General features: G+C 69.1%; 54 protein-coding genes and 2 pseudogenes (1 of these 56 cut by a window edge). 22 read left to right on the forward strand and 34 right to left on the reverse strand.

Features of this window, described 5'->3' with window-relative positions:
• Positions 1-353: 353 nt before the first annotated feature.
• Complete coding sequence (locus PFX91_RS16305) at positions 354-995, forward strand: DsbA family oxidoreductase (RefSeq protein ID WP_285732792.1); 642 nt, start codon at positions 354-356, stop codon at positions 993-995.
• 177 nt (positions 996-1,172) lie between these two features.
• A complete protein-coding gene (locus PFX91_RS16310; RefSeq protein WP_285732794.1) occupies positions 1,173-2,342 on the forward strand; it encodes a PP2C family protein-serine/threonine phosphatase in 1,170 nt (389 codons plus the stop codon).
• A gap of 24 nt (positions 2,343-2,366) precedes the next feature.
• On the opposite strand, the gene PFX91_RS16315 is transcribed toward PFX91_RS16310, so the two are convergent.
• The 3 genes from PFX91_RS16315 to PFX91_RS16325 all read right to left on the reverse strand — a co-directional run bounded on the left by PFX91_RS16315 (position 2,367) and on the right by PFX91_RS16325 (position 4,107).
• A complete protein-coding gene (locus PFX91_RS16315; RefSeq protein ID WP_285732795.1) occupies positions 2,367-2,573 on the reverse strand; it encodes a hypothetical protein in 207 nt (68 codons plus the stop codon).
• A 184-nt stretch (positions 2,574-2,757) separates the two neighbouring features.
• The gene (locus PFX91_RS16320) at positions 2,758-2,928 is read right to left on the reverse strand and encodes a glycine zipper domain-containing protein (RefSeq protein WP_285732797.1); all 171 of its coding nucleotides are present in this window, start codon (positions 2,926-2,928) and stop codon (positions 2,758-2,760) included.
• Between the two features lie 309 nt (positions 2,929-3,237).
• Positions 3,238-4,107, reverse strand: coding sequence for a phenylalanine 4-monooxygenase (locus PFX91_RS16325; protein ID WP_285732799.1), 870 nt, complete (start codon positions 4,105-4,107; stop codon positions 3,238-3,240).
• Between the two features lie 153 nt (positions 4,108-4,260).
• Between PFX91_RS16325 and PFX91_RS16330 the strand changes: the two genes are divergently transcribed.
• Complete coding sequence (locus PFX91_RS16330; protein WP_285732801.1) at positions 4,261-5,073, forward strand: thioesterase family protein; 813 nt, start codon at positions 4,261-4,263, stop codon at positions 5,071-5,073.
• 47 nt (positions 5,074-5,120) lie between these two features.
• Here PFX91_RS16330 and PFX91_RS16335 read toward each other — a convergent pair whose 3' ends face one another.
• The 4 genes from PFX91_RS16335 to PFX91_RS16350 form a co-directional block, all read right to left on the reverse strand.
• The gene (locus tag PFX91_RS16335) at positions 5,121-5,864 is read right to left on the reverse strand and encodes a metallophosphoesterase (RefSeq protein ID WP_285732802.1); all 744 of its coding nucleotides are present in this window, start codon (positions 5,862-5,864) and stop codon (positions 5,121-5,123) included.
• 180 nt (positions 5,865-6,044) lie between these two features.
• Positions 6,045-6,929: a metal ABC transporter permease gene (locus tag PFX91_RS16340; RefSeq protein ID WP_285732804.1), complete on the reverse strand. Its 885-nt coding sequence runs from the start codon at positions 6,927-6,929 to the stop codon at positions 6,045-6,047.
• Positions 6,917-7,663: a metal ABC transporter ATP-binding protein gene (locus PFX91_RS16345; protein ID WP_285732807.1), complete on the reverse strand. Its 747-nt coding sequence runs from the start codon at positions 7,661-7,663 to the stop codon at positions 6,917-6,919. Before PFX91_RS16345 ends, PFX91_RS16340 begins: the two co-directional genes overlap by 13 nt.
• Complete coding sequence (locus PFX91_RS16350; protein WP_285732809.1) at positions 7,660-8,604, reverse strand: metal ABC transporter substrate-binding protein; 945 nt, start codon at positions 8,602-8,604, stop codon at positions 7,660-7,662. Before PFX91_RS16350 ends, PFX91_RS16345 begins: the two co-directional genes overlap by 4 nt.
• A 301-nt stretch (positions 8,605-8,905) precedes the next feature.
• Here PFX91_RS16350 and PFX91_RS16355 point away from each other — a divergent pair, with 301 nt between their 5' ends.
• A complete protein-coding gene (locus PFX91_RS16355) occupies positions 8,906-9,919 on the forward strand; it encodes an exonuclease domain-containing protein (RefSeq protein ID WP_285732811.1) in 1,014 nt (337 codons plus the stop codon).
• A 51-nt stretch (positions 9,920-9,970) separates the two neighbouring features.
• On the opposite strand, the gene PFX91_RS16360 is transcribed toward PFX91_RS16355, so the two are convergent.
• Positions 9,971-11,119: a baeRF2 domain-containing protein gene (locus PFX91_RS16360; protein WP_285732813.1), complete on the reverse strand. Its 1,149-nt coding sequence runs from the start codon at positions 11,117-11,119 to the stop codon at positions 9,971-9,973.
• A 544-nt stretch (positions 11,120-11,663) separates the two neighbouring features.
• Here PFX91_RS16360 and PFX91_RS16365 point away from each other — a divergent pair.
• Positions 11,664-11,807, forward strand: coding sequence for a hypothetical protein (locus PFX91_RS16365; RefSeq protein ID WP_285732815.1), 144 nt, complete (start codon positions 11,664-11,666; stop codon positions 11,805-11,807).
• 42 nt (positions 11,808-11,849) lie between these two features.
• On the opposite strand, the gene PFX91_RS16370 is transcribed toward PFX91_RS16365, so the two are convergent.
• On the reverse strand, positions 11,850-12,689 hold the full coding sequence (locus PFX91_RS16370; protein WP_285732817.1) for an alpha/beta fold hydrolase: 840 nt from the start codon (positions 12,687-12,689) through the stop codon (positions 11,850-11,852).
• Positions 12,690-12,862: 173 nt separating this feature from the next.
• Positions 12,863-14,083, reverse strand: coding sequence for an MFS transporter (locus PFX91_RS16375; RefSeq protein WP_285732819.1), 1,221 nt, complete (start codon positions 14,081-14,083; stop codon positions 12,863-12,865).
• A gap of 523 nt (positions 14,084-14,606) precedes the next feature.
• Between PFX91_RS16375 and PFX91_RS16380 the strand changes: the two genes are divergently transcribed.
• Positions 14,607-16,199, forward strand: coding sequence for an alkaline phosphatase D family protein (locus PFX91_RS16380; protein ID WP_285732822.1), 1,593 nt, complete (start codon positions 14,607-14,609; stop codon positions 16,197-16,199).
• Positions 16,200-16,330: 131 nt separating this feature from the next.
• Here PFX91_RS16380 and PFX91_RS16385 read toward each other — a convergent pair whose 3' ends face one another.
• Positions 16,331-17,032, reverse strand: coding sequence for a metal-dependent transcriptional regulator (locus tag PFX91_RS16385; protein ID WP_285732824.1), 702 nt, complete (start codon positions 17,030-17,032; stop codon positions 16,331-16,333).
• Between the two features lie 322 nt (positions 17,033-17,354).
• Positions 17,355-19,406, reverse strand: a complete 2,052-nt coding sequence (gene pabB / locus PFX91_RS16390) for an aminodeoxychorismate synthase component I (protein ID WP_285732825.1) — start codon at positions 19,404-19,406, stop codon at positions 17,355-17,357.
• 153 nt (positions 19,407-19,559) lie between these two features.
• On the opposite strand from pabB, the gene PFX91_RS16395 reads away from it, so the two are divergent.
• Positions 19,560-19,793 (forward strand): SHOCT domain-containing protein, encoded by a 234-nt coding sequence (locus PFX91_RS16395; protein ID WP_285732827.1) that lies wholly within the window; start codon positions 19,560-19,562, stop codon positions 19,791-19,793.
• A gap of 83 nt (positions 19,794-19,876) precedes the next feature.
• On the opposite strand, the pseudogene PFX91_RS16400 reads toward PFX91_RS16395, so the two are convergent.
• A pseudogene (locus tag PFX91_RS16400) lies at positions 19,877-21,233 on the reverse strand (sugar porter family MFS transporter).
• Positions 21,234-21,491: 258 nt separating this feature from the next.
• On the opposite strand from PFX91_RS16400, the gene PFX91_RS16405 reads away from it, so the two are divergent.
• Positions 21,492-21,710, forward strand: coding sequence for a hypothetical protein (locus PFX91_RS16405; RefSeq protein WP_285732829.1), 219 nt, complete (start codon positions 21,492-21,494; stop codon positions 21,708-21,710).
• A gap of 261 nt (positions 21,711-21,971) precedes the next feature.
• On the opposite strand, the gene PFX91_RS16410 is transcribed toward PFX91_RS16405, so the two are convergent.
• Positions 21,972-22,595: a DUF4352 domain-containing protein gene (locus tag PFX91_RS16410; RefSeq protein WP_285732831.1), complete on the reverse strand. Its 624-nt coding sequence runs from the start codon at positions 22,593-22,595 to the stop codon at positions 21,972-21,974.
• Between the two features lie 406 nt (positions 22,596-23,001).
• Between PFX91_RS16410 and PFX91_RS16415 the strand changes: the two genes are divergently transcribed.
• From PFX91_RS16415 to PFX91_RS16425, 3 genes are all read left to right on the forward strand, one after another.
• A complete protein-coding gene (locus PFX91_RS16415; RefSeq protein WP_285732833.1) occupies positions 23,002-23,550 on the forward strand; it encodes a GNAT family N-acetyltransferase in 549 nt (182 codons plus the stop codon).
• A 452-nt stretch (positions 23,551-24,002) separates the two neighbouring features.
• Positions 24,003-24,380 carry a hypothetical protein gene (locus PFX91_RS16420; protein WP_285732835.1) on the forward strand — a complete coding sequence of 126 codons (378 nt, stop codon included), beginning with the start codon at positions 24,003-24,005 and terminating at the stop codon, positions 24,378-24,380.
• A 378-nt stretch (positions 24,381-24,758) separates the two neighbouring features.
• Positions 24,759-25,364 carry an HAD family hydrolase gene (locus PFX91_RS16425; protein WP_285732836.1) on the forward strand — a complete coding sequence of 202 codons (606 nt, stop codon included), beginning with the start codon at positions 24,759-24,761 and terminating at the stop codon, positions 25,362-25,364.
• Positions 25,365-25,436: 72 nt separating this feature from the next.
• Here PFX91_RS16425 and PFX91_RS16430 read toward each other — a convergent pair whose 3' ends face one another.
• Positions 25,437-25,727 (reverse strand): YiaA/YiaB family inner membrane protein, encoded by a 291-nt coding sequence (locus PFX91_RS16430; RefSeq protein WP_285732838.1) that lies wholly within the window; start codon positions 25,725-25,727, stop codon positions 25,437-25,439.
• A gap of 43 nt (positions 25,728-25,770) precedes the next feature.
• Positions 25,771-26,922, reverse strand: a complete 1,152-nt coding sequence (locus PFX91_RS16435; protein ID WP_285732839.1) for an NAD(P)/FAD-dependent oxidoreductase — start codon at positions 26,920-26,922, stop codon at positions 25,771-25,773.
• 136 nt (positions 26,923-27,058) lie between these two features.
• Here PFX91_RS16435 and ddaH point away from each other — a divergent pair, with 136 nt between their 5' ends.
• The gene (gene ddaH, locus PFX91_RS16440; protein WP_285732841.1) at positions 27,059-27,850 is read left to right on the forward strand and encodes a dimethylargininase; all 792 of its coding nucleotides are present in this window, start codon (positions 27,059-27,061) and stop codon (positions 27,848-27,850) included.
• Here the strand turns inward: ddaH and PFX91_RS16445 are convergent.
• Both PFX91_RS16445 and PFX91_RS16450 read right to left on the reverse strand, forming a co-directional pair.
• Positions 27,832-28,701: an ABC transporter permease gene (locus PFX91_RS16445; RefSeq protein ID WP_285732843.1), complete on the reverse strand. Its 870-nt coding sequence runs from the start codon at positions 28,699-28,701 to the stop codon at positions 27,832-27,834. The genes ddaH and PFX91_RS16445 overlap by 19 nt on opposite strands.
• Positions 28,698-29,462 (reverse strand): ATP-binding cassette domain-containing protein, encoded by a 765-nt coding sequence (locus PFX91_RS16450; protein WP_285732845.1) that lies wholly within the window; start codon positions 29,460-29,462, stop codon positions 28,698-28,700. The genes PFX91_RS16445 and PFX91_RS16450 overlap by 4 nt, the downstream gene beginning before the upstream one ends.
• A 470-nt stretch (positions 29,463-29,932) precedes the next feature.
• Between PFX91_RS16450 and PFX91_RS16455 the strand changes: the two genes are divergently transcribed.
• Positions 29,933-30,334: a RidA family protein gene (locus PFX91_RS16455; RefSeq protein WP_285732846.1), complete on the forward strand. Its 402-nt coding sequence runs from the start codon at positions 29,933-29,935 to the stop codon at positions 30,332-30,334.
• Here PFX91_RS16455 and PFX91_RS16460 read toward each other — a convergent pair.
• The 3 genes and pseudogenes from PFX91_RS16460 to PFX91_RS16470 form a co-directional block, all read right to left on the reverse strand.
• Positions 30,324-30,611, reverse strand: a complete 288-nt coding sequence (locus PFX91_RS16460; RefSeq protein ID WP_285732848.1) for a CGNR zinc finger domain-containing protein — start codon at positions 30,609-30,611, stop codon at positions 30,324-30,326. The two genes, PFX91_RS16455 and PFX91_RS16460, sit on opposite strands and share 11 nt — an antisense overlap.
• Before the next feature lie 8 nt (positions 30,612-30,619).
• Positions 30,620-30,775 (reverse strand): annotated as a pseudogene (locus PFX91_RS16465) (Uma2 family endonuclease); the annotation flags it as partial.
• Positions 30,776-30,957: 182 nt separating this feature from the next.
• A complete protein-coding gene (locus PFX91_RS16470; protein ID WP_285732849.1) occupies positions 30,958-31,974 on the reverse strand; it encodes a Gfo/Idh/MocA family protein in 1,017 nt (338 codons plus the stop codon).
• 132 nt (positions 31,975-32,106) lie between these two features.
• Between PFX91_RS16470 and PFX91_RS16475 the strand changes: the two genes are divergently transcribed.
• The gene (locus PFX91_RS16475) at positions 32,107-32,490 is read left to right on the forward strand and encodes a hypothetical protein (protein ID WP_285732851.1); all 384 of its coding nucleotides are present in this window, start codon (positions 32,107-32,109) and stop codon (positions 32,488-32,490) included.
• Between the two features lie 12 nt (positions 32,491-32,502).
• Here the strand turns inward: PFX91_RS16475 and PFX91_RS16480 are convergent, their stop codons facing one another.
• The 3 genes from PFX91_RS16480 to PFX91_RS16490 are packed head-to-tail and all read right to left on the reverse strand — an operon-like array spanning position 32,503 to position 35,487.
• Positions 32,503-33,486 carry a DUF4097 family beta strand repeat-containing protein gene (locus PFX91_RS16480; RefSeq protein WP_285732853.1) on the reverse strand — a complete coding sequence of 328 codons (984 nt, stop codon included), beginning with the start codon at positions 33,484-33,486 and terminating at the stop codon, positions 32,503-32,505.
• Between the two features lie 43 nt (positions 33,487-33,529).
• Positions 33,530-34,228 (reverse strand): response regulator transcription factor, encoded by a 699-nt coding sequence (locus PFX91_RS16485; RefSeq protein ID WP_285732855.1) that lies wholly within the window; start codon positions 34,226-34,228, stop codon positions 33,530-33,532.
• Positions 34,225-35,487: a sensor histidine kinase gene (locus PFX91_RS16490; RefSeq protein ID WP_285733011.1), complete on the reverse strand. Its 1,263-nt coding sequence runs from the start codon at positions 35,485-35,487 to the stop codon at positions 34,225-34,227. Before PFX91_RS16490 ends, PFX91_RS16485 begins: the two co-directional genes overlap by 4 nt.
• Positions 35,488-35,722: 235 nt before the next feature.
• Here PFX91_RS16490 and PFX91_RS16495 point away from each other — a divergent pair, with 235 nt between their 5' ends.
• The gene (locus tag PFX91_RS16495) at positions 35,723-36,460 is read left to right on the forward strand and encodes a (2Fe-2S)-binding protein (protein ID WP_285733013.1); all 738 of its coding nucleotides are present in this window, start codon (positions 35,723-35,725) and stop codon (positions 36,458-36,460) included.
• Positions 36,461-36,791: 331 nt separating this feature from the next.
• Here PFX91_RS16495 and PFX91_RS16500 read toward each other — a convergent pair whose 3' ends face one another.
• A complete protein-coding gene (locus tag PFX91_RS16500; protein ID WP_285732857.1) occupies positions 36,792-37,274 on the reverse strand; it encodes a VOC family protein in 483 nt (160 codons plus the stop codon).
• Positions 37,275-37,536: 262 nt separating this feature from the next.
• Between PFX91_RS16500 and PFX91_RS16505 the strand changes: the two genes are divergently transcribed.
• Entirely contained in the window at positions 37,537-38,334 is a 798-nt protein-coding gene (locus PFX91_RS16505) for a class I SAM-dependent methyltransferase (protein WP_285732859.1), read from the forward strand.
• A gap of 262 nt (positions 38,335-38,596) precedes the next feature.
• Here the strand turns inward: PFX91_RS16505 and PFX91_RS16510 are convergent, their stop codons facing one another.
• The gene (locus PFX91_RS16510; RefSeq protein WP_285732861.1) at positions 38,597-39,316 is read right to left on the reverse strand and encodes a response regulator; all 720 of its coding nucleotides are present in this window, start codon (positions 39,314-39,316) and stop codon (positions 38,597-38,599) included.
• Positions 39,317-39,640: 324 nt separating this feature from the next.
• Between PFX91_RS16510 and PFX91_RS16515 the strand changes: the two genes are divergently transcribed.
• Positions 39,641-40,048 carry a MarR family winged helix-turn-helix transcriptional regulator gene (locus PFX91_RS16515; RefSeq protein WP_285732863.1) on the forward strand — a complete coding sequence of 136 codons (408 nt, stop codon included), beginning with the start codon at positions 39,641-39,643 and terminating at the stop codon, positions 40,046-40,048.
• A 15-nt stretch (positions 40,049-40,063) separates the two neighbouring features.
• On the opposite strand, the gene PFX91_RS16520 is transcribed toward PFX91_RS16515, so the two are convergent.
• Both PFX91_RS16520 and PFX91_RS16525 read right to left on the reverse strand, forming a co-directional pair.
• Positions 40,064-40,636 (reverse strand): GNAT family N-acetyltransferase, encoded by a 573-nt coding sequence (locus PFX91_RS16520; RefSeq protein ID WP_285732865.1) that lies wholly within the window; start codon positions 40,634-40,636, stop codon positions 40,064-40,066.
• A gap of 128 nt (positions 40,637-40,764) precedes the next feature.
• Positions 40,765-41,394, reverse strand: a complete 630-nt coding sequence (locus PFX91_RS16525; protein ID WP_285733015.1) for a TetR/AcrR family transcriptional regulator — start codon at positions 41,392-41,394, stop codon at positions 40,765-40,767.
• A 70-nt stretch (positions 41,395-41,464) separates the two neighbouring features.
• On the opposite strand from PFX91_RS16525, the gene PFX91_RS16530 reads away from it, so the two are divergent.
• The 3 genes from PFX91_RS16530 (at position 41,465) to PFX91_RS16540 (ending at position 45,069) form a co-directional block, all read left to right on the forward strand.
• Positions 41,465-42,160 carry a GAP family protein gene (locus PFX91_RS16530; protein ID WP_285732867.1) on the forward strand — a complete coding sequence of 232 codons (696 nt, stop codon included), beginning with the start codon at positions 41,465-41,467 and terminating at the stop codon, positions 42,158-42,160.
• Between the two features lie 102 nt (positions 42,161-42,262).
• Positions 42,263-43,027, forward strand: a complete 765-nt coding sequence (locus PFX91_RS16535) for an MBL fold metallo-hydrolase (RefSeq protein WP_285732869.1) — start codon at positions 42,263-42,265, stop codon at positions 43,025-43,027.
• A 149-nt stretch (positions 43,028-43,176) separates the two neighbouring features.
• A complete protein-coding gene (locus tag PFX91_RS16540; RefSeq protein ID WP_285732871.1) occupies positions 43,177-45,069 on the forward strand; it encodes an ABC transporter ATP-binding protein in 1,893 nt (630 codons plus the stop codon).
• A gap of 109 nt (positions 45,070-45,178) precedes the next feature.
• Here the strand turns inward: PFX91_RS16540 and PFX91_RS16545 are convergent, their stop codons facing one another.
• The 4 genes from PFX91_RS16545 to PFX91_RS16560 form a co-directional block, all read right to left on the reverse strand.
• Positions 45,179-45,733: a sugar O-acetyltransferase gene (locus PFX91_RS16545; RefSeq protein ID WP_285732874.1), complete on the reverse strand. Its 555-nt coding sequence runs from the start codon at positions 45,731-45,733 to the stop codon at positions 45,179-45,181.
• Positions 45,734-45,825: 92 nt separating this feature from the next.
• Positions 45,826-47,019, reverse strand: coding sequence for an acyltransferase family protein (locus tag PFX91_RS16550; RefSeq protein ID WP_285732876.1), 1,194 nt, complete (start codon positions 47,017-47,019; stop codon positions 45,826-45,828).
• Between the two features lie 10 nt (positions 47,020-47,029).
• On the reverse strand, positions 47,030-47,671 hold the full coding sequence (locus PFX91_RS16555; RefSeq protein WP_285732878.1) for a TetR/AcrR family transcriptional regulator: 642 nt from the start codon (positions 47,669-47,671) through the stop codon (positions 47,030-47,032).
• Positions 47,672-47,885: 214 nt separating this feature from the next.
• The gene (locus PFX91_RS16560; RefSeq protein ID WP_285732880.1) at positions 47,886-50,156 is read right to left on the reverse strand and encodes an ATP-binding cassette domain-containing protein; all 2,271 of its coding nucleotides are present in this window, start codon (positions 50,154-50,156) and stop codon (positions 47,886-47,888) included.
• Between the two features lie 74 nt (positions 50,157-50,230).
• Between PFX91_RS16560 and PFX91_RS16565 the strand changes: the two genes are divergently transcribed.
• Positions 50,231-51,133: a TetR/AcrR family transcriptional regulator gene (locus PFX91_RS16565; RefSeq protein ID WP_285732882.1), complete on the forward strand. Its 903-nt coding sequence runs from the start codon at positions 50,231-50,233 to the stop codon at positions 51,131-51,133.
• A gap of 395 nt (positions 51,134-51,528) precedes the next feature.
• Here PFX91_RS16565 and PFX91_RS16570 read toward each other — a convergent pair whose 3' ends face one another.
• A complete protein-coding gene (locus PFX91_RS16570) occupies positions 51,529-53,136 on the reverse strand; it encodes a TROVE domain-containing protein (protein WP_285732884.1) in 1,608 nt (535 codons plus the stop codon).
• A 564-nt stretch (positions 53,137-53,700) separates the two neighbouring features.
• Between PFX91_RS16570 and PFX91_RS16575 the strand changes: the two genes are divergently transcribed.
• Positions 53,701-54,210 (forward strand): GNAT family N-acetyltransferase, encoded by a 510-nt coding sequence (locus PFX91_RS16575; protein WP_285732886.1) that lies wholly within the window; start codon positions 53,701-53,703, stop codon positions 54,208-54,210.
• 382 nt (positions 54,211-54,592) lie between these two features.
• Here the strand turns inward: PFX91_RS16575 and PFX91_RS16580 are convergent, their stop codons facing one another.
• Positions 54,593-54,880 carry the 3' end of a non-reducing end alpha-L-arabinofuranosidase family hydrolase gene (locus PFX91_RS16580; protein ID WP_285733017.1) on the reverse strand. The gene runs 1,137 nt beyond the window's last position, so only the last 288 of its 1,425 coding nucleotides appear in the window; the start codon falls outside the window, past its right edge; it ends in the stop codon at positions 54,593-54,595.

Raw genomic sequence — 54,880 nt, forward strand, 5'->3', positions numbered from 1 at the left:
GTGGGGGGTGGGTGGGACCGGGGTGGTGGGGGTGTTCGGGGGGTGTGGGGCCAGGGGTGGGCGTTGTCGATCAGGTGGGTGAAGGCGGCCAGGAGGCGTAGTTCGTCGATGGTGCGGGGGGTGGTGGTGAGCAGGTGGGGTGAGTAGACGATGGTGGCGGTGGGGGCGCCCCGAAGCGCTCCGACGGTCCGGTCGCCGGTGGGGTCGGGGGTGCATGGGGTGGTGCTCCCCCACCGCGGGGTGGGGTGGGTGTGGCCGGTTAGGGTGTCGCGGGCGGGCCTGGCACCGGTGGTGGGCGGATCGTGTCTTCCTTTTTGCGGGGTGGGCCTGTGGTCGATGTGGAAGGGGTCGTTGTGCAGGTCCAGGTGTGGTCGGACGTGGTGTGTCCGTGGTGTTACATCGGTAAGCGCCGTTGGGACAGGGCTGTGAAGGAGTGGTCGGGGGGTGAGGAGGTCGGGGTGCTCTGGCGTGCTTTCCAGCTCGACCCTTCTTTTCCTGTGGGTGAGGGGCGGCCCGTCCTTGAGGCGTTGGCGCACAAGATGGGTGCGACCGTGGAGCAGGCGCGTGCCATGACCGATCAGGTCGCCCGGGTCGCCGCGCGGGAGGGGTTGGAGTACGACTTCGAGGGTGGGGTGATGGTCAACACCTTCGATGTGCACCGTGTGCTGCGGTTGGCTCGGGAGCAGGGGGTGGCCGATCGGGCGCAGGAGGGTTTCATGCGTGCCCAGTTGGTGGAGGCCAGGGACCTGGGTGATGCCGACACGGTGGTGGAGGTGGCCGTGGGGGCGGGGTTGGAGGCCGAGCGGGTGCGCGAGGTGCTGGGGGGTGAGGAGTACGCCGAGCAGGTGCGTCAGGACATCGATCTGGCGCGGCGGTGGGGTGCGACCGGTGTGCCGTTCTTCGTCATCGATGGTTCGGTGGGGTTGTCGGGTGCTCAGCCGGTGGAGGTGATGGTGTCGGCGTTGGACAAGGCCTTCGGCGCGCGGCGGGGGTGACCCCCCGGGGGGGGCGGCGGGTGGGTATCGGCTGTGCACAGACATGGAAAGAGGCGGGTCTGGGCAGTTCCGGTTCGTGTCCGGCCGTGCGACGATGGGCTTTGTGGTCCGCAGGCCAGACGGGGCGTGGGGGTGGGCGTGGGCGCGCTCGGTCACGCCGGATTCCGGGGTGTTGCCATGCCGGTGCAGCAGGTGTCCAACGAGTTGATGCTCTCCTTGGTGCGGGCCGGCCATCTGGCCACTTTCGAGGAGTTGCCCTCGTTGGTCGCCAAGAAGGCCGAGCATGCGGGGCTTTCCCAGGCGCGTATCTACCTGGCCGATCATCAGCAACGGGTGTTGCGTGAGGTGACGGGGGTGGGTGCGGACGCCCATGAGGGTGGTGAGGACCTGGAGGTGGATCGTTCTTTGGCGGGGCAGGCCTATGTGCGGGGGGTGCCTGCCCGGGTGGAGGATGAGCAGCGTTATTGGGTGCCCATTTTGGAGGGTGCCGAGCGTTTGGGTGTGCTGCGTGTGGGGTGGGCGGGGGATCCGGATCGTTCTCCGATGCGTGATCTGGCCGCCATGGTGGCTTTGTTGGTCATCGCCAAGCGTTCCAACAGTGACGCTTATGCCCGGTTGATCAGGGTCAGGCCGATGTCGGTGTCGGCGGAGATGCAGTGGACGCTCATGCCGCCGGGGACGTTCGCCGATTCCCGGGTGACGATCTCGGCGGCGATCGAGCCGGCCTACGACAACGCCGGGGATGCCTTCGACTACGCCTTGGCCGGGGAGGTGGCCCATCTGGCGATGTTCGACGCGATGGGGCATGACACCGCGGCGGGTCTGATCGCGAACCTGGCGGTGGGGGCTTTTCGTAACGAGCGGCGTAAGGGCACTTCTTTGGCCGGTATCTGTCGGGCGGTCGAGGCGACCTTGGTCCAGGAGTTCGTGCACACCCGTTTCGCCACCGCGATCATGGCGGAGTTGAACATGGCCACCGGGCGGTTGGAGTGGATCAACTGTGGGCATCTGCCGCCGGTGCTCATCCGGGGTGGGCGGGTGCGGGACATGGGGTGTGAGCCCTCGCATCCGTTGGGGACGGATCTGGGGTTGCCGGTGACGGTGTGTGGGGAGCAGCTCCAGCCGGGTGATCGGTTGTTGCTGTACACCGACGGGATCGTCGAGGCTCGTGACTCTCAGGGGCGTGAGTTCGGTCTGGAGCGGTTCGTGGATTTCGTCATCCGCCATCAGGGGGACAGTATGCCGGTCCCTGAGACGTTGCGTCGGTTGGTGCACGCTGTTTTGGAGTACCACCATGGGCGGTTGGGGGACGACGCCACCGTGCTTTTTTGTGAGTGGCACGGCTGAGGGAGCGGGTTGGGTGCGCGGCGATCATCTGCGCATCTTGGCCTCGGTGGTGGCGTTGACGGTGCGCTGAGGCGCGGGGGCCGTGGTCGTGGGGTGGACCGCGGGTGGGTCCAGACGTTCGTCCCGGGAGAGCGGTGCTCCTTTCGTGTGATCGCTCGGCCGTGCGGTGGTGAGTCGCGGTGCGTCGGGCTCCTCGGGGCCAAGGTGGCCGGTGGCCCTTTTCCGGGGCATGGGGTGCGCTTGTGGTCGGCCCGCCAGGGTCGGGTGTGGACGTGTTCGGTGCCTGTGCCCGCCGGTGGAAGGGGCGCAGCAGCGTGGGGCGGGGCGGGAAGGATCGCCGTCGCCGGCCCGCGAAGCAGGCGGCGGGGCCATGGTGTGCCCGTGGGGTCGTGGGAGTTGGGGGGCGGGGTGGGTGTCAGGGGCTTTCGTCGTTGTTCTTCTTCTTGGTGGTGGCGCTGCCGAAGGCGATGCCGAAGCACAGGCCCAGGGCGACGCCCATGGGCAGGTTGTCCAGCAGGGTGCCGAAGGCGATGCCCAGTCCAAGGCCCAGGGCCAGACCGACGCCGATGTTGCTGTTGTCCTTCATGTGTCCTTGCCTTTGTGGTGTCGGTGGTCGGACGGCTGTGCGTCCCGTCCGGTTCCATGGGGGCGGTGATCGGGCGACCTGGTCCTGGTGGACGGGTGGGTGTACGCCTCTTCTCCTTGGGGAGGGTGTGGGGGCGGCCGTGTCGATAGGTGGTCGGCCGGGTCGGTGATGTTGAGGACCTGTTCCGGGTGGGTGGTGGTCGTGGCAGGTTATCGGGTGGTGGGGGGTGTGGTCGGGGCGGGAGGGGTGTGTGCGCATCGGCCGTCCGGGGCGCCGGTGGGTGCTCCGGCGCCCTGGGCGGCCGGTGGGTCAGTGGGTGCTGGGTGCGGGGCGGCCGGTGAGGCCGCGTTCGGCCAGGGGTGGTAGGCCCATGCGTGGCCGGGTGTCCTCGTCGAAGTCGTCGAGGAGGTCGTGGAGGGTCTGGGTCAGGTGGTCCAGACTCCGCATGGTGTAGAGCACGGGTTGGTATCCGGATACCTGGTAGGGGCGGGTGGCGATCTCGTGCAGGTTCCAGGGTCGGATGTGGGCTTGGTGCATGCGTAGGAGTTCTCCGTAGGAGGACAGCAGGGCCGCGCCGTAGGCCTTGGTGGTGCCTGATTCGTGGGCCAGGCCGTATTCGAGGGTGTGCCAGTAGATGCGGCTGATCAGGTCCAGGGCGTCGTCGCTGTGCACGCGGCGGGCGGCGCGGCCCACGGTGCGGTACAGGTCGGCGAACAGGGGTGAGGTCAGGTGGGTGCCGTGGCCCAGGACGTCGTGGATGACGTCGGGTTCGGGGGTGTACAGCGGCATGGTGGGGTGGCGTACGTATTGCACGGCGTGGAAGTGGCCGTCGGCCATCGAGCCCAGGAAGCGTTGGTTGGGGACGATTCCGCCGGCCAGGGTGAAGGAGAATCCGGTCAGGGCGGTGAGTTCTTCTCCCACTTCGGTGTGTTGGGGGATGTGGTCGGCGGGGATGGGTGCTTGGTCGCGTGCTTCTTCGACGGTTCGGCATATGCGTCCTTGGTGGGCTTGGAGGAGGGCGCGGTGTACGGTGCGCCAGGTGCGGTGTTCGGTTTCGGTGTAGTCCACGTGGGGTGAGGGGTCGCCGACGCGGTGGTGGCGGGCTTGGTCGGCGAGGTGGTTGCGGCGGCGGACGTAGTGCGGGTCGGCGAAGCCGGGGTGGTCGTGGGCGGCTCCCATGTGTCCTTGTGGTGTGATGGGAGTCTGTGGTGATCGGTCGTTCATGTCTTCATCGTGTGTCATGGGGGCGTTGTGACCTGGGGTGACGCGCCGTGGAGGGTCAGGTGGGGGTGGGTGGACCCCACCTTTTCTACTGGCCGGTAACATTTGGGTATGAGTCTTGACCACCCTGCCGGGGGTTTCCGGTTCGACCGGGACACTCGTGTTGACAAGCGGGCCGACGGCGAGTTCACGGCCACTTTGACCGACGCCTGGACCACCTTCACCTCCCACCCCAACGGGGGGTATGTCCTGGGGGCGGCTTTGAACGCGTTGCGCCAGAACCTGGGGCAGCCCGACCCTTTGGCCGTGTCGGCGTTCTTCTTGCGTCCGGCCGCGGCCGGGCGGGCGCTGGTGCGCACCGAGGTGGTGCGTGAGGGGCGGCGTACCGCGACCGGGCAGGTGGTCCTGGAACAGGGCGGTAAGGAGGTCGTGCGCGCCATCGCCACCTACGGTGATCTGACTCCGGATCGGTCCGCGCGTGTGCTGACCCTGGATGAGCCCCCGAACCTGCCTCCTCCTCAGGACTGTGCCGTTCCCCCGGAGTTCGCCCGCGCCGAGGGGGTGGGGATCGCCGGCAGTGTGGAGTACCGCTACCCCGAGCGGCCGGGGTGGATGGACGGCAGGAAGGACGGCCGTCCGTATGCGGAGTTCTGGATGCGTTTCGCCGATGGTCGTGAGCCCGACACCCATTCCCTGGTCTCGATGGTGGACTTCGCTCCCCCGGCGGTGTTGGAGATCGGTGAGTTCACCACCATCACCGTGGAGTTGAGTGTGCATGTGCGTGCCCGGCCCGCTCCGGGGTGGTCGGCCTGTCGGGTCTTCACCAAGCACGTTCAGGGTGGTCTGCATGAGGAGGACATGGAGATCTGGGATTCCACGGGTGTTCTGGTGGCCCAGTGTCGGCAGTTGGCGATGCTCTTGTGAGGGGACCCGGCGCTTTGGGGTGCGCCGGGTCCTGGGGTGGTGGGGGTTCACATCACCGCGCGAAAGTGCGTGGTCAGGCGGTGGTCGGGTCCCAGCACGTGGAAGGCCACCCCGGGGGGTTGGTCGTGGTGGGGGGTCGGTTCGCCTTCCCAGGGCATGCGCAGGGTCCATCTGACGCCGGGCGCCAGGAGCAGGGGTCGTCCGGCGAAGGTGGTGGCTCCGCCGGTGTGGGCGTGTCCGACCAGGATGCCCACCAGGTGGGGGTGGGCCTGGAGCAGGCCGGCCAGGTCGTCGGCGTTGTCCAACCGCATGGAGTCGGGCAGGGGGTGGTGGATCCGTACCGGTGGGTGGTGCAGGGCCAGCAGGGCCGGGGTGGTGGGGGGAAGGTCGGTCAGTGTCTGGTTGATCCACACCAGTGTGGAGGTGTCCAGGTGGCCGCCGTCCTCGCCGGGGATGGTGGAGTCGCAGGTCAAAACGGCTGCGCTGGCCACCTGGTGGAGGTGGTTGAAGGGTTCCTTGGTGGGGGGAAGGTTCAGCATCGCCTGGCGCATCGCCGCGCGGTCGTCGTGGCTTCCGGGGCAGACCAGTACGGGGAAGGGCAGGTCCAGTAGTCGTGCGGCCTGGCGGTACTGGTCGGTGGTGGCGTGGTCGGCGATGTCGCCGGTGACCAGGAGGGCGTCGGGGGTTCGGGGTAGGTGGCGTAGGTAGTCCACCGTGCGGGTGGCGCGCTCGGTGGCGCGTGTGGTCCCGTCCAGGTGCAGGTCGCTGACGTGGGCGAGGAGAAGCGTCATGGCCGTCCTTGTGCGTCGGGGTGGGGGGCGCGTCCGCCGGTGGCGGTCGGCGCGGATCCACCCGAGGTAGGTGAAGGCTAGGCCGGTGACGGGGGGCCCACCAGGGGCGCGTGTTCTGGTCGTGTGGGGTGGTGCGGCCAGGGACGGTGGGGGTCGGGTCTCCTGCTCTGGGGTCCTTGTTCAGTGTGTGGGGGTGTGTGCGCGCAGGCGGCGTGCGATGCGGCTCTTCCACAGCACGCCGTGGCGGGGGGAGAACAGGTAGGCCAGGGCGAAGGCGGTGGCCTGGGTGAGCACGATCGTTCCGCCGGTGGACACGTTCAGGTGGAAGCTGGTGAAGACCCCGGTCAGGGCCGCGAGCACCGCCACGGCCGAGGAGATCAGGAGCATGCGTTCGAACCGGTCGGTGAGCAGGTAGGCGGTCGCGCCGGGGATGATGACCATGGCCACGACCAGGATGATGCCCACCGCTTGTAGTGCCACCACCACGGTCACCGACAGCAGGCCCAGTAGCAGGGTCTCCAGCAGGCGTGGGTTGATGCCCAGGGCGTGGGCGTGGACGGGGTCGAAGGCGTACAGGGTCAGGTCGCGGTGTTTGTACCAGATCACCAGCAGTACCGCCGCGCCCAGGAGGAGGATCTGCCGGATGTCGGTGTCGGAGACGCCCAGGACGTTGCCGAACAGGATGTGTCCCAGGTCGGTCTGGCTGGGGACGCGGGAGATGAGTACCAGGCCCAGGGCGAACATGGCGGTGAAGACCACGCCGATGACGGCGTCCTCCTTGACGCGGGAGGTGCGGTTGACCACGCCGATCAGGGCGACCGATCCGGCGCCGAAGACCAGTGCTCCGGCGGCGAAGGGCAGTCCGAACATGTAGGACAGCACCACTCCGGGCAGGACGGCGTGGGAGACGGCGTCGCCCATCAGGGACCAGCCGATGAGGGTCATCCAGCAGGAGAGGACGGCGCACACCACTCCGGCGACCACGCTGACCAGCAGGGCGCGTTGGATGAACGCGAAGCTCCAGGGGGTGGTGAACCATTCGGTCGCGCTCGTCAGCGTGTCCATGCTCGGTCCTCCTGGTCGGTGGGGGTGCCGAAGGCCTGCGTGAGGTTGTCGGGGTGTAGGACGTGTGCGGGGTGGCCGTGGGCGATGACGCGGCGTTGCAGGAGGAGGGCTTGGTCGCACAGGGCGGGTACCTGGGCCAGGTCGTGGGTGGACACCAGCAGGGTGTGGCCTTCGGTGCCCAGTTGTCGGAGGAGTTCGATGATGTGGTCTTCGGAGCGTTTGTCGACTCCGGCGAAGGGTTCGTCGAGTAGGAGTACCCGGGCGTTCTGGGCGATGGCGCGGGCGATGAAGGCGCGTTTGCGTTGTCCGCCGGACAGGGCGCCGATCTGGCGGTCGGCCAGGTCGCTCAGGTGGGTGCGTTCCAGGGCGTGGGCGAGGGCCTGGTGGTCGGCGGGGCGGGGTCTGCGGCGTGCCGACATGTGTCCGTAGCGGCCCATCATCACCACGTCGCGTACGCGTACGGGGAAGGCCCAGTCGACCTGTTCGGACTGGGGGACGTAGCCCAGGAGTCCTTTGCGTCGGGCTTGGGTGCTGGTGTGTCCGAGGATGCGTATGCGGCCGTGGTCGGCGGGGACCAGGCCGAGCACGGTTTTGAGCAGGGTGGACTTGCCTGATCCGTTGGTGCCCAGCAGGCCGCAGACGCGGCCTGGGGGTAGGGACAGGCTGACGTTGTCCAGGGCCAGGACGTCACCGTAGCGGACGGTGGTGTCTGTGACCTCGATGGCGGCGTTCATCCGGTTTCCCCTTTGAGTCCGGTGACGATGGCCTCGGCGTCGTGGCGTAGCAGGTCCAGGTAGGTGGGGACGGGGCCGTCTTCTTGGGACAGGGAGTCGACGTAGAGGGTCTGTCCCATGTGCGCGCCGGTTTCGCGGGCCACGGAGCGTTGGGCGCTGTCGTTGACGGTGCTTTCGCAAAAGATGGTGGGGACCTGGTTGTCGCGTACGAATGCGGTGACGGCGGCGGTTTGTTGGGGGGTGCCTTGGGATTCGGCGTTGACCGGCCACAGGTACATCTCGGTCAGGTCGGCGTCGCGTGCCAGGTAGGAGAAGGCGCCTTCGCAGGTGACCAGGGCTCGGGCGTTGTCGGGGAGTTCGGCCAGTTCGGTGCGCAGGTAGTCGCCGACTTCGCTGATCTGGTCCTTGTAGGTCTGGGCGGCCTCGGCGTAGGTGCTTTGGCCTGCGGGGTCGAGTTCGGTGAGGGCGTGGCGGATGTTGTCGACGTAGATGTGGGCGTTGTCGGGGGACATCCAGGCGTGTGGGTTGGGTCGGCCCTGGTGTTGGCCGGAGGAGATGGGGATGGTCTGGACGCCGTCGCTGAGTTGGGCGGTGGGGGCTTGGACCTGTGCGGTGAATTGGTCGAACCAGGCTTCCAGGCCCAGTCCGTTCTCCAGGATCAGGTCGGCGTTTTGGCCGCGGACGAGGTCGTCGGGGGTGGGTTCGTAGCCGTGGATCTCGGCGCCGGGGCGGGTGAGGGAGACGACGTGGACGCGGCCGTCCGCGACGTTGCGGGTCATGTCGGCGAGCACGGTGAAGGTGGTCAGTACCAGGGGTCGGTCGTCGTCGCGGGTCTGGTCGGTGGGGGCGGTGCAGGCGCTCAGGGTCAGTGTCAGGGCCGCCAGGGTGGTGAGGCCTGGCGACCATCGGCGTGTGAGGGCCCCATCTTTAAAGTTCGCCACGCCTAACTTTTACCACAATCCCGCCGAACTCACTCTTTTTCGTGGGTGCCGATAGGGGCCGTGCGCTCAGGTGGCGCACTACCCCTGCCCGGGGGGTCGACACCCTCAGGGCGGGCCCGCTCCCCCGGTGTTCCACCGTGCGCTGGTGCCGGCCTCGGCCGCTTTCCTCCTCCCCCCTTTTTCCGGGCCCTTCGGTGCGGGCTCGAGGTGCTTGTGTGAGGGGGTCGGGCGGCGAGAGTGGGGCGCGGTGGCGCGCCGAGGGGTTACTCTCAAGGAGTCCCCTGGTGGTAGGAGGTTTGCGGTGTCCCACACCTGGACCGCGATCGACTTCGAGACGGCCAACCACGATCGTGGCAGTGCGTGCGCGGTCGGGTTGGTGCGGGTGCGTGAGGGGCGGATCGTGGACCGCTACACCACCTTGATCCGCCCGCCGGAGCGGGTGGGTTTCTTCTCCCCTTATAACACCGCGGTGCACGGCATCACCGCCGCCGACGTGGTCGACGCCCCCGGTTGGGAGCAGGTGCACGCGCGCATCGTGGAGTTCGCCGACGGTGATCCCCTGGTGGCGCACAACGCCGCCTTCGACATGGGGGTGTTGCGTCATACCTGTGGGCACACGGGGCTGTCCCATCCGGCTTGGCGGTATGCGTGCACGTTGGCGTTGTCACGGCGGACCTGGGACGGTCTGCCCGATCACCGGTTGCCGACGGTGTGCGCCCACATCGGTCATCGGATGAGGAACCACCACAGGGCCGATGAGGACGCCGAGGCCGCCGCGCGCATCATGATCGCGGCCATGGAGCGGTACGGCACCGCCTCGTTGGAGGAGTTGTCCCGCGCCGCCCGGTTGCGGCTGCATCAGGTGGAGGCCGCCGCCCCCGCGCCGGGTGTGCGGCAGGTGGGTGCGCAGGTGCGGGACGGGGACCGGTGGGGCAGGTGGCAGCGGCAGGTGGGTGCGCAGGTGCGGGACGGGGACCGGTGGGGCAGGTGGCAGCGGCAGGCGCAGGCGGCGCTGCCTCGGGCTTGTGCCGACGCCGACCCCGCGGGGCCGTTGTTCGGGCGTACCGTGTGCGTCTCGGGTGATCTTGAGTCCATGGACAAACCCGAGGTGTGGCGGCGTGTGGCCCAGGCGGGCGGGCATCCGGCCAAGAACGTCACGAAGAAGACCGATGTGCTCGTCATCGGGGGCCATGACGGTGTGGGCAAGACCGCCAAACACCTGCGTGCTCAGACCTACCGTGAGCGTGGCCAGCGCATCGACCTGATCAGCGAGGCCGAACTGCTCGCCCTGTTGGGGATGACCGAGGGTTCTTGAGAAGCAGGCCCCGCCCCGGTGGGCCGGGGCGGGGCCTTGACGCCCTCACGATCAGAGTTGTTCCTGCGGTGACTTGGGGAAACGCAGGATGGCGCCGCTGTCACCGCTGGTGTGGCCGTGTTCGAGGATTTCGCTGAACTCGGCGTCGGAGGCCATCGCCGAGCGCAGCATCAGTGCGCTGGCGGGGGCCTGGAAGGCGGCGTCGGGGTCGTCCAGGGCGTTGGGGCCCTTGGCCACCAGGATCGGTTCGTGGGGAGAGCCCCACAGTCGGGGTTCGTCGTCGCGGTCGGCGCCCAACAGCAGCGTTCTGACCCTCCCTTCCGAGAGCATGGGCAGTGTCGGTTCGGTTCCGCGGACGGCCTGGTCGTTGGCGAGTTTTTGTTGGTAGTCGGCGATGATGTCGTCGTGGCCTTCGACGACGAAGTCGCGTAGCGCCTCGGCCGCGGCCTGGTGCAGGCGTTCCTCGGCGTCGGGGCCGCCTCTTCCTCCCGGGACCAGGTGGATGGGGATGTTGAGTCTGCGTTCTGCGATGTTGTCGCGTAGGTAGGCGATGGCCTCCTCGTCACCGCCCACGAAGATCACCTGGGCGTTGACCTGGGCGACGGCGTCGCGTACGTGTTGGGCGATCCTGCTGGCGTTCTCGCGCCAGGTCTCGTTGGCGAAGTTCTGTCCGTCGAAGCGGCCGTTGTAGCCGCTCAGGACGCCGGGGCCGCCGCGTCCCATGGTGTCGATGTTGCGCAGGTCGGCGCCGGTGAACTCCTGTTCGGAGGCCGGTTCGGTGGTGGGCCGGGCGGTGTAGGCCGACACCTTGGCGTTGACCCGGTCCAGTGCCACCAGCACGTAGGGCAGTTGACGGCCTCGGTCCACGACCAGGGGAAGCGGGTCGGGGATGGGCATCAGCAGGGCGCGGTCCTGCGCGGGTGGTTCGGACAGGGTGTAGGAGCCCAACAGTCGCCCTTGGGAGGCGAACAGGGAGTGGCCGTGGTCGCCGAACGCTCGTGAGGTGCCTTCCTTGACCGCTTCCTCCAGGACGTCCAGGGTGGCCTTGTCGGTGCCCAGGGCCGACAGTTCGCTTTGCAGGTGGCGCCAACGCAGTTCCAGTTCCTTGTCGGCGTCGGTCCTGTCGCGACCGGTGTCCAGGTGGACCGAGGCCACCGGGGCATCGCTTTCGTACAAAGGTCGCAGGAAACCCAGGTCCATGTGTCCGCGAGGCGTGTGTCCCCGCCCCGCTCACCTCCTTCGTGGGGTTCGCTGTGCGGGCCATCCTCGGGTCCATGCTGCTCACGCCGGGTGCGCCACGTCGACCCGGACGGGCTGCCTTGCCCAAGGATTTCCCGGTCTTGTACGTGCCCCCTACCCGGTGGGCCCTCGGGCATGGGTGCGGGTGCGGTGGGTGTGGGAAAAAAGGGGGGCTGACGGTATCGGGGCGAAAACGGTCGGGAAGGAGGCCTTTGGGCTGGTGGGTCGTAGGAGGCGGGTGCCGATCGTCCATCAGGGCCGCAATCTTGCTCGGGAGGAGTTCGTCAGGGAGGTGGACGGGCGGGTGTCGGCGCGGATCGAGGAGTTGTCCGCCCAGGAGCCGCGTGGTGTCCTGGGCGTCACCGTCGCTGTTTCCCCCGACCGTGAGCAGGGGGTGAGGTCGACTACCACCGGGCGGCGGCGACGTCGGCGCGAGATGTCGAGGGGATGGAGGTGTTAAAGGTGCCGGCCGGTACCTGGGTGGTCTTTCCCAAGGTGGTGGCGGATGTGGGCCGACGCCTTCGGCCAGTGGTTCCCCTCGCATCCGACCTACCGGTCGGTGAAGGGGCCGGAGATGTTGCGGGTGGTCCCGGGGCAGGGCGGTGCCACGGTCCAGGCCGAGTCGTGGTTGCCGGTGGAGCGGGTGTGAGCTCGCCGCGGTGGGTGTGTCCCTGGAGCGGGGCGTCTTTTCCTAGGTGTGGTTGTGGTCCAGGAAACGGCGCAGGGCCTCGTTGAAGCGTTCGGGGCGTTCCAGGTTGGGCAGGTGTCCGGCTCCTTCGATGATCTGCACGAGGGAGTCGGGCACCAGCACGTGCATGGATTCGGTGAGGCGGGGTGGGGTGAAGGTGTCGTGTCGGCCCGCCACCAGCAGGGTCGGTGCCGCGATGCGGCGCAGCAGGGGCAGGTAGTCCTGGCGTTGGGCGCGGCCCAGCAGGGCGGAGGCCGCGCCTTGGGGCGGGGCGGCGTACATCATGGCGCGTACGTGGTCGGCGACCTCGGGCAGGTCGCGGACGTTGTCGGCGGTCATCATGCCGATGAGGGTTTCGTCGGTGTAGCCGCGCATGCCTTCTGAGCGTAGGCGGTGGGCCAGTGCGGCGCGGTCGGTCCTGCCCTGGTCGGTTTCGGGGCGGGGGTCGGTGGCGGCCAGGGTCAGTGAGTCGATCCGGTCGGAGAAGAGGCGGTACAGCTCCAGACAGATCTGGCCGCCCATGGACAGGCCCACCGCGCTGACCATGTCCAGGTCCAGGTGGTCCAGGAGTGCGGCCAGGTCACGGGCGAAGGTGTCCAAGGTGGTGGTGCCGGGCACGACGGTGCTGCGCCCGTATCCGCGCAGGTCGGGTGCGATCACGCGGTATCCGTGTTGGGTCAGCGCCTTGACCTGGGGGTCCCACATGGTGCGGTCGAAGGGGTGACCGTGGACGAGCAGGACGGGGTGTCCGGCTCCGCGGTCGGTGTAGGTGACGCTGATCCCGCGCACGGAGGCGATGTTCGTGCCGTTGGTGTTCGCGGTGTTCTTCGTCTGGTGTGCCACAGCACACGATGTTATTGCGCGGCGCCGTGGCTGTCCTCACCGGAGGGGCCTTTGTGGGGTGTGGATGTGGCTTTTGTGCTCGCGGTGTTTTTGGGGTTGGTGTCTGTTGCTGATGGTGGGCGTGGGGTGCGCCGTGGAGGGCTGGGGGTCGGGTTCGGTGCGGTGGGCGGGGCTCATCGTCGGGTGGGGGGCGTTGGGGTGTTGGGGGTCAGGCCGAGGATGAGGGCGGCGACCAGGTAGGGGGCGGCGAGCAGGGCGAAGGCCGGGCCGTGGCCGCCCAGGGCGAACGCACCGGCGTAGAGGAGGTAGGCCAGGGTGTGGGAGGCGTCGGTGCCCAGTGCCGCCAGTGAGGTGACGGTGGCCCGGCTGGGTCCGGTGATGCGGTGCTGTAGGCGGGCGTCGGCGACCACGCTCGCGGCCTGGCACACGGCCAGGCCCGCGCCCAGCAGTGCCCATCCCACCGGGTCGGCGCGCAGGGCGCCGACGGCGATGGCGGGTGCGGCCAGGCCCAGTAGGACGGCGAAGGCGCGGGTGGGCATGCGGGCGACGGTTCCGGCGAGCAGACCGCCGAAGGTGATGAACAGCCATATCACCAGTACCACCAGGGGGACGGTGGTGGTGGGCACGCCCGCGTGGGAGGCCAGGAGGGGGACGTACTCCTCCAGCAGCTCCCAAAAGCAGTTCACCACGATCACCAGCACGATGGCGCCGCGGACCCGGTGGCTGGTGCGGGCCTCGGCCAGGCCTTCCCGCAGTGCTCTCAGGTAGCCGGAGGGGGTCGGGGGGTCGGTGGTGGTGCTCGTGGGGGTGCGATGTTCGGGCAGGGCCAGGGCGCACAGGGCGCACAGCAGGCATGCGGCGACGCTGCCGGCGCCGATGGCCGGGTAGCCGCCGTGGGCCATGACGGGCACGGCCAGGAGGGTGGCGGCTCCCACGGCGGCCACGTTCAGGGCGCGGGTCACGCCCATGGTCGGGGCGTAGCGGTCGGTGGCGTGGTGGTGGGCGAGTTCGGTGTAGACCAGGGCTTCCAGGGAGCCTGAGGCCAGCGCGCCGCCCGCGCCCCACAGGACGAAGCCCAGTGCGAAGGTGGGGTATGCGGGCCACAGCAGCCACAGGGAGAAGGCGGTGGCGGCCAGCAGGGGGGCCAGGGCCAGTAGGTGGCGGCGGGGCACCACGTCGGCCCATGCTCCGGCGGGCAGGGAGGCAAGGAGTGAGGACAGGGACCAGAGCAGGAACAGGGAGCTGATCTGGGTGAGGGACAGGCCGGTGTCTTGGAACAGGAGTGCGTACAGCGGGTAGAGCAGGACGAATTCGCTCAGGGCCGCGTAGGCGTACAGGGGTGCGGTCAGGCGGAGTGGGTGCGTACCGCGGGTGGGTGTGGGCGGGGTGTTCATGCGGGTCCTTGGGCCGAGCGGGAAGGGGCACCGGGTGTGGGTGTGGTGCCTGGTGGTGCTCGGGCCCGGGACCGGGCGGGGACCTAATGTCGCTGGGTCATGCTTCCAGGGTAGGTCAGGGGCGGGGTGGGGCCAAGGGGTCTGGTGGGTGGGGTGTGCCCGGTGCGGTGGGGCGCGGGTGGTCGGGGTGGGCCGGTCGCCTTGGGGTGGGGTGTGCCTTTTGGGTGTGGGGCCGGGGAGGGGCGAGGTTCGCAACGCCTGTGTTCTGGGCTGTTTCGTTGTGTGATCGGGTGTGGGGTCGCTGTCCCCGGGCGGGCCGCGTCTGATGGTTTTTCAGACTTCTCGGCGTGTTGCGGGCCTGACCTGCCTCATAACCGTCTGTCACCTGATAGTCACCCATATGGGGACAACGTTCACCGGACGGTGGTTGGGGACGTTCCGTTTTCCGTGGCCGGATGGAGCACGGTCCCCCGCCCGGCCCACACGGGGTCGGGCACCTCCCCGCACACTCTCAGGAGACCTGATGTCGGGAACCGTCACCCCCTCCCCCGCTCACCGGCCCACCGCCTCCGCCGCATGCGCCACCCGGCGCCAGGTCCTGGTCGCGGGTGCGGCCACCCTGGGCGCCGTGACCCTTGGCGGGGTGTGGAGCCCCAGAGCCCACGCCGACACGACCGTCGTTCCCAGGCGCATCGTCGAACCCTTCACCCTGGGTGTGGCCTCCGGCGACCCCTTCCACGACAGCGTCGTGCTGTGGACCCGCCTGGCCCCCGACCCGCTGGCCGAGGACGGGCTCGGCGGTATGCCCGATCGGCGGGTGCGGGTGCAGTGGCAGGTGGCCGAGGACGAGGATTTCGGTCGTATCGTCACCTCCGGGGAGGTGGAGACCGGCCCTGAGGACGCCCACGCGGTGCACGTGGAGGCTCAGGGGCTGCGTCCGGGCTTTGAGTACTTCTACCGGTTCCGTGTGGGAACGCAGATCAGCCCGGTCGGTCGCACCAGGACCACCACTCCCCCGGGTATGCGTCTGGACAGGTTCGCGTTCGCCTTCGCCAGTTGCCAGAACTACACCCAGGGGCACTACACCGCCCAGGCCCACCTGGCCCGGGAGGACCTGGATCTGGTGGTGTTCCTGGGCGACTACATCTACGAGACCGCGGGTCAGGGCGCCATCGGGCGAGGACATCTGCCGCGGGTGGAGGTGCGCTCCCTGGCCGAGTACCGCATCCGACACGCCCAGTACAAGAGCGACACCGATCTTCAGGCCGCGCACGCCGCCTTCCCCTGGGCGGTGGTCTTCGACGACCACGAGGTGCAGAACAACTGGGCCGACGACCACTCCGACAGCGAGGACATTCCCGCCGAGGAGTTCCTACGCCGGCGCGCCCAGGCGTTCAAGGCCTACTACGAGCACATGCCGCTGCGCCCGGCCCAGCGTCCTCAGGGGCCTCACATGCGGCTTCACCGTAGGTTGTCCTTCGGTGACCTGGTGGACGTGCACCTGCTGGACACTCGCCAGTACCGTGACGAGCAGGCGCCCCAGGACCGGGAGAACCCTTCCCGTACCCTGCTGGGCACCGACCAGAAGCAGTGGTTGTTCGAGGGGTTGTCCTCCTCGCGGGCCCGGTGGAACGTGCTGGCCCAGCAGGTGTTCTTCTCCCAACGCGACTTCGTCGAGGGTGAGCAGACCGGCTTCAGTGACGACGCTTGGGACAACTACGTGGTGGAGCGCGACCGGGTGCGGGACGAGTTGGCGCGGGTGCGCAACGGTGTGGTGATCACCGGGGACGTGCACGCCAACTACGTGTGCGACGTCAAGGCCGACTTCGATGATCCGGCGTCGGCGACGGTGGCCACCGAACTGGTGGGCACCTCCTTCACCAGCGGCGGCGATGGGGCCGAGCAGGCCCCGGCAGACGCGGTGCAGCTCCAGGAGAACCCGCACATCAGGTTCGTCAACCGCAGGCGCGGCTATGTGCGCAACGTGGTCACTTCCACCGAGTGGAAGGCCGACTACCGGGTCGTGGACTATGTGAGCGAACCGGGGGCGCCCATCCGGGACCGGGCGCGGTTCGTGGTCCAGGACGGTGTGGCGGGGGTGCGTGAGCAGGCGTGAGGGGCAACGGGGCCGGGTCGGCGCTCGTGGTCGAAGGACAAGGAGGGTTCGGCCCGTGGTGTCGGTGAGGGGGTCGTGGTGGAAGGCATCGGCCGCGCCGAGGCCGGGTGGGGCCGGGGCCCTGTGGGCTCCTACCCGGCAAGGTCGGGGCTGACCCACAGGGCCTCGGCCGCCACCATTCCCAGTGAGCGGGCGCGTTCGGGGGCGTTGTCGTGGGTGCGCACGTTGATCTGCATCGATCCGGCGAAGGGCTGGTGTTCGACGACCTCCACGCGCATGCCGATGCCGATGCCGATCTCGTCCAGGTAGCGCAGAAGGTCGGGGTCGGTGTCGTTGACGCGGACGATCACTCCGCTGACGCCCTTGTCGGCCTCTGACAGCAGTACGCTCGGGTGTTGGACGATGTGTCCTTCTCGGGTGGGGATGGGGTCGCCGTGCGGGTCGACCACCGGGTCCCCCAGGTGGTGGGCTATGCGGTCGACGAACTTGTCCGAGACCACGTGTTCGAGGATCTCGGCCTCGTCGTGCACCTCGTCCCAGGAGTAGCCCAGTTCGGCGACCAGGTAGGTCTCCAGCAGACGGTGGCGGCGCAGTACCGCCAGGGCGGCCTTGGTGCCGGGTTCGGTGAGGCTGACGGTGCCATAGCGTCGGTGTTCCACCAACCCCAGTTCGCTGAGTTTGCGGAGCATGCCCGACACCGAGGAATTGGACACCGACAGGCGTTCGGCCATGCCGGAGATGGTCACCGGCCCGGTGCCGCGCTCCTGTAGGTCGTAGATGACCTTCACATAGTCCTCGACCGACGTGGACGGTCGTGTCGGTGCGTTGTCCATGCCCGTAACCGTACCGTGGACCGTTCACCTGTCACCATTTGTGCACTGTGTCTGTGGACAAGGCTCGCCGGTGGCGTCGTTCTCCAGGTCCGTGGTCGGGGTACGCCGGCCGGTCTTTGGGGGGTGTTGTGTCGGCCTTGGCGGTGTGGTCGCAGGAAGGTTCCGGTGTCTTCTTCGAACGCCATGGGCGAGGTCGTGTCGCCCCACCCCGCGGCCCGGGGCGGGTGTGTCTGGAGCCGATCGGCAGGGGTGTTTCTCGGCCCGCCCGTGCGGGGCGCACTCGCTGGGGTCCCGTCCGCTCGCCGACCTGAAGGTCGTGGGGTCACAGACCGCGGGCGGGAACGGCGGCTTTGAGCAGCATCTCCTGGTACTCCTGTTCGGGGTCGGAGTCCAGCACGATGGCGCCGCCCGCGCCGATGGTGATCTCGCCCTCGGCCAGTACCGCGGTGCGGATGACGATGCTCAGGTCGGTGGTGCCGGAGGAGGACACATATCCCAGCGCGCCGGAGTAGACGCCGCGTGCGCAGGTCTCCAACCGGTCCAGGATCTGCATGGTGCGTTTCTTGGGGGCGCCGGTCATCGATCCGCCGGGGAAGCAGGCGCGTATCGCCTGGGGGGCCGACACCTGGGGCAGGAGTGTGCCGCGCACGGTGGAGACCAGCTGGTGCACGGTGGCGTAGGACTCGGTGTACATGAACGCGGGGACCTGCACGCTGCCCACCTCGCACACCCGTCCCAGGTCGTTGCGCAGCAGGTCCACGATCATGAGGTTCTCGGCGCGTGTCTTGGGGTCGGTGCGTAGTTCCCGGGCGGCGCGGGCGTCGGCGGTCGGGTCGGGGTGGCGTGGTGCGGTGCCCTTGATGGGGCGGCTTTCGGCGGTGCGGTCGGCCTTCACCCGGAGGAAGCGTTCGGGTGAGGCGCTCAGGACGCTCATCGGTCCAAGACGTAGCAGGGCGGCGTAGGGGGCGGGGCGGGCGGTGCGCATGCGTCGGTAGATGTCCAGGTCCTGGCCGCCGTGGGGTAGGCGTAGGTGGTTGGTCAGGCAGATCTCGTAGCTTTCTCCGGCGGTGAGCTGGGCCAGGCATTCCTTGATGTCGTCGAGGTAGTCCTGGTGGGGGCGTTGGAGCAGGGGGGTCAGGTCGGTGGGGGGTGCGGGGGGTGGGGGCGGGTCCAGGGGGGTGAGGGTGGTGAGCGTGTTCAGGGTCTGTTCCAGCCAGGCCCGGCCGTCGGGTTCGTCGTCGGCGCACACCAGGTAGGTGCGGTCGTGGTGGTGGTCGATGGCCACGAAGCGGTCGCAGCGCAGCCACACGGCGTCGGGGTGGGGTGAGGTGTGGGTGTTGGTGGTGCCGCAGTCGGCTTTGAGTTCGTAGCCGAGGTAGCCGACGTAGCCTCCGGCGAAGTCGAAGGGCAAAGCGGTGGGTGAGGGGTGGGGGACGCGGCGGTGCAGTGCGTCGAAGATGCTGCCCGGTTCGGTGTGGGTGGTGCCGTCGGCGGCTTGCACGTGCACGGGGCCGCCGACGCGGTAGGTGAGTACCTCTCCGGTGCGGGCGCCGAGGAAGGAGAAGCGGGCGGGGCCGTGGAGGTGGGAGCTGTCCAGCCAGAACGCGTGGGTGGTGTCGCCGTACAGGCGGGCGAAGGCGGCTTCGGCGTCCACGGCCAGGGGGATCTGGCGGGTGAGGGGTGGTCGGGGGGTGTGGGCGGGGGGTCGTGGGGTCTGTGGGCGGGCCTTGGCCGGGGGTGTGGTGGCCCTTGGCAGGTCTGAGGTGGGGGGCGTGAGGGTGAGGGGGGCGGCGGTGTGGCGGTGTGCCAGGTCCAGGAAGTTGGCGATCAGTTCCGCGCCGTATCGGCCGGCCACGGATTCGGGGTGGAACTGCACACCCCAGCGGGGCAGGTCGCGGTGGTGCAGGGCCATGATCACGTCGTCCTCGGCCCATGCGGTGGCGGTCAGGGTGTCGGGCAGGGGCTCGTGGACGGCCAGGGAGTGGTAGCGCACGGCGGTGAAGTCCTGCGGTAGCGCCGTGAACAGGTCCGTGCCGGTGTGACGGATCCGGCTCAGGTGGCCGTGGAGGGGGCGGGGGGCCGACAGTACCTGGGCTCCGGCCAGGTGGGCGATGGCCTGGTGTCCCAGGCACACGCCCAGGACCGGCAGGTGGGTGTGGTCCAAAAGGCGGGGGATGTGACCCAGGTCGTGGGGGTGTTGGGGGCGGCCCGGCCCCGGGGACAGGACCACGGCGTCGGTGTCGGCCGGGTCGAAGGCGGCCCAGCGGGGGTCGTCGTTGGTGAACACCGTGGGGGTGCGGCCCAGGACCTGGGCCAGCAGGTGGAAGAGGTTGTAGGTGTAGGAGTCATGGTTGTCCACGAGGAGAACGCGCACGACAATCCCTTTCGTCCGGTGTGCAACACCTCAGATTACGGTGGTCTGGGCGGGGCCCGACCGTCCACAGGTACGAAAGCCCCCTTTCTGTGGGGCTGTGGGCGGGGTACATGACAAGGGACGGGGAGCTTTCGGCTGAGGAGGGTTGAGGAGATGGGTTACGTGCTGGCCGTGTTCATGGTGGTGTTCGCGATGGCGTTGTGCGCCTTGTGCGCCGTCACGGTCGCGTCCACGGTCCGTGGCGCCGGGATGGGGTCGCGTTCGGTGGGTGCGGTGCGGGGGGCGCGGGAGGTGGACGCGGCGGAGGAGGAGCTGCGGCTCAGATACGCCCGGGGGGAGATCGACCGCGAGGAGTTCCTGCAAAGGAAGATCGACCTGGAACGCTGAAGTGCGGGAGCGGCGCCCTGGACTCCGTCGAGGTGTTCCCCGCCTGTCCGAGGGCGGGCCGCCCCCGCGGTGTGGGGCGAGGGTCAGCCTCGCATCTCCTCCAGGGTCTTGCCTCGGGTCTCCTTGACGAACCTCCACACGAAGAAGAACGACACCAGCGCGAAGAAGGTGTACAGCAGGTAGGTGCCGCTCAGGTTCCAGTCGCTCAGGGTCGGGAAGCTGACGGTGATGAGCCAGTTGGTGAGCCACTGGGTCGCGGTGGCCACGGCCATCGCCGCGGCGCGGATGCGCAGCGGGAACATCTCTCCCAGCAGCACCCACACGACCACGCCCCAGGACAGGGCGAAGAAGAGCACGAAGAAGCTGGCCGCGGTCAGCGCCACCACGCCCCACGAGAACGGCAGCACCACTTCCTGGCCTTGGACCTGGGAGTGGCCGAAGGCGTAGGCGGCCAGGGCCAGCGACACGGTCATGCCGGCCGACCCCACCAGCAGGAGTGGTTTGCGGCCGATCCGGTCCACCAGCAGGATCGCCACGAACGTGCCCACGATGTTGACGATGGAGGTGAACAGGCTCAGCAGCAGGGAGTCGGACTCGGCCACGCCCACCGACTGCCACAGTGAGGAGGAGTAGTAGAAGATGACGTTGATGCCGACCAGTTGTTGGAAGGCGGAGATGGCCATACCGATCCACACGATGGGCAGCAGACCGTGGCGGCCGGTCAGGTCGCGCAGTCTGGGTCGTGTCTCTGAGCCCAGGGCCCTGCGGATCTCCTGGATGCGTCCGTCGACGTGTTCTCGACCGCCGCCCTCGACGTCGGCCAGGATGCGGCGGGCCCGGTCCGCCTGTCCCACACGCACCAGGTAGCGGGGCGACTCGGGGATGACCAGGGTCAGGCCCAGGTAGATCAGGGCGGGCAGGAGTTCGAAACCCAGCATCCACTGCCAGGCCTGGAGGGGTCCCAGGGTGTTGACGGCGCTGCCTCCGGCGGTCTGGGCGATACCGAAGTTGACCAGTTGGGAGGCGGCGATGCCCAGGACGATGGCCAGTTGCTGGAGTGAGGCCAGGCGGCCGCGGTAGGCGGCCGGGGAGACCTCGGCGATGTAGGTGGGGGCGATCACCGAGGCCAGACCGATGGCCGTACCGCCCAGGATCCGCCAGGCGGTCAGGTCCCACACCGTGAAGGGCAGGGCCGATCCGACGGCGCTGGCGGCGAACAGCACACCGGCGACCTGCATCGCGGATACGGCCGAAGCGGTCGGCCAGGGAGCCGGCGAACGCGGCGCCCACCACACATCCCAGCAGGGCGGAGGCCACGGTGAAACCGAGTACGGCCTCCCCCACCTGGAACCGCTCCTGGATGGCCGACACCGCTCCGTTGATGACGGCGCTGTCGTAGCCGAAGAGGAAGCCTCCCATGGCCGCGGCGGCGGCGATCATCGTCACGTGGACGATGTTGCTCTCGCCCTCGTTCGCAGAATGCACCCGACTGTTCACGAAAGCGGTATCTCCCCAGGTTCTAGGTCTACAAGGTGAACGTGGTCGGGTCGGTGCAGTCGCCTCAAGAGGCGGACCGGGCCTTGCCGGAGGCCGTTGCGGCAGGCGCTCCGCCCGCCGGTGCCTTTTTGGGGTGTCTTCCACCTTGGAGGTGGTCGGTGGGCTTCCCGATCCCGGTGAACGACGCCTTTCGCGGGTGTTTTGAGCGGGCACACCGCGCACGCCGAACGGCTCATGGCATGGGTGTGGGAGATCGTCCGCCGTGACGGACACGGGTGGGACTCGCTCGACATCGCCGCCCTCCTCACCGCCGTGGAACGACACATGTGCCCGGCCGACCTCGACCGACAACACCGCGCACTACCCCCGTTGGAGGTTCCTATGTCCGATGGTCGAGGTCGCGCCTTGGTCGTCTTCTGAGCCTGGGGAAAGGACGGGTCCGGGGTCTGTGTACTGGTGAGGCCGTGCACGCCGATCGTGCGGTCGGCGCTTTGGCTCTGCTCACGCGGGGCGGCGAGGAAGAGGGGGTTCATCGGGGCCTGCCCTTGGAGAAGAAGCGTCCCCGCAAGACGCGCGGCTGGGGTATCCCAGCCGCGCGTTTGCTTTTACTCGTGTAGTTCAGTCGGTGTTGCGGCCACCCCTGGAATCCGCCGCGGGCTGCGGGGCGTCATCGTGTGCGCCCTACTCCTGGATCTGGATCGCGGCGATCCGGCCGGTGTCACTCCACGTTCCCGACAGCAGGGCCGTGTCGACCACCGTGCCCTGCCGCATCTGGAACGGGATGCGCAGCTCGGTGGTGCCGCCCGGGTTGACGTCGGTGTACAGCGCGTCGTCCTCGTCCAGGGCGAGCGAGGCGTCGGAGTGGTATCCGTACCGGTTGCCGTCCTCGTCCACCACTTCGGAGGTGTCGATCTCGGGCATCTGCGGAGAGTCGGAGGCGTTCGTCATCTCCACGTCCAGGATGAAGAATTCCTGACCGTCGCCGGCGACCGCGGTGGAGTAGGAGCCCGACACCTGGGTGGCGCGTTCCACCTTGGTGATCTTGATGTCCCAGACGCCGTCGGAAGCGGACTCCGACATGGGCACCGCTTCGGGGGTCTGCTCCACGGGGTCCTCCTCCTGCTCCTCCATCACGTCCATGTCCTCGTCCATGGTGGAGTCGTCGAACTCGGCCTCCATGTCCTCCCATGCCGATTCGAAGGACGCGCGGATATAGGCCTGGTTGCCGAACCACCCGGCGCCGAACCCCACCAGCAAGGCGAGCAGGGCGCTCACGCCGGTCACGATCCAACCGGTTTTGTTCACAGGGGAATCTCCTCACACAAGGAGGCCGGGCAAGGAGCGGGACAGGCGACCGGCAAGGGATGAAGAAACGAGGTCGCCGCACTTTATCCGAGGAGCGGGGCGCAGGAAGGGGTTTTCACAGATCAGCCGTACTTTCCGTTGAGGAACGGTCATGGTCGGGTCCTGCTGTTGTCTCGGGGCTGGGCGGGTGAGAACCTTCAGCACGTCCTGGACACGGCCATGCGCCGCCACGGAGCCGACCTTCTTCTCCACGTGTTCGCCCGTGGTTCGCTCCTGGTCGAAGATGGGTACCTCGACGCGACGAACCGTCCCGCGCGGCCACCGGGGTGCGCACGTTCGACGTATATCGACCACTGATCCTGGAGACCGGCCTGGCCTTCCTCCAGGCCCGACGATGAGGGACCACATGCAGATTCGACCGGCCCAGGCGGATGATCACGACGGCGTCGCGGCCATGGTGGCCAAGCGTGTGGAGTGGATGGTCGCCCGGGGGCTGCGTGCTCACCCTGAGGTCGCTGCGGCGATGGCCGAGCAGACCGCGGAAGACGACACACCGATGTGGGTGCTGCTCGAAGACGGTCAGGTGGTGGGGTGCACGAGCGCGTACACCGAGTCGCCCGAGTGGGGGTTCACCGAGCGGGAGCGGGCGGTCCCGGCTCTGTTCCTGGCCTCGACATGGACGTGGCCGGCCGGTCGGCGGCTGGGGTGGGTGTTGGCGCGGTGGGCGTTGGATCACGCCGCACGTACCGGCCGACAGGTCGTGCGCCGGGGCACGTTCGCGCCGGGGTTGGTTCGTTATTACACCAAGGTGCAGGGGTGGACTGTCATGCGTCAGGTGGAGCGCCGGCCGGGGAAGGTGTGCACGTTCCTGTCCCGATCGGCAGAGCATCGGCCTGATCTGGTCCTGGACACCCCGGCGCCCTCTCAGAAGGGATGGCCCCGGAGGGCGGGGTGACCATCGACCGGTCCTCGGGCGAGGAGCGGCCCGGTTCCCTGTCCTGGGTGCCGGTCCCCTCGGTGCTCAGAACTTTCCGGAGTTCGCTGTCCTTTGCGGTTCCAGTGTGGTCTGGGACCTGAACCCGGTGTCGAAGGTGACGATGCTCTGGGGCGGTATCGACCGGATGGGCGGCCAGATCCTGTCCACGGTCTCGGCCTGCTGGTCCGTGTCTGCGCTGTGTCGCCCGCGCGGTGACCTTTGCCTACGCCCCGTCGACCTGTATCTCTCCAGGGGGTGCTGCACCGGTAGCGCCGAGCCTCACCTGGAGGCCCACGTGGGTGGTGTTGGCGTCGAGCGCGGGGTATATCGCGCATGTGACGGGTTTCTTCAGGGTGCACGCGGACTATGTCGGGCGTGTGGGTGTCGAGGTAGGGGTCTTCGTCGCGGTCGATCACCTCAGGCGTGCGGGTATGTTGTCCGACTCTGAGGAGGAGCTCTACTTCGACGTCGATGACTGGTTCCGGAGTGCTTTGCCCGTTCCGCCCTTGTACGGGGACGGCAACACTTTGGGGGCGGTGACATGGTTTCGGGATCGCGTGCGCGCCCGGACCGATTTCGTCGAACGCCTCGACGCTCTGCGGGGGTTGTTGTTCGCTCACGGTGTGGCCCATCGGGAGAGTGTTTCCGATGACCCGGGCCGGATCGTTTACGAGGACGACTACCAGGTCGGTGTCGTCCCCCGTGTTCGAAGGCCGGTGGACCCCCTTCCCTTTCCTCCGGGGACCGTGCTGGGGCCGACGACGGCGGGTTCCAAACGGCATCTGGCCCGCAGGTCGGCGCGGTCGTAGGGTCCCTGTGGGAGGGGTGGCGGGGTGGGCCGGTCCCGTGGGTGAACCACGCCGAAGAACGCCCCTGTGGGTTCTTTGCCGGCACCGGGTGGGGGTCGGTGCGCGGGGGCCGTTGTCGTGGGCACGGGGTTTCGCTCACGCGCCTCTCCTTGCCTTCTCCTTCTGTCGTGGTGTGCTCGTTTCGCAAAAGAGGAGCACGTCAAAGGTGAGGGGCATGGTTGGAACGCCCGCGGATCACCGCAGGTCTTCGTGTTCGTCGCCGTAGGCGGGAGTGTGTCCTCCTCCTGGGGTGGGCAGGGAGGGGTCTCTTTCCTGGCGGGGTGGGCGCGTACGATCTGCACGAGCCGCTCGCCGATCCGCGATGGAAGGTGTGACCCGTTGACCGTGCTTTTCGACATGTTCGGTGTCCTTGCCCGTCATCAGTCCGTGGAGGGGAAGGATCGCCTGGTCCGGGTCGCGGGTGCGCCCGTCACGGCCTTTTGGGATGCCTACTGGGCGCGGCGTCACCCCTATGACCGTGGGGACGTGACCGCTGAGGAGTACTGGAACGAGGTGGCTCAGGACCTGGGTGTGCGCTTTGACCGGGAGCGTGTCAACGCCCTGGTGGAGGCCGACGTCGCCAGTTGGCGCGAGATCGACCCCACCATGGTCGCCTTGGTGGAGGAACTGGTGGGTGCGGGGCGGCGTGTGGGGTTGTTGTCCAACATTCCCGAGGAGTTGGCCGTGCACTACGAGGCGCACCACCCTTGGTTGGCCCACTTCCACGTCAGGGCGTTCTCCTGCCGGATCCGCAGGGCCAAGCCCGAGGCCGAGGCCTACTTGTGGTGTCGGGACGCCCTGGGGGTGGAGGCGGATCGCATCCTTTTCGTGGACGATCGCCTGGAGAACGTGCGGGCCGCTCGGGAGGTGGGCATGCACGGGCATGTGTTCACCGACGCCGAGTTGTTCGTGCAGGAGCTCGCCCGTTGGGACGGGCGGGGGTGAGGGCGTGGGCGGTTGCGTCTTGGGGGTCGCCCGTGGTGGTCGTCCCTTCTTGGGGTGGTGGTCCGTGTCGGTTCAGGGGTGGGCGGCGGGTTGTTCGGTGCCGTTCCACAGTGGCATCTGCTGGTAGTGGTGTGCCGTTTCGCTCTCCAGTACGTCCTCTTGTCGGTCGCGTACGCACTTGGCCAGGGTGAAGGTGGCGGTGATGGTGTAGAGCAGGCCCATGCCGAGGAAGGCGCGGATCCACAGGTCCACGGGTAGGAAGAGGACGCCCGCGCCCATGCCGGCCGCCGCCGCGCCGAAGGACAGGGCGGACTGGAGGTAGAACTGCGGGGTGGAACGGGGTCGGGGGGTGTGGATGTGCATGGTCTCATGCTGGTGTGTTCTTCGTCGGGATGCCTGAGTAGGGCTACTCAGGGCCCGTGGTGTGTTCGGGAGTGATGTGGTCGGGGGCCGGGGGGCGGTCGGGGCGGAAGGGTGTCAGGTCCACCTGGGGGTCCTGACCCATCGCCAGGCGGGCCGCGACCAGGCCTTGGAAGGGGCCGAAGGTGAGCCCTTGACTTCCCAGGCCGGTGGCCACCACCACTCCGGGTAGCCGCTCCAGGGTTCCCAGCAGTTGTCGTCCGTCGTGGGTGCCCGGACGAAAGCCCACTCGTGTCTCCACCACGGTGGCCTGCGCAAGGTCGGGTAGCGCCTGGAGTGCGGTGGAGAGGTTGTGCAGCATGCCCGAGGCCGTCACCCGTCGATCGAACCCGGCCTGTGGTTCCTGTGTGCCGCCGGTGACCACCCGGTCGGGGCCGAAGGCCGCCACGAAGTAGTCGCGTTCTGCGAAGCGCACCACCGGCCAGGTCCGGGTGTCGTGTCCGGGTAGTGCGAAGTGCGTCATCTGTCCGCGTACGGGGTGTACGGGCAGGTGCACTCCGGTCGTCGCCAACAGGGAGGCCGACCACGCGCCCGCCGCCACGATGACCGTGGGCGCCTCCAGGTCCTCCGAACCCACCCTTACCCCCGTCACCCGGTGGCCGTTCCACAGTAGGTGCGCTTGGCCTTTGAAGTAGCGCAGCCCTCGTTCCTCGGCGGCGTTGAACAGCGCGGTCCGTGCCAGCGTGCCGTTGATGCGGGCCATACCCGGCACCAACACCCCACCGTAGGGTCGGGGTAGCAGGGGGAAGTGTTCGTGTGGTTCGCCCGGTGCCAGGCGCCGTACCCGGCCCATGGTGGTGAACTCCGGGCGTTGGGACAGGGTGTGCAGCAGTTCGAATCCGGCGTCCCGCCCTTCCCGTTCCACGGACATGCCCCCGACCACCTCATAGCCGGTGACCTGGCCGTCCTCGGCCAGGTCCGCCATCAGTCGCGGGTAGTGCCGGGCCGCTTGGGCCTTGAAGTCCCACACCGGTGCGGGATCCCACGGCAGCGGCCAGGGGAAGACCACGCCCAGCCCGGCGGCCGTGGCCTGCCCTGTGTGCGCGGCGTCCACCAGCGCGGTGGACACACCCTTTCTGGTCAGGTGGAAGGCGGCGCTCATCCCCACGATGCCGCCACCGACAACGATCACGTCCATGTGCTCACCCTGCCCGTGCGGTCCTTGCCGGACAAGCCGGACGGCCCGCGTGCCGCCGCGTGGGGCGGGTGCGGGCGCGCGGTAGGTTGTGCCCCTGCGGGGCTGGTGGACGATGATTCCCGGGGAGGGCGTGGACGTGGCCGGATACACCTACCAGGGGGTCGCTTTGATGCGTCGGCCCGGGCCCGACCTGGATCGGGGCGTGGTCACTCACATCCCTCGTTCCAGGGTGGACACCGTTTTGGCCGCGCGCCAGTACACGATCTACCAGGAGGCCGTCGCCTCGGCCGGGTGGCGGGTGCACGAGGTGGAGGCGGCTCCTGGGCACCCTGACTCGGTGTTCGTGGAGGACACGGTGGTGGTGTGCGAGGACCTGGCGGTGTTGACCCGCCCTGGTGTGAGGGTCCGCCGTGGTGAGGTGGAGGGGGTCGAGCCGGTGGTGCGTTCCTTGGGTCTGAGGGTGGCGCGCATCGAGGAGCCCGGGACGTTGGAGGGCGGCGACGTGCTTCAGGTGGGCTCCACCGTTTATGTGGGGGTGGGCGGGCGCACCAACGCCGAGGGCGCGGCTCAGCTCGAAGGGTTGCTCGAACCGTTGGGCAGGCGGGTACGGCGGGTGCGGGTGGGCGCGGCGTTGCACTTGAAGTCGGCGGTGACCGCGTTGCCGGACGGGTCGTTGGTGGGTCTGCCCGAGTTGGTGGAGGCCCAGGCGCTGCCGAAGGTGCGTCGACCGGGTGAGGAGTCGGGTGCGCGGGTGCTGCCGTTGGGCGGTGGTGAGGTTCTGGTCAGTGCTTCGGCGAGCCGGAGCATCCGTCGGTTGGCCGCCGAGGGGTGGCGGGTGTTGCCGGTGGACATCTCCGAGTTCGAGAAGATGCAGGCGTGTGTGAGTTGTCTGAGCGTGCTGGTGCCCGATCAAAGGCCTGGGGGTTGAGAAAGGGGTGGTGGGGTGGTGCTCTTGGCCGTTGGGTGGTGGTCGGCTCCGGCGAAGCGGCGAAGGGCCAGGAACAGGCACAGAGCGCCGCAGCACATCAGGACCGTGAGTTCTTCTGCGCAGGAGGGTCCCGCCCCGGTGGTGCGTACGGTCGCGGTCAGGGAGTCGGGGGTGGAGGGCAGGTGTGCGGTGATGGTCGCGCGTGCGGCGTCCACCGTGTGGGTCAGGGGGTTGAGCGCGCTGAGCGAGGCCAGCCAGGAGGGCAGCTCCCCCGAGGGTGAGAAGGCGCCCGAGAGCGCCACCATGGGCCCTGCCAGGAGGGCTGTTGTGGTGTGGAAGGCGCGGGGGTGGGGCAGGCACACCGCCAGCAGGACGGCCAGGGACGTCATGGCGAAGGAGGACAGCGCCAGGACCACCATGAGCCGGGCCAGCAGCATCGGTTCGTAGGGCAGGCCGGCGGTTGTGGTCAGGAGCAGCAGGAGGGCGCTGTGGCAGGTGGCGATGGTGGTGCCCGCCAAGGTCTTGCCCAGCAGCAGGCATGCGCGGGGCACGGGCGCCAGGAGCATCTGCTGGAGGAGGCCGAAGGTGTGGTCGCGCAGGTAGGAGGTGCCGGCTGTGAAGGCGGGGGCCAGGACCGCCACCGCCAGGGCACCGGAGAAGAGGAAGACGGCGGAGTCGGTGGCCGGGGCGTACCGGGACGTGTTCGTGTTCAGGGCGAGAAGGACCAGCAGGGGTTGTGCCAGGCCAAGGAGCAGGCATGTGCGTGTGCGCAGGAAGACGGTGACCTCGCGCCGCCACACCATGACCACCGCTCGCACCTGGGCTGTGGGGCGGGTCGGGGTGGTGTTCACGTGTGGGCCTTCGGGGTCGGCTCGCCTCCCGTGCGGTGTCGGAGCACGGAGGCGGGACATGGTCGAGGGGGCGACAGGAGGGGACTGCCGAGGGGGATGGCGCGAGCCGGTGCGGGAGAGTGGTCCTGGCCGGGACGGGTGGGCGGTGGGGACGGGTCCTGGACGGCCACCGTGCGTCCGTCCTGGAGTAGGGCCAGCCGGTCGCAGTGGTGGGCTTCGTCGGCCCTGCGGATGGTCGACAGCACCGTGACCCCGGTCGTGCGGTGCATACGGTGCACGTGTTGCCACACCTGTTCGTGATCGTGGGCGTCCAGGCCGTGGGTGGGCTCGTCCAGGAGCAGGACCTGGGGGCGGTGCAGCAGTGCGCGGGTGATCTCCAGCTTTCGCCGTGTTCCCTGGGCGAGTACGCGCACGGGGCAGTGTCGACGGCGGAGCAGCCCGGTCAGGGTCAGCATCGCGGTGATGCGTCGGTGCGCCCGGCGGCGCGTCATGCCGTGCAGGGCCGCGTGGAGGCGCAGGTTCTCCTGCACGGTGAGTCCCAGGTCCAGGGTGGGGTGTTGCAGGACCACGCCGACCGAGCCGCGCACGGCGGTGGGGGCGGTGTGCACGTCGTGTCCGGCCACCCACAGGCTGCCCGTGGTGGGGCGGATCAGTGTGCACAGCAGGGCGATGGCGGTGGATTTGCCCGTTCCCGGGGCGCCCAGGAGGCCGAAGATCTCTCCGGGGCGTATCAGCAGGTCGAGGCCGCGGATCACTTGCACGCCGTCGTGGGATCCGCTCAGGTCCTGGGCCCGGATCGCCGGGGGCGAAGGGAGAGGGGGGACGGTGTCGTGGGGAGGCGGGGGTGGTGTTCCGGTCGTGTTCCCCCTACCGGTTCCTGGTTCCAATGCGCTCCTTGGTGAGGGCAGAACACCCGAATATCTGGTGACCAGGTCGCTTCGTGCGTCGACGAAGCCGCGTTCTGTGCGGACCCGGGGGTCAAGCCCACAACAAAACTACCGCACGTGACGTGCCGATGACAAATAGTTGTCAAGGGGTCGGAGGTCCGGTTCTGGGGGTCGTTCGTTCGGCGCTCGGACCAGGACGGTGGGCGGGAGGCGCTCCCGCTTCCGTGGAGGCGACTTCGTCTCACGCCGGCAGGCGTTCTCCCATCGAAGACCCGCAGGGGAACCGGTGCGTCGGCGCGCACGTTGGGTCAGGTGTCACAGCAGACCTTTCCCCAGGGGGCACGTTGGAAGCGATCACACTGGTGCGCAGCCGGACCCTGACCCAGGACGTGGACTATGCCTACGCCGCCACCGCCCCGAGCGGGGCCAGGACGGTGTGGACCGCGGGGGCCTGCCCGCTCGACGAGAGTGGCGCCACCGTCGCCGTGGGCGACTACGCGGGCCAGGCCGAACAGGTCATGCGCAACCTGCGCACCGCGCTGAACGAGGCGGGGGCCGATCTGGGCGATGTCGTCAAGACCACCGTCTACGTCGCCTCCGCCCGACAGCAGGACCTGGTGGCGGCCTGGAACGTGGTGCGCGCCCACATGGGCGGGCACGATGCCCCCAGCACCCTGCTGGGTGTGGCGGCGCTGGGCTATGACGACCAGTTGGTGGAGGTGGAGGCGGTCGCCGTCATCTGCTGACCCGACCCTCCTTGAAGGTGGCCGCCCTGCGGTGGGCGGCCACCCGAGCGCGCGTGGAGCAGTACCGGCGTGCGCTGCCGCGGTCCACGAACACCCGCTCGCGTCCGTGCGCCGCGCACACCCCGCCCGGCGGGCGTTGACGGTCGGTGAGCAACAGCGCGAGCGTCAGAGCCGAGGAGGTCTCGAAGCACTCGGTCCAGGGTGCGTCGTCATCGGTGTCCACATGGACGTGCCGGTGGGTGGTGAAGGTCCTGCCCATCTGAAAGGTCGCGGTCATGAGGGCGGTACCACGCTGTGGAAGCCCGGTCGGGGACTCACGAGAACAAGGCTTCCGTCGATCAGTTCCGTGTGCGGGGGCAGGTCGGGCAGGGTGTCCAGGTCCTCGGTTCTGAAGCCTCTGCTCGGAGGAATGAGCCAGTCCGGAACTGATGAGGCGCACATACCTGCCTGCCGATCGTGGAAGTTCCTGGAGGGCCATCGCAACCTTTCCCTTCGCCGATCGGGCGGAGTTCGTTCCCGCGCACGCCTCATGGGTCGGGTTCGGCGAAGGATGGTGCCTCCGAGGGTGGCGGGCCGGTGCCGGCGCATCAGGCGCGGGCGCCGGCCCGCCGGTCGTGCCCTGCTCAGGTCAGGGGGAGCGCTTTGACGGTGGGCGGGCTGTAGGACAATCCGCCCACGTCGCGGATCCGGTCGGTGATGCGGGCCAGGCGCAGACTCTCGTCCCAGGTCATGTCGGGGCTTTGGCGTTGGCCCGCGGCCACACGGTGGGCGACCTCCTCGGCCTCGTACTCGTAGCCGTTGGCGCGGAAGGGGCGATGGAAATGTTCGGGTTCGCTTCCGTCACGGTGCAGCACCACGTCGGTGGCCGCCCAAAAACGTGGGATCTCCAGCCATCCCTTGGAGCCGGCCAGTACCGCGCGGTTGGGAAGTGTGGTGCGTGAGGAGCACGCCAGCGAGGCGGTGCCTCCGTTCTCGCCCCGCACGAGCACGGTGGTGTGGGTGTCCACCATCCGGTCGGGTGACAGTTGTCGGGTGGCCCCCACCACGGTCAACTCCCCCAGGTACTGGGAGGCCAGCGCCAGCGGGTACACGCCCAGGTCCAGCAGGGCGCCTCCGCCCAGTTCGGCGTTGAACAGTCGGTGGTCGGGGTCGTAGGGGGCGTTGACTCCGAACTCCGCGGAGATCCAGTGCACCTGGCCGATCGCCCCGTCCTGGACCAGGTCGCGTACCAGTCGGGAGGCGGGCAGGTAGCGCGTCCACATCGCCTCCATCAGGAAGCGGTCGTTGTCGCGGGCCGCCTCGATCATTTGTGACACCTGTAGGGCGTTCATCGCCATGGGTTTTTCGACCAGCACGTGCTTGCCCGCGTTCAGGCAGGTCAGGGTGTTGGAGTGGTGCCAGGGGTGGGGGGTGGCCACGTACACCGCGTCCACGTGGGGGCTGGCCGCCAGGTCGGCGTAGGCGCCGTGGCGTTCGGGGATGTTCCAGGCGTCGGCGAACTCCTCGGCTCGTTCCAGGGTGCGTGAGCCGACCGCGGTGACCTTGGCCGTGGGGGTGGACCTGAGAGCTTCGACGAAGGAGTGCGCGATACCGCCGGTACCGATCACACCCCAGCGGAGACCGCCGTTGTCATCTGTCATGGACGCATCCTAAAAAGACGGTCATGTCGGGGTCGAGGCGGGGAAGGTGTTCGGATTCGCCGCTCGGGGCCCGTACGGTGTCGGAGGAGACGGGCGAGGCCGCCCCCCTGAGGCCGTGAAACGGAGGAGGACATGTCCCAGACTCTCGCTCAAAGGCTCCAGGTCCGTTCCGGTGACCGGCTGCTCATCCTCAACGCTCCCGAGCGTTATCTGCGGCTGTTGGAACCACCCCCCGAGGTGCACATCGATCTGGGACCCATCGAGGGTGCGCGCTACGACGGTGTCCACCTGTTCACCCTGGACCGGGGGACCGTGGGGCGGGAGGTTCCCCGCGTGTTGGACCTGGTGGGCGAGCACACCCGTCTGTGGGTGTGTTATCCCCAGCGGGGCGGCACCATCATCACCGACCTGGCCGCGGACAAGGGGTGGGACGTGTTGGTGGACGCCGGTTGGCGCAGCACCGCCCAGGTGCCGATCGACTCGGACTGGGCGGCGCTGCGATTCGAACGCGGCTGAGGGGCGGTCCCGTCAGTGGTAGGTGACGGTGAGGGAGCCGCTGACGGTGTCGGCGTCGATGCGTGAGTCGGCCTTGGCGGAGGTGTCCACCCTCAGGTCGCGTTCGCCGGAGGTGGACTCACCGGTGATGTGGTAGTCGCCCTGGGGCACCCGGGCCGTGATGTCGCCGCTGGTGGACTCCACGCTCAGCAGTGTGAAGGGCTCTTGTGCGCTGACCTGGATATCCCCCGAGACGGTGGAGATCTGGGCGTTGGTGAAGCCGCCGCCGACCTGTACGTCGCCGCTGACGGACTCGGCCACGACGGTGCGCGCGTCGAACCCGGACACGTCCACCTTCCCCGAGGTGCCGGCGACCTCGATGCCCTGGCCTTCGCCCTCGGCGGTGATGTCGCCGCTGGTGCTCTCCAGGTCCGCGGTACCGCGGACCTGCTCCAGGGTGATCTGCCCGCTGACGGTCTCCACGGTGGTGTCGCCGTCGTTGCCCGCCACCAGTACCCGGCCGCTGGTGCTGGACAGGTCGAGTTCGCCGTCGACGTTCTCCACGCTGATCTGTCCGCTGATGGTCTCCACGGTCACCGCGGTGCCTTCGGGGACGGAGATGTCGTAGTCGATCGTGCAGCCGCCGAAGAGGGAGAGCAGCAGTACGTTGGCGCAGGAGGCCTCCAGGTGCAGGTCCTGTCCGCGCTGATGCGCTTCCTCGGTGGGTTCGCTCAAGGGGCTGGCGCGCAGGGCGCGCTCCACCTGGACCTGGTCCTGCCCGGTGCCGGTGAGCGTGACGTCGCCGCCTGTGCGGTTGTCGATCCGCACGGTCTGGGGGGCGTCGAAGGAGTCGCTGCTGGTGCCGCGGTCCACGTCCATGTTGCCCAGGACCGCCGCCACGGTGGTCACCACCAGTGCCAGCACCAGGACCGCGCCCAGGATCAGCCAGGGTCCCAGGCGGAACCCGCGCGGTTCCTTGCTCGACGAGGCGTACAGGCCCCGTGCCTTGAATGTCACGGTCTTCCCTCCCGGCGGGCTCGCGCCCCCTTGGTGTGGGTCGTCAGTTCTGTTCCGTGCCGCGTAGGTAGCGCAGCACGGCCTGGACCCTGCGGTGGTCGTGGTCGTCCTGGCCCAGGTCGAGTTTGGTGAAGATCGAGCGGATGTGTTTTTCCACGGCGCGTTCGGTGACGGTCAGTCGTGCCGCGATGCCCGCGTTGTTCAGCCCCTGCGCCATCACCTGTAGTACCTCGCCTTCGCGTGGGGTGAGGCGTTCCAGGGCGCTGTCCCTGTGTCGGCTCAGGAGTTGGGAGACCACCTCGGGGTCGATGGCGGCGCCTCCGGCGGCCACCCGGTGCAGGACCGACACGAAGTCGTCGATGTCGGCGACCCGGTCCTTGAGCAGGTAGCCGACCTTGCTGGAGCCGCCGCCCAAAAGGTCGGCGGCGTAGCGGCTGACCACGTGCTGGGACAGCAGTAGCACCGCCACGTCGGGGTGTTGTCGGCGGATGGTCACGCCCGCCTGGATGCCCTCCTCGGAGTAGGTGGGCGGCATGCGGATGTCGACCAGGCACAGGTCCACCCCGGGGTGTTGTTCCACTGCTTGTAGCAGCGCGTCGGCGTCGCCCACTTGGGCGAGGATGTGCACACCGGCGTCCTGTAGCAGGCTGGCCATGCCGCTGCGCAGCAGGACCGAGTCTTCTGCGATGATCACCCGCAGCGCCCGGGGTCGAGGGGTGGTGGGGTCGGTGTGCACGGTCATGCCTTCCAGGGGATGTCGGCGGTCAGGACGGTGCCCTGTCCGGTCGGGCTGTGGACGGTCAGGGTTCCGTCGACGGCGTCCACGCGGTCCCACAGGCCGTACAGGCCCGTGCCGGTTTCGGGGTCGGCTCCCCCGACGCCGTCGTCGGTGACGGTCAGTCTGAGCAGGTCGCCGCCCTGGCGGGGTGGGCGCCTCACTCGGTGGGCGCCGACCGTGACCTGCCGGGCCGCGGCGTGTTTGGCGATGTTGGTCAACGCCTCGCACGCCACGTAGTAGGCGATGGCCTCCGCGCGTGGGGTGGGCCGTTCGGGTAGGTCGACGTCCACCCGTACCGGGACGGGGGCGCGCCCGGCGGCCACGGGCAGGGCCGCGCTCAGGCCGTGGTCGGTCAGGACGCGGGGATGGAGTCCGCGTGCGACCTGACGCAGGTCCTCCATGACCTCTTTGGAGTCGCGTTGGGCTTCGCCGATCAGGTCCAGGGCGGCCTGGGGGTCGGTGGTCACACGTGAGCGGGCCCGGGTCAGGGTCATGGACAGGGCCAACAGCCGTTGTTGGGCGCCGTCGTGCAGGTCGCGTTCGATGCGGCGGCGTTCGGCCTCGGCGGCGTCGACCATGCGCAGGCGGCTGTCCTGGACGTGGAGCAGGCGGCGGCGGATGCGCACCTCGGGCGCCTCGAACAGCAGCACGCGGTGCAGCAGGACCTCGGTGGTGATCATGTGGGGGGCCAGGCGCAGTCCCACCAGGACGCACAGGGGGCCGACCGCCACCAGGGTCAGTGGTCCGACCAGGTCGTCGGGGGAGCCTTGGACGAGGACGAACACGATGCCGAGCAGCGCGGCGAGGGTCGTGGCGCCTCCGCACACCACCAGCAGCACCACCACTCCCCCGGCCAGGAGGCCGTGCAGGGCGGTGGCGGTGCTGTAGACCACCGCCGACCAGGCGTCACGGCCGAAGACGAACCGCCAGGCGCGCAGGAGCGGGGTGTCGTCGGTCAGGGGGTCGGGCGGGCTGGTCTCCACGATCCCGAACACGTCGTCCAGCCGGTTGCGTTGGACCTGGCAGGACAGACGGGCCAGCAGGGTCGCGGCGGCCGGCAGGAGCAGAAGGAACAGCAGGGCGTCCACGGCCAGGGGGGCGGGTCCGGGTCGGGGGAGGTCGGGCAGCCAGGGCGCGGTGGCCGTGAAGCCGATCCAGGTGGCCGAGACGATGAGCAGGCAGGCGGGGAGCAGGTAGAACAGGGCCAGTGTCAGGGAGGTCATCAGGTGCAGGACCTCGACCAGGCGCACACGCCAGGCGGGGCCGTAGGTCTGGGCGGCGCGGGACGGCCCCTGGGGGGCGGGTGGCCTCCTGCCGCCCCGGGCTTGGTGGTGTGCGTTTCGACCCGTCACGGGACCAATCTAGGTTCGACGCCCCTGGCGGGACGAGACCGTCAGCACGTGGAGTAGGAGTGGTGCTGGCACCACCGGTGCCGTCCAAGGAGGAAGGGGTTTGGGGATGGGTGAGGGGCGGGTGGCGGTGCGGCCGGTGTTGGCCGACGTCGGTCGGATCAACATGTTGTTCGCGGTGCGGACGTCACCGCCCGGGGACGGTTGGCTTTGCCTGGGCGCGCCGTGGACGTGGGCGGGGGTGTTCGCCGGGGAGGTGGCGCGGGTGCGCGAGCACCTGACGCGACTGTCGGGTGTGGCCGAGGAACAGGTGGAGCCGCGTGTGGCGGCCTCGGTGTTCTACCAGGGGTTGGCCACACGGGTGCTGTCCCCGGTGCTGGCGGCCGGGGTGTGCCATGGGGTGTTGGTGGAGGCGGCGCGTTTGTGGTGGGACCCGCATCGTGAGGGCTCGGTGGTGCTCGGCACCTGCCAGGAGGAGGCCGTGCCCGTGGTCGGTGGCATGGCGGGGGTGGCCGACTGGATCGAGCGGACGGTGCTTTTGGGGGTGTTGGAACAGGTCGCGCGGGAGGTGCGGGAGGTGGTGAAGGTCGCCCCCGGGCTGTTGCGGGGCAACATCGCCGCTTCGCTGGCGGGGGCCGCAGGTGCTCTGGGCCGGGACCGTCCCGAGTACGGGGCAGCGGCGGAGGAGGTGACGCGGGACCTGTTGCGGCGCCCCTGTCTTGAGGGAAGCGGGGGTTACACGGACACCGACCAGGTCGGGGCGGCGGTGTTCCGGCGCACCACGTGCTGCCTGTACTACCGGGTTCGGGGTGGCGGCTACTGCGGTGACTGTGCTCTGGAGCCCTGAAGCCACATCCGTGGGCCGAAGACCGGTGGACGTGGCCGGGTGTGTCCGCGCTCCTGGGCCGATGGTCACTTCCTCGGTCGCGTCCCTGTACCACGACGCCGACTTCGACAGCCCACGCGGCCCGGCTGGGCCGAGCTGGTGCTGGGCGTCCTGCGCGGCGAACCGGCCGCCACCGGCCGGGGGACGACCTCAGTGAGCAGGCGAGCGGGCCCGGGCGCGCCGAGATCCGCGCCCGGGCTGGTCCGCCTCTCCCCCTCCGGATCTGAGCGGCGTGACCCGTGCGGGGGCCGGGGCGCCACGCCACCGGTTCGGGTGTCCTGGGGTTGAGTCTTCAGCCCTGGTCCGCGGCCCTGCGGATCTCCTCCAGGTCGATCCTTCTCATCTTCAGCATCGCCTGCATGGCGCGCCCGGCCCTGGCGGGGTCGGGGTCGTCCAGCAGATCGTCGAGTTCGGCGGGGAAGACCTGCCAGGAAAGACCGAAGCGGTCCTTGAGCCAGCCGCACTCGCCCTCCTGGCCGCCTTCGGTGAGTTTGTCCCAGTAGTGGTCGGACTCCTGCTGGTCGTCGCAGATGACCTGGAGTGAGCACGCCTCGGTGAAGGGGAATCCGGGGCCGCCGTTGAGGGCGGTGATCTGCTGTCCGTTGATCTCGAAGTCCACGGTGAGCACCATGCCGGCGGGGCGGGGTCCTTCGGGTCCGTAGTGGCGCACGCGCAGGAGGCGCGAGTCGTCGAACAGGTCGACGTAGAAGTCGGCCGCTTCCTTGGCCTGGGTGTCGAACCACAGGCACGGGGTGATCTTGCCGAGTCTGGTCATGGTCTGTTTCCTTCCTGTACGGGCGCGGGCTCACCGCGCGGGCCGTCACAGGGAAGGACATCCGTTGTGCGTGCAACTCATCGGGTCCGCCGGATTCTTTTTCGGGTTGTGAGGCGGGGTTTCGACGTGGACGCGGGGGCGTCTCATGCTCGCCCCCACCATGATCGTCTCATTTCCTGAGACGTGCGTATCGCCATGGGAGACGTCGGGTGTAGGGTCCGCGGTGTCGGCACTGCTTGGCGTACTGCGAGAGGTCGGTTCCATGACGCGTTACACCCACGGACAGCACCCCACCGTCACCGATTCCTATCGTTGGCGCGACGCGGAGAACTCCGTGGCCTACGCGCTCGATGAGATGGTGCCGGGGCGTTCACTGCTGGATGTGGGGTGCGGTCCGGGCAGCGTCACCGTGGACCTGGCCCGGCGGGTGGCCCCCGGGCGGGTCACCGCGGTGGACGTCTCGGCCGAGGCGGTGGAGCTGGCCCGCGCCACCGCGCGCGAGGCCGGGGTGGAGGGCATCGAGTTCCTGGTGGCCGACGTTCACGACCTTGCCCTTCCCGAGGGCTCCTTCGATGTCGTCCACGCCCACCAGGTCCTCCAGCACGTGGCCGACCCGGTCCGGGCCCTGTCCCGGATGAGACGGTTGGCCGCCCCGGGCGGTGTGGTGGCCGTGTGCGACAGCGACTACTCCGGGATGTACTGGTATCCGCGTCTGCCCGAGCTGGAGGAGTGGATGCGGCTCTATCAGCGCGTCGCCCGCCGCAACGGCGGCGAACCCGACGCGGGGAGGCACATGCTCGCCTGGGCGCGACGGGCCGGGTTGGAGGACGTCACCTACGTGGCCGAGGTCTGGAACCACTCCGCCCCGCAGGACCGTGCCTGGTGGGGCGGGATGTGGGCCAGGCGCATCCTGGAGTCGGACATGGGCCGGCAGGCGTTGGAGGAGGGCGAGGCCACCCGGGAGGACCTGGAGCGCATCTCGGCGGGTTGGAAGGCCTGGAGCGAGGAGCCGGACGGGGTGTTCGTGGTGCCCCGCGGTGCGATCCTGTGCCGGGTCTGACCCGCCCGGGCCCGTGCGGAGGCCTGCGAAGCGGGCGTCGGCACGTGAGGGGCGGGCTCGGGCCCTTTGCCGTCGAGGTCGACGAAGGCCCTTGTTCGCTAGGGAGTGTTTTTTAGAAGGCTTTCGGGTCAGCGAGCGGCCGTCCAGGCAATCTCTCGCAAGACGATGTGCGAAGTTCAGCCTGGTCGTGCTTCACGAGCGCAGAGGCGTAGCGAGAGGCGGCCTGGTGGACGCGAGCCCGAAATGATGCAAAAAACACGACCTAGTTAATGTACTCGGCGCGGACCGCGTAGATGGCGGCCTCGGTGCGCGAGTGCACCTGGAGTTTCTCCAGGATCTTGCGCACGTGGTTCTTCACCGTGTTCTCGGTGATGAACAGCCGCTCGCCGATCTCCCGGTTGTTCAGTGAGTGCGCCAGCAGCCGCAGGACCTCGGTCTCGCGTCGGGTCAGGTCCGGAATGGTCGGTCGGCTGGGCGGTCCGCTCTCCTGTTTGGCCAACTCGGCGAACTCGGCGATGAGCTTGGTGGCCATCGCGGGGTTGATCAGGGACTGACCGTCGGCGATGGAACGCACCACCCGGGCGATGTCGGTGACGCCGATGGCCTTGAGCAGGTATCCGGCCGCTCCGGCTTTGAGGGCGTCGAACAGGTCGGCTTCCTCGTCGCTCATGGTGAGCATGACGAAACGGGTGCCCGGCACCGCCTCGCGGATGCGCGAGCAGGCGTCGATACCGCTGGTGTGCGGCATCATCACGTCCATGAGGACCACGTCGGGACGTAGTTCGGTGGCCAGCCCGACGGCCTCCTCGCCGTCGCCGGCCTCTCCCACCACGTCGATGTCCTCCTCGTCCCCCAGAACGGAGACCAGACCGCGGCGGAACAGCGCGTGGTCGTCCACGACCAGGACACGGATCGGCGCGGCGGGGGCGGGTTCTGTGCCGGGATGGGGTATCTGTGCGGAGAGAGGGGGGTGGGGACTCACGGGATCGGACCGTTCCTTCCCTTGCAGTAGAACGGGCTTTCGCACGCTGGGGCCTGGAGGCCGCGGAGGTGCTCGCGCGCCCCGCGGATCCGCCCGCCCCGTGCGGGTGCTTCTCGTCGAGGTCGTGCCCATCTTCGCACGGGCGGCGGTGTCGTGGTGCGGGGTCGGGGATTTTCTTCGGTGCGCGCGTGGACCTTCCCCACCCGTGGTGACGCGCCTCGCCTCGGGTGGGGGAGGGACGCCCGGGTGGCCGGGTGGAAGGTCGGTCGACAGTGGCGGTGTCGCGGACCGTGGGGGAGCCGTAGAGCACGAGGAGGAAGTTCCATGTCCGAGCTACCGATCGGTTACTGGCTCAAACACCTGGATCGGCTCATCGAGAACGACTTCGAGCGGATCCTGGCCTCGCAGGGGCTGGGGCGTCGCCACTGGCAGGTCCTGCACTCTCTGTACACCGATCCGGGCACCATCGCCGACCTGGACCGTGCTCTGGCCCCGTTCTTGGAGGAGGACGAGTACACCGTGGCGCCGGTGGTGGAGCAGCTGCGCCAGCGCGGCTGGGTGCGGGGGCTGGTCTCCCTGGAGCTGACACCGGCGGGCCGGGATGGGCATGAGGCCCTCTTCGCCAAGGTGCAGGAGGCGCACCGTCGCCTCTCACGCGATATCGGCGAGGAGGAGTATCGGGTCGCGGTCAGCGTACTGAAGCGAATGTCGACCAATCTCGAACAGGGGTGAGCGGGCCGGTGCGGGTCAGGGCGTGGGCAGTTCCTTGGTGAGTTCGACAAAGGCCAGGTCGTCCCGTTTGGGTCGACCGAAGGTCTCGTCCCCGTAGGGGAAGGGTTCGGTCCTGCCGGTGTCGGTGTAGCCGCGCCGTTCGTACCAGGCGATCAGCTCCGGTCGCTGCTTGAGCACCTTCATCCGCATCAGGTGGCAGCCCCAGGCGCGGGCCGCGGTGTTCTCGGCTTCGGCCAGTACGCGCCTGCCCAGCCCCGATCCCTGGATGGTGGGCCGTACCGAGAACATGCCGAAGTAGGCGTCGTCGGTGCCGCGTCGGAGTTCGCAGCAGGCCACGATGCGCCCTTCGGCCTCGGCGACCAGGACGATGGTGTCGGCTCGCTCCACCAGCTCCGTCATGCTTTGGGCGTCCATGCGCTGGCCGTCGAGCAGGTCGGCCTCGGTGGTCCAGCCCTGTTTGGACACATCCCCCCGGTAGCAGGAGTTGACCAGTTCCACCAGGGCGGGCACGTCGTCGGTGACGGCGTGTCTGTAGGTCGGTCGGAGTCCGCTCTGTGGTGCTTCGTGGCTGGTCTGGGTGCTGGTCACACGCCTCTCCCCCGTTGTTTCGGCTCCCTTGTGTCACTCCAGTATCGGACATGGCCCTCACCGGGGAGCACGCGCCCCAGGGTGTGGGGCGGTGCGTGAGTGCGCAGGTCGGCGCCTTGGGGCGGGGTTCAGCGGGTGTCGTGGTGGTGTCGGGCCTGTTGGATGCGGGCCAGGAAGCCGCGTAGCCGCCGGCGGGCGCCGTCGGCGTCGATCAGGCCCGGGGTGGTGACCAGTTGCAGGGCGAGCCCGTCGACGTGGGTGTGCAGGTAGCCGGACCACTCCTCCACCCACGGGTCGGGGTGGGGCAGGAAGGGGTCGGGTACCGAGGCCCCGATCAGGCCCGCGACCAGTTGACGGTAGAGCCTGCGCTGGCTGTTCCAGCGCCGCTCCCGGTCACGGTCCAGCTCTCCCAGGGTCCCGGCGGCCTCCCAGGCCCGGTACTCGGCGCGGCGGGTCCGGTCCAGGGGGAGCAGTTGCTCTGCGTACTCGGCCGCCCTCTCCAGCAGGGGCGTGTGCGGGGACCGGGTCTTGTCCAGGTCCAGGATGCGCTGGGTGGCGCGTTCCTCGGCCAGGTCCATGGCGAACAGGAGCAGTTCCTCGCGTGTTCGGAAGTAGTGACGCAGCGCGCCGGGCGACCAGCCCGCCTCGGCGGCGACGGAGCGGATGGACACGGCGGCGGGGCCGGCCTCGCCGATGATCCGCCACAGGGCCTCGGCCAGCTCTCGGCGGCGTTGTTCGTGGTCGACGATCTTGGGCACCCCTCTTTTATAGCACGCCTGTGTTATTTTATTTAGCACATGCGTGCTTTTAAAGAGACGGGAGTCTTCCATGCCACCCCTGGACGTCCTGGTCCCGGTCGCCGGATTGGCCCTGCTGGACACGCTCAGTCCGGCCACCATCGGGATCACCCTTTATGTGTTACTGACCGGGACGCACGCGGTGGCCCGCCCCCTGTTCGCCTACCTGGCCACCGTCGCGGTCTTCTACTTCACCTTGGGCTGTGTGCTCATGCTCGGATTCGGGGTGCTGTTCCAGGCCCTGGAGGGTCTGGCCGACAGCCCCGTCCTGGGGTGGGTGATGGTGGTGCTGGGCGCGGGCATGCTCGGCTACGCCCTGTTCATGCCGACCGGGTCGCGCAGACAGCGCAGACCCGCCGCGCTGGGCACCACCGCGATGATCGGTCTGGGTGTGGCCACCGGACTGCTGGAGGGCGGCACGGCCCTGCCCTACTTCGGTGCCATCGGGATCATGACCACCGCCGACCTGCCGGTGGCGGTGTGGGTGCCCATGCTCGCCGTCTACAACCTCGTCATGGTGCTCCCGCCGATCCTGCTCTACCTGGCCCACCGCCTCTTCGGTGAGCGGCTGCGTCCCCGCCTGGAACGGTGGCGCACCAAGGTCGAGTCCTCCTCGCGTGAGGCGATGGGCTGGGTCATCGGCATCGCGGGATTCCTGGTCCTTCGCCACGGAGTGTGGCTCACCGGGATCCTGGAGGGCACGGGCATCTCCCTGAGCGGCCTTTGACCGAGGGGGCGACGAAGGGGGCGGGCGACGCGCGCGAAGGGGGGCGCTCATGCTTGACCGGCCTCCACTGTCGCCTGATGATGAACATCGCACATCAGGAAGATGACGATTCCACGGGGTTCCATGGTCAACACAGAGGTCGTCGACGGCGTTCGTCTCCTCTCCCACGCCCACGTCAACTGCTATCTCATCGAGGACGACGACGGCGTGACCCTTGTGGACGCGGGCCTGCCGAGCATGTGGCCCATGGTCCTGGAAGCGCTGGAGCGGTCGGATCGGCGCCCCGACGAGGTCAGGGCTCTGGTGTTGACCCACGGCCACTTCGACCATGTCGGTTTCGCCGCGCGCGCCCGCAGGGAGTGGAACGTGCCCGTGCTGGTCCATCCCAAGGACACCCGCCTGGCCGCCCACCCCTACCGGTACAGGCCCGAACGCAACCGTCTTCTGTATCCGCTGACCCACCCCCGTTCCCTGCCGGTGCTGGGGCGGATGGCCATGGCCGGGGCGTTGAACGTCAAAGGGGTCGAAGGCACCGAGGAGCTGGCGACCGGAACCGCCCTGCCGTTGCCCGGTCGTCCCACGGTCGTGCACACCCCCGGGCACACCGACGGACACTGCATCCTGCACCTGCCCGAGCGTGACGTCGTCCTCAGCGGTGACGCCCTGGTCACCCTGGACCCCTACACCGGTCACGTGGGCCCGCAGATCGTGGCCTCGGCGGCCACCAAGGACACCCGGCGGGCCCTGGCGTCCCTGGACGCGGTGGCCGCCACCGGCGCCACCACGGTGCTGCCCGGCCACGGGCGGCCCTGGTTCCAGGGGGCGCGGGAGGCGGTGCGCCACGCGCTCGACGTGGGCAGGCACTGAGCCCCTCCCCCGCCACGATCCGGTGCCGTCGTTTCCGGGGTGGGCGCATGACCGAGGGGGCGTAGGGGCCCCATCCCGAGGTTTGACCTCAACATTGGTTGAAGTTCTACGGTTCTTCCTACCAGCCCCGAACGATCCGGTGGACGCCCATGAGCATGGAAATGACCGCGTGGAACTCGATCTACCACGCGATGCACGCACACGAGGACCAGCGTCCCTTCTCGCTGCCCGTCCTGCGGCGGATCGCCTCCTTCGCCCGACCCCATGCCCGCCACCTGGGCTGGTTCCTGGCGCTGAGCGTGGTCACCGCCGCCCTGACCGTGGTCTCCCCGCTCCTGGCGGGAAGGGTCGTCAACGCCATCACCGGCGGCGGAGCACTGGAACCGGTGCTGTTCCTGGCCGGGCTCATCGCCCTCGTGGCGCTCCTGGAGGCGGTCCTGGGGCTGGTCGTGCGCCGGCTGTCGGCCGGCATCGGTGAGGGCCTCATCCTGGATCTGCGCACCACCGTCTACGACCACGTCCAACGCATGCCGGTCGCCTTCTTCACCCGCACCTGCACCGGGGCCCTGGTCAGCCGGCTCAACAACGATGTCATCGGCGCCCAGCGCGCCTTCAGCGACGTGCTCTCCGGAGTGGTCGGCAACCTGGTCACCCTGCTCCTGACCCTGGCGGTGATGCTCACACTGTCCTGGCAGATCGCCCTGCTCGCCCTGGTGCTACTGCCCCTTTTCGTGGTGCCGGCCCGCCGCATGGGCGCCCGCCTGGCCCGGATCGAACGTGAACGCACCGTCCACAACGCGGCCATGGGCACCCAGATGACCGAGCGTTTCTCCGCCCCCGGCGCGACCCTGGTCAAGCTCTTCGGACGTCCTGAGCGTGAGTCGGCCGAGTTCGCCCGCAGGGCGGACAGGGTCCGTGACATCGGGGTGCGCACCGCCATGGTCCAGGAGGTCTTCTTCGTCGCGCTGACCCTGGTCTCCGTCCTGGCTTTGGCCCTGGTCTACGGGTTGGGCGGTTTCTACGCCCTGAGCGGCCGGCTCGACGCGGGCACCGTGGTGTCCATGGGCATGTTGCTCACCCGCCTGTACGCCCCTTTGACGGCCCTGGCCAGTGCCCGTGTGGAGGTCATGAGCGCCCTGGTCAGCTTCAGTCGGGTCTTCGAGGTGTTGGACCTGCGCCCTTTGGTGCGGGAGAGCAGGGACGCCACGACGGTCCCCCCGGGGCCGGTGTCGGTGGAGTTCGACCAGGTTGATTTCGCCTATCCCACCGCCGACAAGGTGTCGCTGGCCTCCTTGGAGGAGGTCTCCACCCTGGACACGGCCGAACACCGCCAGGTGCTGCACGGCGTCTCCTTCCGTGTCGAACCGGGGCGGACGGTGGCTCTGGTCGGTTCCTCGGGGGCGGGTAAGTCCACCATCGCCCAACTGGTCCCGCGCCTGTACGACGTGGACGCCGGTGCGGTACGCCTGGGCGGGGTGGACGTGCGCGAGCTGACCTTCGACTCGGTGCGTGCCACCTTGGGCATGGTCACCCAGGACGGACACCTCTTCCACGAATCCATCCGCGCCAATCTGCTACTGGCCCGACCCGAGGCCGGGGAGGAGGAGCTGTGGGAGGTGTTGCGCCGCGCCCGTGTGGACGCACTGGTCTCCTCCCTGCCCCAGGGGTTGGACACGGTGGTCGGCGAGCGGGGGTACCGCTTCTCCGGAGGTGAACGCCAGCGGCTGACCATCGCCCGTCTGCTGTTGGCCGCCCCTGAGGTGGTCATCCTGGACGAGGCGACCTCGGCGCTGGACTCCACCTCCGAGGCGGCGGTGCAGGCCGCCTTGGCCGAGGCGCTCAGGGGCCGCACCGCACTGGTCATCGCCCATCGTCTGTCCACGGTCCGCGCCGCCGACGCCATCTTGGTGGTCGAGGACGGCAGGATCGTGGAGCGTGGCACCCACACCGAACTGCTGGCCCGTGACGGGCGTTACGCCGAGTTGTACCGGACCCAGTTCGCCTCCGGCGACACCGAACCCGCCACCGCCTTCGGCCCTTGAAGACTCCGTCCCCCGGTGGCGCCACCGGGGGACGGCCCCTGTTCCCTCCAAGCGGCCCGGACTCCTCACCGCCGGCCCACGCGACCGCCCGGGGTCTGTGATGGTGTGCTCAGAGTTCGCGGATGACGCGGGCCGGGTTGCCGGCCGCGACCACGTTGGCGGGTAGGTCACGGGTGACCACCGCACCGGCGCCCACCACGGTGTTCTCCCCGATGCTCACTCCGGGGCAGACGATGACCCCGCCGCCCAGCCACACGTTGTCGCCGATCGTGATCGGTTCGGCCGACTCCCATTTGGCGAGGCGTTGCTCGGGGTCGATCGGGTGGGTGGGGGTGAGCAGTTGCACGTTCGGGCCGATCTGTACGTCGGCGCCGATACGGATCGGCGCCACGTCCAGCATCACCGCGCCGCAGTTGACGAACGTGCGAGGCCCGATGCTGATGTGGTAGCCGTAGTCCACCCGCAGTGGCGGACGTACCCAGGCGTCCGGTCCCAGGTTGCCCACCAGCGCGGCCAGGAGCGCTCTGCGGTTGGGGTCGTCGGCGGAGGCGCCGTTGAACGCCTTGGCGCGTTTCTCCGCCTGGATGAGGTCGGCCTGCAACTCGGGGTCGTCGGCCTGGTAGAGCTCACCGGCGAGCATACGTTCCTTCTGGCTTGTCACCATGGTCCCTTCTGCTCGGCTTGTGCCTCGACCCTAGGCCGCGGCCGCAGAAAAAGGGAATGCGGGTCCGTCTCCGCCGGAGACGGACCCAGATCTCACAGGATCCGACGTGCTCCGGGCAGGGCGCGCACGGCGGCGGCCAGTGCCCAGCAGGCGGGCACCGCGATCACGGCCATGACGGCGAACTTGGCCAGCGCGGCGGCCTGCCAGCCGCTCAGGGCCATGCCCGTCCCCACCAGTACCAGCGGATGCAGGAAGTACACGGCGAAGGCGTTGTCGGACAGCCATCGGGTGAAGCGGTTGTCGACGTCGGCCCAACGACGGAACCCCACCAGCAGGGTGAGCACCGCCCCTGTGGCCAGGACGGACTCGGCCATCACCTGTACCAGCGCCTGCCAGGTGCCGGGGGCCTGCACGGCCTCGCCCAGCACCACGGGGAGCGCCCTTCCCACCACCAGACCGGTCAGGGCCAGGGCCGCGCCGAACCATCCTGCGGTACCGGGAAGCCGGGACAGCCAGTTGCCGCGGTAGGCGAACACCCCCACTGTGAACAGGGAAAGGTACTGGGGCAGGTGGCCGGGTGAGGGCAGGCCGACCACGGGCCAGTAGGGGGCGGGGGCCAGGTAGCGCCAGACGAAGGTGACAAGGGCCAGGCCTGCGGTGAAGGCCAGCACCGGCCACAGCCACCGCAGCGGCGCGGTGTCCTCGGGGCGGGCCGGGGGCCGGGGAGTCAGGTCGGTGCGCGGGGCCCGTCGCTCGCGCAGGCCGCGGACAGCCAGGTAGGCCAGGGTGAAGATCAGCAGGACCTCCGCGAACCACATGGGCCCGGGGTCGAAGCTGACCAGGTAGAAGAGCCAGTAGGGAAGTTCGGAGCCCTCGGCCTGGAAGAGCCGCACCCACTCGGGATAGTGGTGGGCGGTGACGAACGGACGCACCAGCAGCGCGAACAGCAGTAAGGGCACGCCCAGGCGACGCAGGCGTTCACGCACCAGGCCCCGGCCTCCCCTGCGGTCGGCCGCCCCTGGCACGAAGTAGCCGGCGATGAGGAAGAACAGGCCCATGAAGTAGGCCTGGTTGACGATGACGAACACGTCGAGTAGGCCGCCGGAGGGGTCCTGGGCGGGTTCGGTGTAGTACCAGACCGGGATGTTGCCGTAGGTCACCGCCACGTGGTGCAGGACCACCAGGACGGTCAGTGCCACGCGCAGGTTGTCGATGTGGTGCAGGCGCCGGCGCGGGGGTGGTGCGGCAACGGTCGGGGCGTGGGGTGGTGTGGTCTGTCGTGTCATGGTGTCCTCATCACATGGGAGCGGGTGAAGGCGGGTCTGCGCGGATGGCGCGCACGAGGAGTTCGCTCAGCTCGTGGGCGTAAGCCATCAGGTCGTGGTCGGGGTGGAGGCTGCAGTAGGAGAACATCGCGTCCAGGGCCGCCTGCTGGGTCACCGCCATCACCCGCACGTCGAAGTCGCGGAACTCTCCGCTGTCCTGGCCGGCCCGGTAGAGGTTCTCCAAAGGCTCGTAGAGGGCCTCGGTCTCGGCGGCCCCGTAGCGGGGGGTCCCGTCGGCCTTGCGTGCGTGGGTGAAGATCTGCGTCAGTGTCGCCATGCGTCCGGGATGGGTCAGCGCGTACCCGGCCACGCCCCGCACGTGGGCGCGCAGCATGTCGGCGGCGTTCTGTTGTTCCATGATCCGAGGCAGGACCGACTCGCCGATCTCGGTGTAGATGTCCGTCACCACCTGGTCCATCAGTTCGTCCTTTCCTGCGAAGTGGTAGGAGATGACGCCCTTGCTGATCCCGGCGGTGTCGGCGATCCGTGCCAGGGAGGCGTTGGGGTAGCCCACCTCGGCGATGGTGTCGACGGCCGCCGTGATGATCTGTGCCCTGCGGGCCTTCTCGATGAAGGACCGCTTCTGACCACTCGTCTCATTTTTTGACCGCATGGCCAGAATCTAGCACGTGCGGTCAGAAGTCCATGGGGGATCTCCCTGGTACGTCCCTGGTGCGCCACCCACCCGTCCCTGATCCGGGGTCGGGGCGGGGGTGTGTGGACACCGGCCTCCTACGCCCCGGACGCTCCGGCCCCGAACGGCCCCCTCCAAGGGCGTGGGCGCCCCCGCGCCGGAGGAAGGCGCCCACGTGGGTGGGGTCGCGGTGTCAGTGGCCCAGGTAGGCGCGCAGGTGGCGGGCGGTGAGGGTGTCGGCGTCGGCGACCAGGGCGGCGGGGCTGCCCTGGAAGACGACCCGACCGCCGTCGTGCCCGGCACCCGGACCCAGGTCGATGATGTGGTCGGCGTGGGCCATCACCGCCTGGTGGTGCTCGACGACCACCACCGTGTTGCCGTCCTGGACCAGGCGGTCCAGCAACGCCAACAGCCGGTCCACGTCGGCCAGGTGCAGGCCGGTGGTCGGTTCGTCCAACACGTACACCGCGCCCTGCCGGGCCATGCTGATCGCCAGTTTCAGACGTTGGCGCTCACCGCCGGACAGGGTCGTCAGCGGCTGGCCCAGACTCAGGTAGCCCAGGCCCACGTCGTGAAGGCGGTCCAGGATGGTGCGGGCGTTGCCCGAGGTGAAGAAGTCCCGGGCCTGGACCACCGACATGGCCAGCACCTGGCTGATGTCCTTGCCGCGCAGTGTGTGGGCGAGCACCTCGGGGCGGAACCTCCTGCCCCGGCACTGTTCGCAGGTGGAGGCGACCCCGGCCATCATCGCCAGGTCGGTGTAGATGACCCCCGCTCCCTTGCACTGGGGGCAGGCGCCCTCGGAGTTGGCGCTGAACAGGGAGGCCTTGACCTTGTTGGCCCGGGCGAAGGCGGTGCGGATCGGGTCGAGCAGGCCGGTGTAGGTGGCCGGGTTGGAGCGGCGCGAACCTCGGATCGGTGACTGGTCGACCACCACCACGCCTTCGTGCGCGGGCAGGGAGCCGTGGACGAGCGAGCTCTTGCCCGAGCCCGCCACGCCGGTGACCACGGTGAGCACGCCGAGTGGGATGTCCACGTCCACGTTCTTGAGGTTGTGGGTGTCGGCGCCGATGATGGAGAGGACACCGGTGGGTCTGCGTACCTGTTCGCGCAGGGCGACCCGGTGGTCCAGGTGCCTGCCGGTGAGGGTGTCGGAGGCGCGCAGCCCGGCCACGTCCCCGGTGTAGGTGATGTGCCCGCCCGCGGGACCGGCGCCGGGGCCAAGGTCCACCACATGGTCGGCGATGGCGATGGTCTCGGGTTTGTGTTCGACCACCAGGACCGTGTTGCCCTTGTCCCGCAGGCTCAGGAGCAGGTGGTTCATCCGCTCGATGTCGTGCGGGTGCAGGCCCACGGTGGGTTCGTCGAAGACGTAGGTCACGTCGCTGAGGCTGGAGCCCAGGTGACGGACCATCTTGACCCGTTGGGCCTCACCTCCGGACAGGGTGCCCGACTCCCGGTCCAGACTCAGGTAGCCCAGTCCCACCCGCACCAGGGAGTCCAGGGTGTGGCCGAGGCCGTCCAGCAGGGGTTTGACCGAGGGCTCGTCCAGGGAGGTCACGAACGCGGCGAGCTCGTCGACCTGCATGGCCGAGCACTCGGCGATGGTGCGTCCGGCGACCTTGACCGAGCGGGCCCGGGCGTTGAGGCGGGTGCCCTCGCACTGGGGGCACACCGCGAAGACCACGGCCCGGTCCACGAAGGCGCGCACCGCCGTCTGCATCTTCTCGCGGTCCTTGGTCAGGTAGGTGCGCCTGATCTTGGGGATCAACCCCTCGTAGGAGAAGGAGTTGGTGCCCACCTTGACCTTGGTGGTGGGCAGGTGCAGCAGGGTGTGCCACTCCTGCTCGGTGTAGTCGGCCAGTCGTTTGTCGGCGTCCAGCAGGCCCGAGTGGACGAACACCTGCCAGTACCAGGTGCCCACCCCGTAGCCGGGGACGGTGATGGCTCCCTCGTTCAGGGACAGGTCACGGTCCACCAGCTCGTCGATGTCGATCTGGTCGGTGCGCCCCAGTCCTTCGCATTCGGGGCACATGCCCTCGGAGCTGTTGAAGCTGAAGACGCTGGAGGGTTCCAGACGCGGGGTGCCCACCCGGCTGAAGACGATCCTGAGCATGGCGGCGGCGTCGGTGGCGGTGCCGACGGTGGAGCGGGAGTTGGCGCCCATCCGCTCCTGGTCGACGATGATGGCCGCGCTCAGATTGTGCAGGGCGTCCACGTCGGGGCGCCCCAGACTGGGCATGAACGACTGGACGAAAGTCGTGTAGGTCTCGTTGATGAGCCGCTGGGACTCGGCGGCGATCGTGCCGAAGACCAGGGAGGACTTGCCCGACCCGGACAGGCCGGTGAAGACGCTCAGCCGTCGTTTGGGGATGTCCACGTCCACGTCGGCGAGGTTGTTCTCCCGGGCTCCCCGCACCTGGATGGTGTCGTGGGCGTCCGCGGTGAAGGGTTCGGAGGACAACACTGCTCCTTGGAATTCCTTATGGCGTAAGATGATGACCTGCGAACGTTAGTTTATGTCGTAAGGAGATGCAAGTGGTGGTCTACGCCGGACAGGGGGACGCCCGTCGCGCCATGGAGTTGCTGTGGCGCGACCGCGACGGGAAGGAGAAGCGGACCGCGCCCGGGCCAAAGCCGGAGCTCAGCGTCGACCTGGTGGTGGAGACCGCCATCGCCCTGGCCGATGAGGAGGGTATGGACGCGCTGTCCATGCGCGCCGTGGGCGGGCGCCTGGGTCGCACCGCCATGTCCCTGTACACCTACGTGGCCAGCAAGAACGAACTCGTCGAGCTGATGTACGACCAGGCCTTCGCGGAGCTGGCCGACGCGGCCGAAAGCGACACCGAACAGGACTGGCGGGCGGCCACGACCTCTTGGACCGTCCGGTTGTGGGACTTCTGTCTGCGCCACCCCTGGACGTTGGAGGTCTCTCAGGCCCGCCCGGTGCTGGGGCCGGGCGAGTATCGGCTCTTCGAGTCGCTGGCCGCGGTGCTGCACCGCGCCGGGTTGGCCCCGGTGCGGATCCGCAGCGCCTACGGCAACCTGTTCACCCTGGTGCGCGGACCGGCTCGGACCGCCTCCGAGGCCCGCCGGGCCGAGGCGGTCACGGGTAGGCCTGAGGACGAGTGGTGGTACGAACGTTCGGCCGAGTTGGAGAGGGTGGCCCCCGACTTCGCCGAGCGCTTTCCCACCCTGACCCTCATGAGCGAGCAGGGGGCGTTCGACAACGAGGACATGGACAAGCCCTACCTGGAGCAGGAGGCGTGGGAGACCTTCCGGTTCGGGTTGGAGGCGCTGCTCGACGGCATCGAGGCCGCGATCAGTGCACAGGGGCGGGGCGTGTCCGGGCAGGGGGAGGAACGGTCGGCGATCGGTGCCCCGAAGTCGACCACTCCCCCGCGTTCACCAGGTGCCGGTGGCCCGGAAACGGCCGGGTAGGGTCGCGCCAACGGGCGACCCACCGTGTGCGGTGCCACCGCCGGGGCGCGGGATCTGCGCAGAGGCGGTACTCATCCGGCTCGTCTCGATGAACGTGGCGCCCTCCGGCAGGAGCGGACCGTCCTGGACCCCACCTCGGGGAGGGGCCGGACCCGGTTTTCGAAACCCCCTCGGGGCGGTGCACCACGCGGGTGGGAACCCTCGTCGGTGACGGTGTGATCCGTCAAAGACACAACGACGAAGCGTGCGTACGGCGCTGTGGTGTCCGTGGTCTTGTCCGGGTGGAGGTCGAGGAGGGTCCCGCGTAAGAACCTGGGTTCCGGTGGACGCCGGGCGGGGCTTCCTCGCTCTCACAACAGCGGATCTTCTCAGATCAGAGGCTTTCCGGATCCGGGTCACTCCCAGGGCCAGGTCGCGTCCCGACCGGCTTCCAGCAGCGGAATCGTGCGAAACGCCGCGTCGGTGAGCCCTCCGAAGGTGTGCCGGTTCCGATTCCCCGACGGGGCGTGGCCATACCCGTACCCGGCCAGGTTCCACGTGTACATCGGCGTGGTCGCCGGGATCGCCGTGTCCACGTCCCCCCGGTCGGAGGCCTGCTCGTCGGTGACGATGACGACCCGGTCATGGCCACCGAACTCCTTGCCCAGGGCGAGTGCGGTGTCGGTGCCACCGCCCAGGAACCATCCACCGCTCCCCCACCGCTCCACGGCCCCCAGCACGGACTCGCCGGCCTTGAGGGGAAACGCCTTGGTGAGAGCTCCGGGCGGGTCACCCAAGTACCGGCGGTTGGAGGAGAAGGACACCACGTCCGCGCTCTGGCAACGGTGACCCAACGCGATCCCGAACAGCGCGGCCACGTCCCACCGCATCAAGGTCCCGTCCTTGGAGAACGCCGCTTCCATGGAGGAGGAGGTGTCGACCAGGATCAGGGTCCGTCCGGGCAGTTCGGGAATGTTGTCCAAGGACGCGGTGAGCGCCTTCTCCAACGGGTGCCCCCACCGCAGCGAGGGGACGGCCCGGTGAGCGGACAGGAACCGCATCGGCAGCTGCCGGGAACGGGCCACCTGCTCGGGGTCGGCCAGGCGCGCCGCGACCTGTTCGGCGACCTCGTCCGTCACCCCCGCCTCATCGAGGTTACGCAGGTTCCGCAGCAGCGCCATGTACCCCATGGAGGGGATGAGCGCCTGCCACAGCCTGGCCTTGGCCACCCTGTCCCCGGCCAGGGACAGCGCCGTCTCCCACGTGATCCCGGCCCTTGCGAGCCGGTCGGGGACCAGCAGCAGCCCGGGGTCGGTCGCGGCGGCTTCCACCAGGTGGGCGTTGGCGGCCAACACCGGCAGCCGTTCGGGGTCGGGTCGGGTGTCGCGATCGTGGCGGCGCTCGTGGACATGCGCGAACAACGCCCCTTGCCAGGGCTTGTCCTTGGCGGGAGCGGCGTGCACGAGGTTGAGCACGTCTGAGAAGCGAAAGCCCGCCGAGGCGGTGTCGTACCTGAGCACGGCCCGGGGGGTGTACAGCCGCTGGACGGCGTCGGCGATGCCGCGCTTGACGGGTTTGGGGATACGACGCCCGTACCGGCCGGTCCAGTACGCCAGGGCTTCCCCCGGTTCGTCGGCGCGGGCCAGGGCGGCGTCGATCCACTGGCGGGAATGGCCATGGGCTCCGGCGTCCAGGCGGGCCTTGGCGCCTTCCAGGGCGGCGACCAAGGAGACGGAGCGCATGTTCGCCTCGTGACGCGACCACCGCACGAAGGACCCGAACCAGTCCGGGTCCTGTACGGCGACGGTATGGACGAGTCGGGTGAAGCGGTCGTCGCGCTGCCCGGCGGTCTCGTAGAAGGTGTTCTCGCCGACCATGTTGTGGACGGCGAGCAGCCACAGTTCCGACCTGGCCTCGCGCGCGTACCCGGCACCCCCCTCGAAAGTACGACCGGAAGGGGTCTGGTCGCTGGTGACGGGCGAGCGGACGGCAGGGCGGACGCCGGGCCGGTTGAACTTCGCCATGAGTGAGAGTTCCTTCCGCACCGGGAGGAGACCTCACTTCAGAAGATGCGCCCGAGATCAAGTCGGAGACGGAACGTAGGCGCTCTGCCGATTGAGCTACGTCGGCCTTTGGGCCGACGGCGGGACTCGAACCCGCAACCACCCGCTCCTGAGGCGAAGTAACCGTCACCTGCGCACCGGGCGCATCCCCTGAAGTGGTGTCCTCCCGAGATCAGGGCGGACACGGTGGGAGTTCTCGACGAAAGAGGTGACCGTGTCCCGCGCACCGGGAGGTGCTGACCGGGACTGTACAGCAGAAACGTTCTCCTCTCATCCCGATTTTTCGTCACTCGGGTGCCCTTGCGTCCTGTCGGTCCCACGACTCCCGAAGCCGGCAAGGTGGTTCAGTGCCGCTGTCGGCCGGGGCGGAGAAGAAACGCGGGTTCGCGTGGTGCCGTCCTGTGACCGAACTGGCACCCCACATCAGGCAGAGGTCGACATGCGACGCCGGTACGGAGGAGAGCACGACCACGCTGTCCGCCTGCTTCGCCCCCACTGCCACCCACCGACACCGCCGAGGAGACCATGACCACCTGGACCACTCGCCCCGAGGCCGCCGACGACATCCCGGCCATCCGCGACATCCTCCTCGCGGCCTTTTCCACAACCGCCGAGGCCGACCTCGTCGACGCCCTGCGCGCCGATCCCCAGGCGTGGATCGAGGGCCTGTCGATGCTCACCACCGCCCCTGACGGCACCCCGGTCGGGTATGCGCTGCTCAGCCGCTGCCACGTGGACGGTGCACCCGTCCTCGCCTTGGCCCCGTGCGCGGTGGTGCCCTCCGCCCAACGCACAGGGGCCGGTTCGGCCGCGATCCGCGCGGCCCTGGAGGCCGCCGCGGCCAGGGGCGAGAACCTCGTCCTCGTCCTGGGCCACGCCGACTACTACCCCCGGTTCGGTTTCGCTCCCGCCTCCCGCTTCGGTATCCGGGCGCCCTTCGACGTGCCCGACGAAGCCATGATGGCCATGGCCCTGGACCGCGCCCGCCCCGTCCCGACCGGCACCATCCGCTATCCCGCCGCGTTCGGGGTCTGACCGCTCCCGTGGTTCGGATGCACGGGGTCGGCCTGTGGGTCCTCGCGTGTGGAAGGGGTGTGCCTGGTGGACGCCGTACCCCGACCGGACGGTGGCCGCCATACGGAAGGCCTTCTCCTGACGGCGGTAGGACCTTGGTCGTGGTGGGTGAGGGGAGCGGACTCGACCGGGATGGGGCGGGAGCGGACCGCCGACACCGACGCGGCCTCCTGCCGTGGCCGAAGAACGGTCGAGAACCGGCCCCGGAAGGGGGCGCGCAGGGCCTTCGCTGAGGCCGGGGCCGCCGGACCGGGGGTCGCGAACCCGTGGGTTCGGGTCTGTGTGACCGTGCTCCCGGCCCGGCGGGCATGCCGGGCGGGTCCGCCGCCCGACGGCTCCCTCCTCAGCGCCGCAGTGTCAGCACACCCGGCCGGTAGGGCAGGAGGTTGTAGTCGCCGCCGGAGCCGGGGGCCCGCCCCTGGTAGAGGAACTGAAGGTCGCAGACGTCGATGGTCATGGTCTGGTCGGGGCCTGTGCGGATCAGCTCGCCGTGGCTGATGTCATCGGTCCAGGTGGCGCCGCTGTTGGCCTTGCCCGCGAAGGGGTTGTTCTCGGTGGTGGCCTGCGGTGTCCACGTACCGTCCAGGCTGGTGGCCGTGAACGAGCGGAAGTAGCGGTCTCCCCGCGCGCC

Source organism: Nocardiopsis sp. ATB16-24 (assembly GCF_030271535.1).
In the GTDB taxonomy this organism is placed as follows: domain Bacteria; phylum Actinomycetota; class Actinomycetes; order Streptosporangiales; family Streptosporangiaceae; genus Nocardiopsis.

What these genes read in the sequence shown, in the direction of transcription:
- PFX91_RS16570 (WP_285732884.1), bottom strand. Translation starts at nt 53,136, where the DNA reads ATGGCGAAGTTCAACCGGCCCGGCGTCCGCCCTGCCGTCCGCTCGCCC.
- PFX91_RS16330 (WP_285732801.1), top strand. Translation starts at nt 4,261, where the DNA reads ATGAGTCTTGACCACCCTGCCGGGGGTTTCCGGTTCGACCGGGACACT.
- PFX91_RS16345 (WP_285732807.1), bottom strand. Translation starts at nt 7,663, where the DNA reads ATGAACGCCGCCATCGAGGTCACAGACACCACCGTCCGCTACGGTGAC.
- PFX91_RS16495 (WP_285733013.1), top strand. Translation starts at nt 35,723, where the DNA reads ATGGGTGAGGGGCGGGTGGCGGTGCGGCCGGTGTTGGCCGACGTCGGT.
- PFX91_RS16385 (WP_285732824.1), bottom strand. Translation starts at nt 17,032, where the DNA reads ATGGACAACGCACCGACACGACCGTCCACGTCGGTCGAGGACTATGTG.
- PFX91_RS16490 (WP_285733011.1), bottom strand. Translation starts at nt 35,487, where the DNA reads ATGACCTCCCTGACACTGGCCCTGTTCTACCTGCTCCCCGCCTGCCTG.
- PFX91_RS16335 (WP_285732802.1), bottom strand. Translation starts at nt 5,864, where the DNA reads ATGACGCTTCTCCTCGCCCACGTCAGCGACCTGCACCTGGACGGGACC.
- PFX91_RS16575 (WP_285732886.1), top strand. Translation starts at nt 53,701, where the DNA reads ATGACCACCTGGACCACTCGCCCCGAGGCCGCCGACGACATCCCGGCC.
- PFX91_RS16485 (WP_285732855.1), bottom strand. Translation starts at nt 34,228, where the DNA reads ATGACCGTGCACACCGACCCCACCACCCCTCGACCCCGGGCGCTGCGG.
- PFX91_RS16460 (WP_285732848.1), bottom strand. Translation starts at nt 30,611, where the DNA reads ATGACCGCGACCTTTCAGATGGGCAGGACCTTCACCACCCACCGGCAC.
- PFX91_RS16325 (WP_285732799.1), bottom strand. Translation starts at nt 4,107, where the DNA reads ATGGGAGCCGCCCACGACCACCCCGGCTTCGCCGACCCGCACTACGTC.
- PFX91_RS16540 (WP_285732871.1), top strand. Translation starts at nt 43,177, where the DNA reads ATGAGCATGGAAATGACCGCGTGGAACTCGATCTACCACGCGATGCAC.
- PFX91_RS16475 (WP_285732851.1), top strand. Translation starts at nt 32,107, where the DNA reads ATGTCCCAGACTCTCGCTCAAAGGCTCCAGGTCCGTTCCGGTGACCGG.
- PFX91_RS16315 (WP_285732795.1), bottom strand. Translation starts at nt 2,573, where the DNA reads ATGCCCCGGAAAAGGGCCACCGGCCACCTTGGCCCCGAGGAGCCCGAC.
- PFX91_RS16380 (WP_285732822.1), top strand. Translation starts at nt 14,607, where the DNA reads ATGTCGGGAACCGTCACCCCCTCCCCCGCTCACCGGCCCACCGCCTCC.
- PFX91_RS16470 (WP_285732849.1), bottom strand. Translation starts at nt 31,974, where the DNA reads ATGACAGATGACAACGGCGGTCTCCGCTGGGGTGTGATCGGTACCGGC.
- PFX91_RS16375 (WP_285732819.1), bottom strand. Translation starts at nt 14,083, where the DNA reads ATGAACACCCCGCCCACACCCACCCGCGGTACGCACCCACTCCGCCTG.
- PFX91_RS16310 (WP_285732794.1), top strand. Translation starts at nt 1,173, where the DNA reads ATGCCGGTGCAGCAGGTGTCCAACGAGTTGATGCTCTCCTTGGTGCGG.
- PFX91_RS16545 (WP_285732874.1), bottom strand. Translation starts at nt 45,733, where the DNA reads ATGGTGACAAGCCAGAAGGAACGTATGCTCGCCGGTGAGCTCTACCAG.
- PFX91_RS16430 (WP_285732838.1), bottom strand. Translation starts at nt 25,727, where the DNA reads ATGCACATCCACACCCCCCGACCCCGTTCCACCCCGCAGTTCTACCTC.
- PFX91_RS16415 (WP_285732833.1), top strand. Translation starts at nt 23,002, where the DNA reads ATGCAGATTCGACCGGCCCAGGCGGATGATCACGACGGCGTCGCGGCC.
- PFX91_RS16515 (WP_285732863.1), top strand. Translation starts at nt 39,641, where the DNA reads ATGTCCGAGCTACCGATCGGTTACTGGCTCAAACACCTGGATCGGCTC.
- PFX91_RS16500 (WP_285732857.1), bottom strand. Translation starts at nt 37,274, where the DNA reads ATGACCAGACTCGGCAAGATCACCCCGTGCCTGTGGTTCGACACCCAG.
- PFX91_RS16365 (WP_285732815.1), top strand. Translation starts at nt 11,664, where the DNA reads ATGTGGGCCGACGCCTTCGGCCAGTGGTTCCCCTCGCATCCGACCTAC.
- PFX91_RS16555 (WP_285732878.1), bottom strand. Translation starts at nt 47,671, where the DNA reads ATGCGGTCAAAAAATGAGACGAGTGGTCAGAAGCGGTCCTTCATCGAG.
- PFX91_RS16550 (WP_285732876.1), bottom strand. Translation starts at nt 47,019, where the DNA reads ATGACACGACAGACCACACCACCCCACGCCCCGACCGTTGCCGCACCA.
- PFX91_RS16420 (WP_285732835.1), top strand. Translation starts at nt 24,003, where the DNA reads ATGTTGTCCGACTCTGAGGAGGAGCTCTACTTCGACGTCGATGACTGG.
- PFX91_RS16395 (WP_285732827.1), top strand. Translation starts at nt 19,560, where the DNA reads ATGGGTTACGTGCTGGCCGTGTTCATGGTGGTGTTCGCGATGGCGTTG.
- PFX91_RS16320 (WP_285732797.1), bottom strand. Translation starts at nt 2,928, where the DNA reads ATGAAGGACAACAGCAACATCGGCGTCGGTCTGGCCCTGGGCCTTGGA.
- PFX91_RS16360 (WP_285732813.1), bottom strand. Translation starts at nt 11,119, where the DNA reads ATGGACCTGGGTTTCCTGCGACCTTTGTACGAAAGCGATGCCCCGGTG.
- PFX91_RS16535 (WP_285732869.1), top strand. Translation starts at nt 42,263, where the DNA reads ATGACGATTCCACGGGGTTCCATGGTCAACACAGAGGTCGTCGACGGC.
- PFX91_RS16530 (WP_285732867.1), top strand. Translation starts at nt 41,465, where the DNA reads ATGCCACCCCTGGACGTCCTGGTCCCGGTCGCCGGATTGGCCCTGCTG.
- PFX91_RS16435 (WP_285732839.1), bottom strand. Translation starts at nt 26,922, where the DNA reads ATGGACGTGATCGTTGTCGGTGGCGGCATCGTGGGGATGAGCGCCGCC.
- PFX91_RS16505 (WP_285732859.1), top strand. Translation starts at nt 37,537, where the DNA reads ATGACGCGTTACACCCACGGACAGCACCCCACCGTCACCGATTCCTAT.
- PFX91_RS16340 (WP_285732804.1), bottom strand. Translation starts at nt 6,929, where the DNA reads ATGGACACGCTGACGAGCGCGACCGAATGGTTCACCACCCCCTGGAGC.